Source organism: Streptomyces canus (assembly GCF_030815415.1).
Lineage (GTDB): Bacteria > Actinomycetota > Actinomycetes > Streptomycetales > Streptomycetaceae > Streptomyces > Streptomyces canus_F.
In genome coordinates, this window is the sequence record NZ_JAUSWW010000001.1 from 6,311,357 (window position 1) to 6,368,130 (window position 56,774).

Consider the following 56,774-nt stretch of genomic DNA (forward strand, 5'->3'; position numbering starts at 1 on the left):
CGTCGTGTCGGCGGCCTGGACCAGGGCGGTGGGAGTGGTGCCGGCCGCGTGCCGTTCCACGACGCCGATCGACGCGGAGACCGAGAGCCGGCGCCCGGAGATGTCGAAGGGCGCCTGGATCGCCTTCAGGACGGCCTCGGCGAGGTCCGCCAGCTGGTCGGTGCCGGTGGAGTCCTCGACGAGCAAGGCGAATTCGTCGCCGCCCAGTCGGGCCACCAGCGGTGCGCTGCCCCGGGTGAGGCCCGCCTCGTCGGCACAGCGGGTCAGCCGTTCCGCCACCGCCGCCAGCAGCCGGTCGCCGACACGGTGGCCGAGGGTGTCGTTGATCGCCTTGAATCCGTCGAGGTCGAGATAGCAGAGCCCGATCCGCCCGGTGCCGCCCTGCGCGTACGACTCCACCTCCAGCGCGGCCGACAGGCGCTCGAAGAACAGGGTCCGGTTGGGCAGCCGGGTCACCGGGTCGTGCATCTGCAAGTGCCGCAGCCGGGCCTGGAGTTCGCGCTGCGTGCTGATGTCGGCGAGGGACAGCAGCACGCCGGGCTCACCCGTGCCCAGCGGCGCCACCGTCACCTGCACCCATACGGACTGGCCGTCGGGATGCTTGAGTCGGCGGGTGCACCGCAGCCTGGCCTGCCGGCCGCGCAACACTTTCTGGTACGCGTGCCAGGTCCGCGCGTCCGAGGCCAGATCCACCAGCTCGGCGGCGACCTGCCCGGCCAGCGCCTCGGGCACGCTGCCGAGGAGTTCGCCCAGCGTCTCGTTGGCGCCGACGACCAGACCCTCGCGGTCCACGACGGCCATGGCCAGCGGCGCGGCCGCGAACGCCGATTGGTACGTCGGGGGTTCCGTACGAGGAGACGCACTGAAGTCACTGTCTGTGACGACCGCCCGGTCGAGATCTGCCGCGGGCGCCGGCCCTTCGGAGGTTCCGCTCACCGTTCGCTCCCGCAGTGCACTCGATCTCTGTCCGTGCAGGAAAGTGTGCCGATCATAGAGGCTGGCCCCCACCCCTTCCAGCCACCGTCCGGTGTCCCGGAACAACCGGCCCTTCTGGCAGATCGTTTCTGCCCGCACCTGGACGGCTTGTTGGGGCGCCCGACCAGGTGTGACGTTCCGTGAGCGATTCGGGGTGTCGCTTCTGATGGTTCTTTGCCGTACTCACTCGTCTGGTGCAGACAAACAGGGCGTAGTACGACAATCTCACACAGGCTGGGTGCGGTGTCCCGCGAACCGCACCCGGAGGTCTCTGTGCCGCGCCCTTTCCAGCGCCCTCGACTGCGCAGCACCGCGGCCTTGTTCACCACCATGTCGGCTTTGGCCGCCACCTCTCTCATCACCGGTCCGTCGGCCGCCGAACCCTTCTCGGCCGAACCCTGTGCCCTGACCCGCACTCAGGCCCACCACTCCGAGGGTCTGGACACCTGGAACACCGCCTATCCGCGCCCGGCCCGCGCGCTGGACGCGGTGATGGTGTTCCTGTCCTTCCCGGACGCGACCCCGCGCACCACGCCCGACGAACTGGCCGCCGACCACTTCCCGGCCACCAGCCGCTTCTTCGAGCAGGCCTCCTACGGCAAGTTCACGCTGCGTCCGCATCCGCTGCGGCAGTGGATCCGGATGCCGCAGCCGTCCACGGCGTACGCCATACAGCGCGACTGGAGCGCGTCCCGGCGCGCCGCCTATCTGCGCGACGCGCTGACCGCGGTGGACGGGCTGGTGGATTTCTCCCGATACGACGTCGTCTACTTCGTCGCCGATCCGGACGCGCCCGGCGTGGACTCCGACGCGACGAAGGTCGTCAACCTGGACGTCCCGCTGCGGGCCGACGGCGCGGACATCCGCCGGGTCGTCACGGTCTTCGAGCGGCATCCGCCGGACCGGCTGGTGCTCGCCCATGAGACCGGTCATGTCTTCGACCTGCCCGATCTCTACCACCGCCCCGTGGACGGCAAGGGCGACTGGGACACGTTCGTCGGCGACTGGGACCTGATGGGCAGCCAGTTCGGACTGTCGCCGGATCTGTTCGCCTGGCACAAGTGGAAGCTGGGCTGGCTGGAGTCGCGGCAGGTGGCGTGTGTGCGGGGCTCGACACGGCTGACGCTGGAGCCGCTCGGTGCGGGTGCGGGTGCGGGTGCCGGTACGGCCGGGGCGGCTTCCTTCGGGCTGGGGCGCGGCACCAAGCTGGCGGTGGTCAGGACCGGGCCCGACAGCGCCCTCGGCTTCGAGGCGCGCGGTGCGGTCGGCAACGACACGGCGACCTGCCGCGAGGGCGTGCTCGTCTACCGCGTGAACGCCGGCTCCCCGTCCGGCGGCGGCCCGGTCCAGGTCCTCGACGCCCACCCCCGCACCGAGGCCTGCTGGGAGACCTCGGTCTACCCACCCCTCGCAGACGCCCCCGTCGCCCTCGGCGAAAGCTTCACGGTGCCGGGCACAGGCGTACGGGTGGATGTGGAGGGCCGGACGGCTTCGGGGCAATGGACGGTGCGGATCGCGACCCGGTGAGCTCCCGGGCGACGGCCACTGCGGCCGGCCGAAAGGGGGTGTGGGTGGCGGAGCCCCCACCACGCGCGGCGAAGCCGCGCAGAAATGACGACAGCGAGGCCGGTTCGCGCTTTCCGCGAACATGCCTCGCTGTCGGTGTCGTGCGCCGCCAGGGACTCGAACCCCGGACCCGCTGATTAAGAGTCAGCTGCTCTAACCAACTGAGCTAGCGGCGCCTGCTGACGTCGTAGACCTTAGCATCCTGATCGGCGGGAGGAAAAATCGATATCCGCACGGCAGCGCGGGCTGCCCGTACGGCCGCCCACAGCAGGATTTCGGGGCCCGGCAGCAAGGGGTGACGGGTGTCGGGGGCGACGAGCCAGCGGCTGTCGAACGGGGTCGGGGCGGCATCCGTCGGCCATGGGGCGGGGACGGTCACCGCGTCTCCGGCGCCATGGCACAGCAACGGCGGAACCGCTCCCGTACGGCCGAACTCCTCCCACCGCAGCAGCGAGGGCAGCCGATGCGCCGTGCCCGGCGCGGCGAACAGCAGGGTCCGCCCACGGAACACCGCGACCGGCCCCGAGCCCGGCCCCTCGCCCCACAGCCGGTCGAGCATCCGGCGCCCGAAGATCGCGGGCACGCTGACGACGTCGAAGGCGGTACCGCAGGGCAGGACGACCGGCGCGTCCGGCCGGTCCCTCCACAGGGCCAGCGTGCTCCGCGGATACGTTCCTGCCGAGGCGAGCCACTCCGCCCCGTCCGTGGTGACGCCGTAGACGTCGGAACGGCCGGCGAAGAGCTCCTTGCGTGTGTCGCTCATGCCTCAAGGTGTACCGGGTGTGAGCGTGCCGTTTCGGAGGGTTGCCGGAAACCCGGACAGGGGAGGGCGCGGGGGAGTATCTTGCTCGCCTGGCATATGCCAGAGCTTTACGCAGGGTCGATAGTGCCCCTGCCCTCGGCACCCCGCATCAGGTCCCGGCCGAACTCGATCATCTTCTTGGCATAGTCCTCGGTCCACTCGGCCCGTTCCGCGATGTCCGCCGCCGTCAGCCGGTCGAACCGCCGCGGGTCCGCCAGCTGGGCCGCCGCGAGCGCCTGGAACTCCACGGCACGGTCCGTCGCCGCCCGGAAGGCATGCGTCAGCTCCGTCGCCCGGGCCAGCAGCGCCCGGGGGTCGTCGATGGACTCCAGGTCGAAGAAGTGCTCCGGATCGGAGGCCACCTCCGCGGGCTCGAAGAGCAGGGGCGCGGGGCGTAGCCGCGGTTCGTGCCGACGCGGCGTGGGCTCCGCCATGTCTTCTCCTCCTCGTACGTTGCCGATGACCCGCCTGTCGGGAGTGGGCCGTCGTCCATTGTCTCGTGGCCGCGCAAGAGCGCGGCAAAGGCAGCTCAAGGCCTCCAGGTCACCTTGTGTTCCGCGAGACGCGCCAGCACCGCGTGGTTCGCCTCCCAGCCGTCGGGGCTGTATTCATCAGCCGCCTCCGGCGGTGTGCCGGACTCCGTCCGGCGAGGGGCGGCACTGCCCTCGCCGCCTGCCGCACAGGTGCTGTAGCGGCACCTCAAGGACGCCACCCGACTCGGTGTTCCGCCAGACGCGCCAGCACCGCGTGGTTCGCCTCCCAGCCGTCGGGGAACTTCACCACCGTCCCCAGCTGCACCGGCTCCGTCGACGGATAGTCGTCCAGCAGCTCGCTCACCCCCGCCCGGCAGACCACGATGCACGCGTGCCGGTGGCGGGAGGCGAGGACGCAGAGGCGGCCTGTCTCCAGGTGGAAGGCGGTGGCGTCGGGGCGGCCGGAGAGCGGGTGCAGGACGACCGTGACGTCGTACTCGCGGCCCTGGAGACGGTTCGCCGTGTCGACCGTCACCTCCGTGACGCCCAGCTCGGCCAGGGCCGCGCGGACGGCCGCCGCCTGGTCGCGGTGGGCCGTGCCGACGGCGACACGGTCGGCGGTGAGGGGCGCCGGGTCCGGTGAGCGCTCCGAGGTCGCCGCGCCACCCCGGTCCAGCAGCCGGCGCACGACCGTGGCCACCGCCCGCACCGCCTCCGGATCGGTGCGCGGAGTGTGCCGCGCGGGCAGCTCCAGCAGGCCCCAGCCCGACCGAGCCGCCTCGTCGATCACCCGGTCGGGACCGGAGCCGTCCGACGCGACCGCGAAGGCGAGGCTCCGGTCGCCGTGGTCCGTGCCGCTGCGGAACGGCGTGAACGGGTAGAACGCGTCGGAGACCAGCTGTGCCGCCGACGCCGGGAGCCGCCAGGACACCGGGAGGCGGTGCTGCGGCAGCTCAGGATTGTGGGCCAGCAGGGTCGTCACCGCCGACGCCGACGGGTCGTACGACAGCCCCGCCCACTGCTCGCTGCCCACGATCGCGAAGGGGTCCAGCTGCCCCGGGTCGCCCACGAACAGCGCCCGCTCGAACAACCCCGCCACGGCCAGCAGCGAGTCCGAGCGCATCTGGTACGCCTCGTCGACGATCGCGTGCTGCCACGGCTCGTCGACCTTGACGTGCGCCCACTTCGCGGCGGTGGACAGGGTGACCGGGAGACCGGCCAGGTCCGCCGGCTTCGCCGACTTCCGTACGTTCGTCAGCTCGTCCAGCGCCTTGTCGTACGCGTCCGTGTCACTGCTGTGCAGACGGCCGACCGGCAGCTCCGGGTTCTTCTCCGCGAGCCGCAGCACCAGATCGTCGACCTGGGCGTTGGTCTGTGCGACGACCATCAGCGGGCGCCCCGCCTCGGCCAGTTCGAGCGCCGCGCGGACGACGAGCGTGGACTTGCCGGCGCCGGGCGGGGAGTCGACGACGACACCGCGCCTGTCACTGTGCAGGGTGTCGTGGAGGATCGCGTCGGTGGCCTGCGCGGCGGCCGTACCCGGGTCGAAGACCGTGGTCACAGAACATCCTCCTCGGTCATGCGGTCGGCGGTCTCCGTGACCGCCTCGCCGGGCGGTCCGCCGTGCGTCCAGGGCGTGGCCTCCGGGTCGGGCAGCTTCGCGCCGCCGCGCTGCTCGTGCTCGAAGAGGGTGAAGCAGAGCCGGTCGCCCTTCTCCGGCACGGACCCGGTCTCGGGCTCCTTGCCACGGCCCATCTTGTCGAGGATCCGCAGGACGATCAGGGCGGCCTCCTCTCCCTCGCTCTCGTATCCGACGAACTCGGCCGTCTGCGGCTTGCCGCCCAGCGAGCGGTACACCTTCACGCGCTCCCCGAGATAGGGCCGGTCGTCGGTGCGGACCGTGACGAGCGGGCGCGGGCTGGGCCGCTTGCCCTCGCTGTACGTCATCACGACGTCCGTGACCTCGCCCGCGAACGCCTCTCCGGACAGTCGCCGCCCCGCCATCACCAGCGGGTCGTCCAGGGCCTCCTGCGCCTCCAGACGGGCCTGCTCGCGCTCACGCGTGGCGAGCTTGTTGGCGGCGGTGACCGCGTCGTCGCGGCGCGGCTGCGGGGGCTCGCCGGCCAGGACACGGTCGCGGTGGCTGGTGAAGGACCAGCGGTCCCGGGTCCAGCGCTCCTCGACGCGCGCGCCCTCGGGCAGCGTCCGCAGCAGATCCAGGCCCCGCCACACCGCGTCCCAGGTGGGCCGGGTCCGGCTCTCGACCAGCTTCCTGATCTCCCGCTCGGCGGTGGTGAGTTCCCCGAGCCGGTCGTCCGCCTCCAGTCCGTCCTCGGCGGCGGCGAGGGCGGTACGCGCGCGGTCGTAGCGCTCGATGGCCGGGGCGAGCAGTTTGTTGTCGAACGCCGGGTCGGTGGCGGGACCGGCCGGCGGGTGCAGCAGCTGCCCCTTCGCATCCCGGCCGAGCTCGGCCTCCAGGGCGGCCTCGGCGCCGGTCGTGCCCTCCGGCGGGTCGATCCAGGCGAGCAGCGCGCCCAGGTGCTGGTCCTCCAGGGTGGACTGGCCGGTCGCCCAGTGCCGGGACAGGACCTCCGTCGCGGCGAGCAGCAGGGAGGAGCCGGGGACCCGCGCCCGCTCCCCGAAGTGGGTCAGCCACCGGCCCAGCAACGGCACGCGCGGTGGTGCGGGATGCGGGGACTCGGGGTCCTGCTCGGCCGTACGCCGAAAACGCATCGAGCGTCCCAGCAGCCGTACGAGGTCGATGCCCGCGCGGCTCGGCACGATCAGCTGCGGGGCGTCCGCGCACAGCTCGACCTCGACCTTGACCCGCTTGCCGGTCTCCGGATCGGTCTCGCTGCGCTCGGCCGCCTCGACGGCCTCCGCGCAGGTGTCGATGCACGGCAGCACGATGTCCGCGAGCTCGGCCAGGAACGCGAACCGCAGATCGCGGTCGCGCGGCTGCGGTACGACGAGGAGGCGCGGGGCGTCCCGGTCGGTGCCGACGAGCGCGCCGAGCGGGGCGCCGGCCTCACCGGCGGTGGTGAGCGGCACGAGGACGAGGGGGCGGTCGGAGAGGTGCCGGTGCCGGACGGTGGCGGAGGGCTGGGCGCGGCCGGTGGTGACGGCTTCCAGGCGGGCGAGGGTGGTGATCAGTGACATGCCGGTGCCTCCGGCGCGGTCGCCCCCGGCGCCAGGGCGCTCAGCGCCTCGGCCCGCAGCCGCGCGGCTCTGCGCAGGGCGGCCACCGCCGGGTCCTCGGCGTCCCCGCCCTCTCCCCGGGCCGCGGCCAGGACGTCCGACACGGTGGTCAGGCCGCCGAGCTCGGCCCGCACGGACCGGCCCAGGGACGTCACCGCGCCCGCCGCGCGGGAGCGGTCACGGCAGTGGAAGGCCAGCTCGCACGCGGCCAGGCACTCGGGCGCGTACGTCGCCGGGACCGACTCGACGGCCGCCGTCAGCTCCTCGGCGGGCCGGGCGGGGTCGAAACAGGTGCCCTCGGGGAGCATCTCGGCGATGTCCTGGACACGGGTGAGACGGGCCAGCTGGCGGCCGGTCACCGCCCGCTGCTTGCGGATGTCGACGGCGGAGGCGGTGGGCAGGTTGGAGAAGTCCTTGGGGCAGACGAGAAGCACCCGGTCGCGCACTTCGGGCGCGGGGGCGCTTTCCTGGGTGAGACGCGCCGCGACCTGCTCCAGCGCCAGCACGTACACCGCCGCCTGCCGCGCCGCCGCGCCCACCTTCGCCGGGTCCGCCGAACCGTCCAGCATCGGGAAGGACTTGATCTCCACGACCGTCCATGTGCCGTCGGGGTGCACGACCACCGCGTCCGGCTCCAGGAAGGCGGGGGAGCCCGCGACGTCCAGCGCGAGCATCGGGTGGTCGAGCAGGGTCCACTCGCCGGCCGCCTCGGTGGCCTCGCGCAGCGCCAGCGCCGTCCGGGCCGTGCGTCCCTCGGGGCCGATCGCGGTCAGCTCCGGCACCCGCGCGTGGGCGGGCGGCTCGGCGGACCGGTCCAGCCGCTCGTGGACCAGGCGCAGCAACTCCGCGCCGCCGTCCGCCTTGACCTTCGCCTCGAACGCGTTGCCCCGGGTGAGCGCGAACTGCGACTGACCGAACGCCGACGGCGAGCCGAGCGCGCCCGCCAGCGCCGCCTTGTTCACCCCGGCGCCGTCCAGGATCGCGCGCCGTCTGCAGCCCGGGTTCGCGGCGAGGGCGGCCAGGGCGCGGGCATCCAGCGCCTTGGCCGGTACGTCGGGACCGCGCAGCTCAGCGAGCTGTTGCCGGAGCGCCGTCCCCCGCTTCCGAGGGGGAGGCACTCGGCTCGGCTCCTGGTGCGAACCGTGTCTCGCGCTGCCGTGGAATTCGCTCACCCGCGGAAGTCTGGCATCCGGCACTGACAATTGAGGCCTGTGCGGCGGGAGTGCTCGCCGCGGCAGGCGCGAAGACGACCGCCGTGCGCGCCTTGAACCGGTCCGCGCCGCGCAGCACCAACGGCGCGAGCAGCAGCCCGACACCCATGACGGCGGCGCCCGCGACCGCGTCCAGGAAGTAGTGGTTGGCGGTGCCCATCACCACGATCGTGGTGATCAGCGGGTAGGCGACACCCAGAGCCTTCGTCGTACGCGTGCCGCCGTAGCGCCACAGCATGACTCCGCACCACAGGGCCCAGCCCACATGCAGGCTCGGCATGGCCGCGTACTGGTTCGTCATGCCGCCCATGCCCCGCGGCGCGCTCGCCTCGCCGCCCCACCAGCCGTACGAGCTGTACTGGGCCATCGTGTCGACGAAGCCGTAGCTCTCCGACAGCAGCCGGGGCGGGCAGGTCGGCAGCAGGGTGAAGCCGATCAGGCCGATGAACGTCGAGGTCATCAGCCAGGTGCGGGCCGCGCGGTAGAGCGCCGTGCGGGACCGGAAGAGCCAGATCAGGATCGCCGGGGTGACCAGGTAGTGCAGTGACGCGTACCAGAAGTCGGCCGGTACGCCGATCCAGGTCTGGCTGGTGAACAGGCGGTTGAGCGGGTGCTCCGCGTTGATGTGGAGGAACTTCTCCACCTTCAGGATCGCCAGACCGTGGTCGACGGCGTGCGTGACGTCGCCCCGAGCGAGGAGCCGGCCCGCCGAGTAGCAGGCGTACACCAGGACGAGCAGCGGCAGCTCCGTCCACCAGCGCAGACGGGTTTGCGAGGCAGCCTCGATGCCTGGTGTCTCGGCGTGCGGCATCCGATCGCCTCCCCCTTCTTGTTGCGGCGTCCGGTTGCCCGGTCTTACCACTTTACGGTGTATGTGTTCGCCCTCGTCGAGGGCCCCCGGCCCTCTAGGACGCTGAGATCGCCCGCCGGGTTGCCCCCGCACAGGGTGCGGGATGATGGGTGCGGCCCGCCCGCATTTTCCTTGAAAGGTCCCTCCGCTCATGGCACCGCGCATCCTGCTGGCCCGGCACGGACAGACCGAATGGTCGCTGGTCGGGAAACATACCGGCAGGACCGATGTGCCGCTCCTGGAGGAGGGGCGCAGAGGCGCCAAACTACTCGGTGAGCGGCTGCACCGGGCGCCGCTCGACGGTCTGCCCGGGGTCGAGGTGCGCACCAGCCCGCTGGCACGCGCGCGTGAGACGTGCGAGATCGCCGGATTCAAGGAGCGCGCGAGCGAGTGGGACACGCTCCTGGAGTGGGACTACGGCGCGTACGAGGGCATGACCCCGGCCGACATCCACGCCGTCCGCCCCGGCTGGCTCATCTGGCGCGACGGGGTGCCCGGGGGCGAGACGCTCGCCGAGGTGACGGCCCGCTCGGACGAGGTGGTCGCCTGGGCCCGCGCGGCGGACCGGGACGTCCTGGTCTTCGCGCACGGGCACATCCTGCGGTCCATAGGCGCACGCTGGCTGGGCCTGCCGCTCGACTTCGCCGCGCGGATCCGGCTGAACCCGACGTCGCTGTCGGTCCTGGGCTGGGCCTACGGCGAGCCGGCGATCGAGAGCTGGAACGACCTGGGGCATCTGGCGGGCTAGGCCGATCTCGGCACGCTCGCGTGCCGCTCCAGGAAGGTGGAGACCCCCGACGCCCTGCGGTGCGGCAGCAGCACCCGCGCCGTCCCCGCCAGCATCGACTGGATCCGCGACGACTGCACCTGGCCCAGCAGGTCCAGGACGCGCATCCCCGCCGCCGAAGCCTCGTCGGGCCGGCCGCCACGGGCCAGGTCGTCCGCCAGTTCGGCCGTGTACAGGGCGATGTTCCGGCTGAAGTGGGGGTCCTGCAACTCGGCCGCGCGGTGCGCGTGGCGGGCCGCCCGCGGCCAGTCGCCCAGCGTCGACCAGCACTGCGCCTCCAGGCCCTCCAGTTCGGCCTCGCCGTAGAAGCTCATCCACTCGGGGTCGGCGTCCGAGGGGCCACGGTCGAAGAGGGCCTGGGCGCGGGCCAGCGCCTGTTCGCAGCCGGTGCGGTCGGCGAGCCCCGCCCAGCCGCCCGCCTCGCGCAGCGCGAGCAGCGACATCAGCCGCGCGGAGCCCAGGGGACGTCCGACGCGCTGCGCGGCCTGCGCGGCGCGCAACGCCTCCCGCGGGCGCCCCGCGTCGCGCGCGAGGAACGCCGTGTTGCAGAAGGCGTGCGACTCCAGGGCGGCGTCACCGGTCATCCGGGCGGTCGCGAGCGCCTCCGCGTAGTGCGAACGCGCGTCGTCGTACCGCCCCGAATCGTGCGCCAGCCAGCCCACCGAGATGGCGAGCTCACCCGCGCCCGAGTGCAGGCGGTCGGCGGTCGTCTGCCGGGTGGCTCCGGCGTCCAGCAGCGCGTAGGCGGCGCGCAGCGGCGTCGCCGCGCGCCGGTACAGTCCGTCGGCGCCGTGCCGGTCGTCCAGCAGCCGGATCCTGCGGACCGCTTCGTCCAGGGCGTCCACATCGCCCGCCCCCACCCGGCGGACGGGACGTCCCGCGGCCGCGGCGACGGGGGTCCCCCCGCCCGAGCCGAGTCGAGGGTGGGGGACGGTGAGCCCGATGGGGGTCAGTGAGGCGGCGGCCACCGTGGCGCCCCCGCCGGTCATGAATGCGCGACGCAGCACGTCGCTCTCCTCGTTGTCGTACGTCTCGTAGGGGTCCTGTGTGTCATACGGCTCGCTCGCCCCCCATGTCTCACCCGTGGCGTGCACGGGAGTCGAGACGCATGCCGGGGGCGCGACCTCGGTGGTGCGCGCCCCGCGTCCGCGTACGGACGAGCGGGGGGCGAACCCCAGGTCGGTGAGCGTGCGGCCGGGGAACATGTGCAGGAACACCCGCTCGTACGCGTAGTTGGGGCAGCGGATCTCACCCGCCTCGACCCGGCCCACATAGCGCGCGTCACAGCTGACCCGCTCGCCGATCTCGCGGGCGGCCCGTCGCACCGCCGCGGCGAACTCGGCCGGGGAGCGCTGTCCGCGCAGCTCCCGGAACGCGATGTTCGGCCGCGGTGGCCTGGGGTACTGGGACGAGGTCATCGTTGACGACGCCATGGCCGGGTCCTCTCGTGCGAACCGTCGAACCATGCCGGATTCGGGGTGAGTTATGCGTGTGACACCCTGTTTCCAGCGGGCATGAAGGTACCCGCTGTGCCGGACCCGCCACGCAGGGTTTGGCTACAAACCGGATATCTCATCCGGGATCTGCCATGAACTGCCATCCTTTGCGGCTGACTTGCGCCGTAGCCGTTGACGCCGCCGGGCGTTGAACTCCACAGGACCGGGAGCCGCCCGACTCCCGCACTCGCTCGTTACGAGGAGGGGTTCCGTGGTGGAGGCCGGGATGGAGACCAGGCAGAGCATCGACGTGTGTGCGCCGCTGACGCGGGGTGGCGAGCCACCGGTCCCGGAGGCCGGGTGCGACCTCGTCACGGTGCCGACCCGGCAGGGCCTGGAGGCGGTCGACATCCTGCGGCGCGGGGCGGGGGACGCGGTGGGGCCGGTCCTCCACGACGACGGCGGCGACACCCTCGGCTTCGTGGTCCCGCCGGGCACGGCCGCCGCGTGGGACGTACCGGGCAGCACCTGTACGGAGACCGACGGGCGGGGGCTGCAGCTGAACCCCGAGCCTCCGGTGGAGGGCTCGGACTGGCTGCTGCCACCGGGCGAGGCCGACCTGGCGACGGACCCGACGGTGCTGCGGGCGGCGCTGGGGGAGGCGGCGCGGTTGATCGAGGCGGCGGACAACTGCCGCTGAGCGGCACGACCGCCCACCGCTTGCGACAATGCCCCCATGGGAAAGTCCAGGAGCGGCCGGCGCGGCCAAGCGGTCGCCGAAGCCGTCGTAGAAGCCGTCGACGGCGGCCTCGCCGAGCTCATACCCGACCGGGAGCGCGCGCGTGCCTGGACGCTGCTGATCGACGGGGCGCCGCAGTCCCACCTCGACCTGGACGACCCGGCGTACCTCTCCTTCGAGTACCAGCGCCGCCTCGGGCATGTCATCGACCTGGTCGCACCGCCCGGTAAGCCCGTCCACGCCGTGCACCTCGGCGGAGGGGCGTTCACCCTCGCCCGGTACGTCGCCGCCACCCGCCCCCGCTCCACCCAGCAGGTCGTGGAGCGCGACGCGGCCCTCGTCCAACTGGTCCGCCGCGAGCTGCCGTTGGATCCGAACGCCCGGATCAGGGTGCGCTCGACGGACGCCCGCGAAGGGCTCGCCAAGGTGCCCGACGGCTGGGCCGATCTCGTCATCGCGGATGTGTTCAGCGGAGCCCGCACACCGGCCCACCTGACCTCGACGGAGTTCCTCGACGAGGTCCGCAGGGCCCTCAAGCCCTCCGCCGTGTACGCCGCCAACCTCGCCGACGGCCCCCCGCTCGCCCATCTGCGCGGCCAGATCGCCACGGCCGCCGCCCGCTTCGAGCACCTCGCGCTGATCGCCGACCCGACGGTCCTGCGCGGCAAACGCTTCGGCAACGCGGTCCTGGTCGCCTCCGACGCCCCGCTCCCCGTGCCCGAACTCACCCGCCGGGCCGCCTCCGACCCCCACCCCGGCCGCCTCGAACACGGCAAGCCCCTCACCGACTTCACGGGAGGGGCCGCACCGGTGACGGACGCGGCGGCGGTCGCGTCACCCGCGCCGCCGCCGTCGGTCTTCCGCTAGCGGGCCCTGCGACAGGTCCCCGCTAGTACGTCCCCACCTCGACCCGGGGCGCGCTGTCGTGCCAGGTGCAGAACACCGACACCCGGTCCGCTCCCGAGGCGAACTCCACCCGGATCCACGTCTCCGTCTTCCACACCTGCATCGACCAGCCCGCGCCCGGTGTCGCCGACACGAGGGTCGCGGAGGTCCTGCCGAGGTCGAAGACCGCGCGGCCGCCCTCGGTGTCGTAGCTCTTGACCTGGCCCGATGCGGAGGGGGAGGGGCTGGGGGTCGTCGTCGGTGTCTTCGAGGGGGACGGCGCCGGGGCGCGGGACGGTGTGCGCGACGGGCTCGCCGGCGGTGTCGACCGCGCCGTCGACGACGCCAGCGGCCTGGACTCCTGGGTCGTCGCGTCGGCGGCCGTGATCGGCAGGGCGCGCGGCGGGTCGTAGGCCGTGCCCGCCATCACCGTGTGGACGCCCCACCACGACAGCGTGACCGCCGCGCCCGTGGCGAGCGACCACGCCAGTACGTGTATGAGTCCTCTGCGCATCGCGGCCATACTGCCTCACCCGTCCCCTGCGTTGTCCACAGGTGTGAGTTGTCCACAGGCGCCGGATGGGGCTCCCCCGCATGGCGTACGGTGCGGCGCATGGCAAGTGTGCTCGTGGTCGAGGACGACCAGTTCGTACGCTCGGCGCTGATCCGCCATCTCACCGACGCCGCACACACGGTGCGCAGTGTCGGTACGGCGCTGGAGGCGCTGCGCGAGGTCGCCCATATCCGTTTCGACGTGGTCATCCTCGACCTCGGTCTGCCGGACCTGGACGGATCCGAGGCGCTGAAGATGCTGCGCGGCGTCACCGACGTCCCTGTGATCATCGCCACCGCCAGGGACGACGAGGCGGAGATCGTCCGGCTGCTGAACGCGGGCGCGGACGACTACCTGACCAAGCCGTTCTCCGTCGAGCACCTGTCCGCGCGGATGGCCGCCGTCCTACGACGCTCCCGGGCCGTCGTCGGGGAGGCGCAGCCGGAGTCCGTGCTCCGGGTCGGCGGTCTCGTCGTCGACCCGCTGCGCCGCCAGGCCGAACTGGACGGTGACCGCCTCGACCTCACCCGCCGTGAGTTCGACCTGCTCGCCTTCCTCGCCGGCCGCCCCGGCGTCGTCGTCCCCCGCAAGGAACTCCTCGCCGAGGTGTGGCAGCAGTCCTACGGCGACGACCAGACCATCGACGTCCATCTGTCCTGGCTGCGCCGCAAGCTGGGCGAGACCGCCGCGCGACCGCGGTATCTGCACACCCTGCGGGGCGTCGGCGTGAAGCTGGAGCCGCCGCTGTGAGATGGGCACTCGTCAAGGTCTGCCTCGCCGTCACCACCATGGTCGTGGTCGCCTTCGCCGTCCCCCTCGGCCTGGTCATCAAGGAGATGGCCCGGGACCGCGCCTTCTCCAACGCCGAGCGCGAGGCCGCGGCCGTCGCGCCCGCCCTGTCCATCACCACCGACCGGGACCAGCTGGAGCGGGTCGTCGCCTCCGCCGGCTCGGAGGCCGAGATGGCCGTGCACATACCGGCGGCCGCCGGCGCCCAGGCCGTCGACATCGGACGGCAGCGCGCCGCCGACGGGGACATCGCGACCGTACGGAAGCTGGGCCGCGCCTCCACCAGCGAGGTGGACGGCGGCTCCACGCTGCTCCAGCCGGTCGCGCTCAGCTCCGGTGAGATCGCGGTCGTCGAGGTCTACGTCCCGGAGTCCGAGGTCGGCCACGGCGTCGCCACGGCATGGGCGGTGCTCGCCGGCGTCGGCCTCGCCCTGATCGTCGGCTCGGTCGCGGTCGCGGACCGGCTGGGCGTCCGGATGGTGCAGCCCGCCCAGCGGCTCGTCGAGGGCGCGCACGAACTGGGGGAGGGGAAGCTGGGCTGCCGGGTGCCCGAGGAGGGGCCGACCGAACTGCGGCTCGCGGCGGCGGCGTTCAACTCCATGGCCGACCAGGTCGTACAACTCCTCGCGAACGAGCGGGAGCTGGCGGCCGACCTGTCCCATCGCCTGCGTACACCCCTGACCGTGCTGCGCCTCAACACGGCCTCGCTCGGTGACGGGCCCGCCGCCGAGCAGACCCGGGCCGCGGTGGCCCAGCTGGAGCGCGAGGTCGACACGATCATCCGGACGGCGAGGGAGGCCAAGCCGCAGACCGCGGCCGCCGGGCCCGGCGCCGGATGCGATGCCGCCGAGGTCGTCCGGGAGCGGATGGCGTTCTGGTCGGCGCTCGCCGAGGACGAGGGGCGCAAGGTGCGGGTGGCCGGTGTGGAGCGGCCGGTGCGCATACCCGTGGCCCGCGCCGACCTCGTGGCGGCGCTGGACGCCCTGCTCGGCAATGTCTTCCGGCACACCCCCGAGGGCACCGCCTTCGCGGTCGACGTGCACAACGGCGAGGACGCGGTCATCGTGCTGGTCTCGGACGCGGGGCCCGGCATCCGCGATCCCGAGGCGGCGATGGCCCGAGGGCGCGGGTCGGGGAGCGCCGGGTCGACCGGGCTCGGCCTGGACATCGTGCGCCGGCTCGCGGAGGAGACCGGCGGGGACGTGCGGATCGGGGCATCGGTGCTGGGCGGCACCGAGGTGCGGATCTGGATCCAGCCGGCCGGGCGCGAGCGCACACCCGGCCGGGGACACCGAGGGGGCGTTCGACGCCGCAGGCGCGGCAGATTGGTCTCGACCTTTAACCGGTCCCGATCCCTTCCTTAAGCGCACCCTAAGATCCTGAACCCCCGTCCCGAACAGGCCTTTTGCCCGATTCGAGCTCGCTAGCGTGCTGCCGCACCCCACCCCCGAACCACGAAGGCAGGCACGTCATGAGCACGCACCGGCGCAAGGTGAGCGGCAGAAACAAGGTGATCGCCGGGGCTGTCGCCACGGCCGTGGTGGGCGGCGGCGCGATCCTGCTCACCGGTACGGCTCAGGCGGCCGGGGTCGGCGCCGCGTACACCAGGACCAGTGACTGGTCTACCGGCTACACCGCCCAGTACGTCGTGACGAACAACAGCGGGGAGACCGAGAAGGACTGGACGCTGGAGTTCGACCTGCCGACCGGGTCCCGGCTGAGCTCCCTCTGGAACGCCGAGTCCGGCGTCAGCGGGCAGCACGTCACCGTGCGGCCGGCCAAGTGGGACACCGAAGGCCTGGCCCCCGGCAAGTCCGTCACCGTCGGCTTCGTCGTCAACGGCACCGGCGACCCGGCCGGATGTCGCGTCGACGACGCCGCGTGCTCCGCCGACGGCGGTGCCACGCCGGAGCCCACCGGCCGCCCGACCGAGACGGCCACCTCGGCCCCGACGGCCACCCCGACCCCGACGCCGACCGGCACCTCCACGCCCACCACCACCCCCACGGCCACCGCGTCCCCCTCGACCGGCACCGGCACCGCGACGAGCGCCGGCTTCGCCCCCTACGTCGACACCTCCCTCTACCCGGCCTTCGACCTGGTCGCCGCCGCCGAGGCCACCGGCGTCAAGGACTACAACCTCGCCTTCGTCACCGACGGCGGCGGCTGCACCCCGAAGTGGGGCGGCGTGACCGACCTCGCGAGCGACGCCGTGGCCGCCCAGATCGGCGCGCTGCGGGCCAAGGGCGGTGACGTCCGGGTGTCGTTCGGCGGCGCGGCGGGCTCGGAGCTGGCGACGACCTGCTCGTCGGCGGCCGCGCTGGCGACGGCGTACGAGAAGGCCGTGGCCGCCTACGACCTCACCAAGGTCGACTTCGACGTCGAGGGCGGAGCGCTGCCCGACACCGCGGCGAACACCCGCCGCGCGCAGGCCATCGCCGAACTCCAGAAGGACCACCCGGACCTGGACGTCTCCTTCACCCTCCCGGTGATGCCGGAGGGCCTGACCCAGGCGGGCGTGGACCTGCTCGCCGACGCCAGGAGGAACGGCGTCGACATCACCACCGTCAACATCATGGCGATGGGCTACGGCCCGGCCTACAGCGGCGACATGGGCACCTACGCCGAACAGGCCGCCACCGCCACCCAGGCCCAGGTCAAGAGCGTCCTCGGCCTCTCCGACAGTGCCGCCTGGAAGGCCGTCGCCGTCACCCCGATGATCGGCGTCAACGACGTCACCACCGAGATCTTCAAGGTCGACGACGCCACCCAGCTGGTGAACTTCGCCAAGTCCAAGGGGATCGGCTGGCTGTCCATGTGGTCCGCCACCCGCGACAAGCAGTGCTCGGGCGGCGCGAAGAACTACGCCGACGCCACCTGCAGCTCGATCCTCCAGGACCAGCACGCGTTCTCGAAGGCGTTCGCGGCCTACAACTGACGCCCCCCACGGGCCGGGGCGCGGCATCCCCCTCGGATGCCGCGCCCCTCCCCCGTCAGCGGTGGTCCAGCCCCCGCTAGACCTCCGGCACCGGAGGCAGCGTGCCCGAGCGGGCCGCCTGTCCGTACCAGAGGGCGCTCGACTTCGGCGTACGCGCGAGGGTGGCGTAGTCGACGTAGACCGCGCCGAAGCGCTTCTCGTAGCCGTACGCCCACTCGAAGTTGTCCATCAGGGACCACAGGTAGTAGCCGCGCACGTCCGCGCCGTCCGAGACCGCGCGGCGGACCGCGGCCAGGTGGCCGTGGAGGTAGGAGATGCGCTCCGGGTCGTGGACGCGGCCGTCGGGGTCGGGCTTGTCGTCGTAGGCCGCGCCGTTCTCCGTGATGTACAGCGGCAGGCCCGGGGCCTCACGCGTGTAGCGCATGATCAGCTCGTGCAGGCCGGTCGGGTCGATCGACCAGCCCATCTCCGTGCGTTCGCCCGGAGTCTGGTGGAAGGCGACGTCGTCCGCGCCCGGCCACGGGGAGAACTCGCTGGACCCGTGGCCGTCCGCGCGCGGACCGCTCAGATCGTTGTCCGCCGCCGACACCAGCGCCGGCGTGTAGTAGTTGAGGCCCAGCGCGTCCAGCGGCTGGTTGATCGCCCGCAGGTCGCCGTCCTCGACGTAGGACCAGTCCGTGATCAGCTCCGTCGCCGCGAACAGCGACTCCGGGTACGCCCCGTGCAGTATCGGACCGTGGAAGACACCGTTGGCCAGGTCGTCGATCTTCCGGGCCGCGGCCAGATCCGCCGGGTCCTGCGAAACCGGCCGCACCACCGAGGAGTTGAGGCTCAGCGCCACCGAGTTACGGGCCGGCATCGCCGCCCGCAGCGCCGAAGTGGCCAGTCCGTGCGCCAGGTTCAGGTGATGGGCCGCCTTCAGCGAGGCCGCCGGGTCGGTGCGGCCGGGTGCGTGCACCCCGGACGCGTAGCCCAGGAAGGCGCTGCACCAGGGCTCGTTGAGGGTGATCCACTGCTCCACCCGGTCGCCGAGCGCCTCGCCGACGATCTGCGCGTACTCGGCGAAACGGTAGGCCGTGTCACGCTCCGGCCAGCCGCCCGCGTCCTCCAGCTCCTGCGGCAGATCCCAGTGGTAGAGCGTCACGGCCGGCTTGATGCCCTTGTCCAGCAGCTCGTCCACCAGGCGGCGGTAGAAGTCCAGGCCCACCTGGACCGCCGGGCCCCGGCCCGTCGGCTGCACCCGCGACCAGGAGATCGAGAAGCGGTAAGCGTTCAGGCCGAGGTCCGCCATCATCGCCACGTCGTCGCGGTAGCGGTGGTAGTGGTCGACAGCGATGTCACCGTGCTCGCCGCCGGCGGTCTTGCCGGGCGTATGGCTGAAGGTGTCCCAGATCGAGGGCGTACGGCCGCCCTCGCGCACCGCCCCCTCGATCTGGTACGCCGAGGTCGCGGCGCCCCAGAGGAAGGCGGGGGGAAAGGTCACCGGGGTCGCCGGCGTAGCGGGCTCAGGCATGGAAGCGCTCCCATTGGAGGTCGTGGAGACCGACGGGTAGATGGGGGGAAGGGAAGGGGCCGAGGCGGCGATGACCCGGCCCCCGGGAAAGCGGAGGTCAGCCCTTGACGGCGCCCTGCATGATGCCGCCGACGATCTGCTTGCCGAAGATCGCGAAGACGATCAGCAGCGGCAGTGTGCCGAGCAGCGCACCGGCCATGATCAGGGACTGGTCGGGCGTGTAGCCGCTGCCCAGACCCGCGACCGCGACCTGCACGGTCGGATTGCCGTGCTGGGTGAGCACCAGGAACGGCCACAGGAAGTCGTTCCAGGTCTGCACGAACATCAGCATGCCGAGCACGGCCATCGCGGGCCGGGCGGCTGGGAACACCACGTGCCAGATCACTCGCCAGCTGCTCGCACCGTCGACCCGGGCCGCCTCGATGATCTCGTCGGGCAGCGCCTGAATCAGGTACTGCCGCATGAAGAACACACCGAACGCGCTGACCAGCGAGGGCAGGATCACCGCCTGGAGCTGGTCGGCCCAGTTGAGCTCGGCGACCAGCATGTACAGCGGGATCACGCTCAGCTGCGGCGGCACCATCATGGTGCCGATCACGATCAGCATCATGGCGCCACGGCCCTTGAAGCGCAGCTTGGCGAAGGCGAACCCGGCGATCGTCGACAGGAAGACGATGGTGATCGACGAAACCCCCGCCACGAACGTGGTGTTGACGAACGCCTCGCCCAGGTTGGCGTCGGTCCAGGCGAGTTCGAGCTTGTCGAAGAGTCCCGAACCGAACCAGAACGGTGGCGGGTTCTGCGCGAGCCGCTGGTTGTCGCGGGAAGCGGCGATCGCCGTCCACACCAGGGGGAACAGCGAGATGAGCGTGAACACGATCAGGATCAGATACGCGACCGGACCGCCGTGCAGGGTGCCGCCCGCCCGGGCGGCCTTGGGACGCCGTACCCGCTTGGATTTCTGCGGGGGCGTGTCGGTGGGCGGAGTCAGTGTCGTCGTCACGGCCGGTTCTCCTAACTACTGGCGCGCAGCCGGCGCGAGATGACGTAGTTGACGATCCCGATGACGATGAGGATCAGGAACATCGTCCAGGCGATCGCGGAGGCGCGGCCCAGGTGCTGGTTGACCCAGCCCTGCTCGTACAGATACAGGCCGAGCGTCTGGAACTGGTGCTGGGATCCGCCGGAGGGCCCCTTGCCGAACAGCAGTGGCTCGCCGAAGAGTTGGGAGGCACCGATGGTGGAGACGACCACCGTGAACAGGATCGTCGGCCGCAGCGCGGGCAGCGTCACATGCAGGAACTGCTTCCAGCGGCTGGCCCCGTCCAGGGCCGCGGACTCGTACAGGTCCTGCGGGATCGCCTGCATCGCCGCCAGGTAGATCAACGCGTTGTATCCGGTCCACCGCCAGATGACGATGCTGGAGACCGCGATCTGCGAGGCCCACTTGTTGTTCTGCCAGTCGATGTTGTCTATGCCGACCAGGCTCAACACCCAGTTGATCATGCCGTAGTCACGCCCGAAGAGCAGGACGAAGACGAGCGAGGCGGCGGCGATCGACGTCGCGTACGGGGCGAGCATCGCGACCCGGTAGAAGGTCGAGGCGCGCAGCTTGTAGTTGAGGATGTGCGCGAGGCCCATCGCCATCAGCAGCTGCGGCACCGTCGAGATGATCCCGATGGTCAGCGTGTTCTTCGCCGCGTTCCAGAAGAAGTCGTCGTCGAAGATCCGCGTGTAGTTCTTGAAGCCCACCCAGTTCATGTCGGTGGGCGCGGTCAGCTCCACCTGGTGCAGCGAGGCCCAGCCGGTGTAGATCAGCGGGAACAGGCCGAACGCGAGGAAGAGCAGGAAGAACGGCGAGACGAAGGCGTACGGGCTCCAGCGCATGTCCCGTTGCCAGCGGCGGGACAGCCGGGCCCGGCGGCGCTCGTCGTCGGAGGGCCCCGCGGGCGGGCGGGCCGGGGCCGCGCCCCCCTCCTTGGCGGGGGGCGCGGCAGCGGTTTCGTGCCCAGTGGTCATACGGGTCACTGGTCCAGGTTGTTGTCGATGGTCTTCACGGCGTTGTCCCAGGCATCCTTGGCGGACTTGCCCTGGGTCACCAGGATGACGCCGTTGTCGGTCAGACCCTGCTGGATGATCTGGTCCTTCGGGCCGATCGTCTGGACCGGGATGTTCTTGGCGGCCTCGGCGAAGATCGTGCCGATCGGCGCGTCACCGGTCATGTCGTTCTTGGCGCTCGTCACCTCGGTCGACTCGTACGCGGCCGGGGTGCTCGGGAAGCTGCCCTGGACGCCGAAGAGCTTGGCCTGCTGAGCGGGTGCGGTCAGCCAGGCGGCCAGCTTCGCGGCCTCCTCGGTGTTCTTGCCGGACTTGGGCACGGTCAGGAAGGACCCGCCCCAGTTGCCGGACTTCGGCGCCTGGGCGATGTCCCACTTGCCGGCCGCGTCGGGCTTCGACTTGCCCTTGATGTAACCGAGCATCCACGGCGGGCAGGACATCGCGGCGAACTTGCTGTTGGCGATCGTGGTGTCCCACGCCGGCTGGAACTGCGTCTGGTTGCCGATCAGTCCGTCCTCGGCGGCCTGGGCCGTGAGGTCGAAGGCGTTCTTGACGGCCGGGTTCGTCTTGTAGATGACCTTGCCGGAAGCGTCGTAGAACCGCTCCTTCTCACCGCTGACGATCGCCTGCAGCAGACCGCCGGGGGAGTCCAGGAAGGTGGTGCCCTTGGGGCCCTTCGCCTTGTACTGCTTGCCGACGTCGACGAGCTTGTTCCAGTCACCGGCCCACAGCTTGCCGACCTCCTCACGGTCGGTGGGCAGACCGGCCGCCTTGAACAGGTCGGTGCGGTAGCAGATGGCCATCGGGCCGATGTCGGTGCCGACACCGATGGTCGCGCCGTCCTTGGTGGTGGCCTGCTCCCACTTCCACTCCAGGTAGTCGCTCTTCTTGCCGTACTTCGACAGGTCGAGCAGCTTGTCGGACTGGGTTCCGACGATCTCGGCGATGTTGCCGACCTCGACCATCTGGATGTCCTGGAGACCACTGTTGGTGGTGAGGTGGTTGATCAGCGCCGGGTAGTAGTTCTCGTTGCGCTCGACGACGGTCTGCTGGATGTCGACGTCCGGGTGGAGCTTCTCGTACTCCTTGTACAGGCCGGACTCCTCGAAGCCGGCGGTGCCGAAGAGGCCGAGCGTGATCTTGGTCTTGCCGCCGCCGCCCCCGGACGACGAACCTCCCTCGTCGTCCTTACCGTCGTCGGCACAGCCGGCCAGCAGCCCGGCGCCCAGCGACGCTACGGCCGCGAGGACCACCACCCTGCGACGGGCGGTTCGGGTACGTGCTCGCATTGAGTCCTCCTGTTGCCCTGACGTGCCGACCCCCCGGCCAACTGCATTGTTGGGCCCGTTAGTTCTCGCGGCGGCTCGGGCGGGGAACGTGCGGGATGTGTATGTGTCAGGTACTGTGGGAGCGCTCCCATCAGTGATGAGTTGAAGAGTCGTCGGTCTTGGCGGGGGTGTCAAGGGAGTCGGCGAGGAGATATGTCTTCAGTTATCGGCCTGTTAACTAACTCGGGGGTCGGAGACCGGCCGACCCTTTTCGGCCTGCCCGGCATGTGAGGACGAGGCCCTCCGGGCCGACGCGGAGCTCTGGGGACGGTAGCCCCCAGGGACGCTCACTGTGATGGACGGGACTGTTACATTCCAGGCCAGCGTCCACATACGGCGGGAAGGCGGAGCCCATGGCAACCCACGGAGCGCGTGGCCGGAGCGGTGGCCGGCCGACCCTCGAAGAGGTGGCCGCGCGTGCCGGAGTCGGCCGCGGCACGGTCTCCCGGGTGATCAACGGCTCGCCCCGGGTCAGTGACGCGACCCGCGCGGCGGTGGAGGCGGCGGTCGCGGAGCTCGGCTACGTCCCGAACACGGCGGCGCGCGCCCTGGCGGCCAACCGGACGGACGCGATCGCGTTGGTCGTCCCCGAGCCGGAGACCCGGTTCTTCGCCGAACCGTACTTCTCGGACATGCTGAAGGGCGTCGCGGCCGAGCTCTCCGACACGGAGATGCAGCTGCTGCTGATTTTCGCGGGCAACGACCGTGAAAGGCAGCGGCTGGCCCAGTACTTGGCGGCGCACCGCGTGGACGGGGTGCTGCTGGTCTCGGTGCACGCGGACGACCCGCTGCCGGATCTGCTGGCCCAGCTGGAGATACCGTCGGTGATCAGCGGCCCGCGCTCGGCCGCGGAATCGCTCCCCTCGGTGGACTCGGACAACTACGGCGGCGCCCGGCAGGCGGTGGAACACCTGTTGTCCCGCGGTCGCACCCGCATAGCGCACATCACCGGACGCCTCGATGTGTACGGTGCCCAGCGCCGTATCGACGGTTACCGGGACGCGCTGCGCGAGGCGGGCCTGGAGGCGAACGGGAACCTGATCGAAGCGGGTGACTTCTCGGAGGAGGGCGGCACCCGCGCGATGGCCGCGCTGCTGTCCCGCGTTCCCGACCTGGACGCGGTCTTCGCCGCCTCGGACGTCACGGCCGCCGGCGCCCGCCAGGCACTGCGCGAGGCGGGCCGCCGCATCCCCGACGACGTCGCCCTCGTCGGCTACGACGACTCCGCCATCGCCCGCCACATGGACCCGCCCCTCACCAGCGTCCGCCAGCCCATCGCCGAGATGGGCCGCCACATGATCGACCTCCTCCTCACCGAGATCGCGGACCGCCGCCCGGCGGTGTCGCGGGGGCTGGAGAGACGGCAGGTGGTGCTGGCCACGGAGCTGGTGGAGCGTACGTCGTCGTAGGGCACCCGCCAACCCCGGGGGAACGCAAGGCGGTTGGCGGTGCGCTTCAGTCGCTCAGTGACAGGCGCCAGACCGTCTCGCCGTCGTGTCGTTCGTCGGTGGGGAGCAGGCCCGCCGCTGTGGCGACCGCCGCCGACGCGGTGTGGGCGGGGTGGATGTGAGCGGTGACGGTCCGGACGTAATGGCGGACCAGCCAGGTCACCAGCCCCCGGGCCGCCTCCGAGGCCAGGCCCTGGCCCTGCCAGGGGGTGCCGACGATCCAGGCGATCTCTGCCTCGTGCTTCCCCGTGACCGTGGCCTGGACGGTGCCGATGAGGGTTTCGTCCGCGTGCCGGCGCAGGACCCAGTTGAGCCAGGAGACGGCCGGGTCGGGGGAACCGGTGACCAGACGTTCGTAGCGCGCTCTCAGCTCCTCGACGGTCAGGGGCGTTCCGCCGATGAAGGTGTGCAGGGCCGGGTCGGCGAGTACGGCCGACATCTCCCCGGCGTGGTCCACGCGCAGGGGGAGGAGGTCGAGACGGGCCGTGCGGATGAGTTCGGTGTGCACGTGGACTCCCGGGAAAACGAAATCAGCCGGTGACCTCTATATCGAGGTCACCGGCTGATGACTCAGGGTGAGTGACGGGACTTGAACCCGCGACTTCCTGGACCACAACCAGGTGCTCTACCAGCTGAGCTACACCCACCACGACCGGCTTTACTGCTTTCAGGTTTCCCTGACCGGCCGAGAAAAAGTGTACAGGGTCCGAAGGGGTGCTCGTGCACGCCTTTTACGGCGCCCCTTCGACGGCCCCTGACGCACTTACTGAGCGGGCAGGACGTACTTCGCGGCGATCGTCTTGGCGGTGTCCGAGTCGGGGCCGGGCTGCGGCACGAACACGGCCTCACGGTAGTAGCGCAGCTCCGCGATGGACTCGCGGATGTCGGCGAGCGCGCGGTGGTTGCCGTTCTTCTCGGGGCTGTTGAAGTAGGCCCGGGGGTACCAGCGCCGGGCCAGCTCCTTCACCGAGGAGACGTCGACGATCCGGTAGTGGAGGTAGTCCTCCAGCGTCGGCATGTCCCGGAGCAGGAAGCCGCGGTCGGTGCCCACGGAGTTGCCGCACAGGGGGGCCTTGCCGGCCTCCTTGACGTGTTCCCGGATGTAGGAGAGGACCTGCTCCTCGGCCTCGGCCAGCGTCGTGCCGCCGGCGAGCTCGTCGAGGAGCCCGGACGCGGTGTGCATCTGACGCACCACCTCCGGCATCGTCTCCAGCGCCCGGTCCGGCGGTCGGATGACGATGTCCACTCCTTCGCCGAGTACGTTCAGCTCGGAGTCGGTGACGAGGGCGGCAACCTCGATGAGCGCGTCGTCGGACAGCGAGAGGCCGGTCATCTCGCAGTCGATCCACACCATGCGATCGTTCATGCGACCACCCTAAAGCTGACGTCGCCTTTTAGGGGCCCGGCGGTGCGGCGGACCTGAGCGCACGCCCGAACGCCGGGCGGGATGAGTCGGTCATCCCGCCCGGCGTTCCGGTACGTCGTTACGATCCGCTGCGCTGTCCCGGCAGGCTCGCCGACAGCTGGGTCGCCGGGCCCATCGAGCTCGCCGCCGCCGTACGCCGGGTCTGGAGCGGGACCGGGCCGCCCTCCGGATGGAGAACGGGTGCCGGGCCCACTGGGCCCGCCGCTCCGTCGCTCTCGGCCGGCCTGTCGCTCTGCGGACGCCGCGCCCGGTACGCCGCGCGGTACGCCGCCGGCGACGAGCCCAGCTGACGGCGGAAGTGCCCGCGCAGCGCCACCGGCGAACGGAAGCCGCAGCGCCCCGCGACCTCGTCCACCGAGTAGTCCGACGTCTCCAGCAGCCGCTGCGCCTGGAGCACCCGCTGGGTGATCAGCCACTGCAGCGGCGCACTGCCGGTGAGCGAGCGGAAGCGGCGGTCGAACGTCCGGCGGCTCATGTAGGCGCGCGCGGCGAGCGTCTCCACGTCGAACTGCTCGTGGAGGTGCTCCAGCGCCCAGGCGACGACCTCGGCGAGCGGGTCGGCGCCGATCTCCTCAGGTAAAGACCTGTCGAGATAGCGCTCCTGACCGCCGGATCGGCGCGGCGGGACCACCAGACGCCGGGCCAGCGCGCCCGCCGCCTCGTTGCCGTGGTCCGTCCGCACGATGTGGAGACAGAGATCGATTCCGGCCGCCGTACCGGCTGATGTCAGTACGTCGCCGTCGTCGACGAACAGTTCGCGTGGATCCACGTGCACCGACGGATAGCGCTTGGCCAGCGTCGGTGCGTACATCCAGTGTGTTGTCGCGGGGCGGCCGTCCAGCAGGCCCGCCGCCGCCAGGACGAAGGCGCCCGTGCACAGCCCGACGATGCGGGCGCCCTCTTCGTGCGCCCGGCGCAGTGCGTCGAGCGCGTCCTCCGGCGGTGGCGAGGTGATCGAACGCCAGGCCGGCACGACGACCGTGCCTGCCCGTGAGATCGCCTCCAGGCCATGTGGCGCGGTGAGTTCCAGGCCCCCTGTGGTCCGCAGCGGGCCTTCCTCGCCGCCGCACACCAATAGGCGGTAGCGCGGCACGCCGGCGTCCTGGCGGTCAATCCCGAACACCGACAGCGGTATGGAACTCTCGAAGATGGGGCCGCCGCTGAACAGCAGCACCGCGACGATCTCCTTGCGGCGTCGCCCGGAAAGCTTCCGGGCCGCGGCTTCCGGCGCGGCAGTGGAGTCGTGGCTCATACTGCTAAGCCCCCCTCGGTGGTCGCGGCTCCTCGGTTGTGTCGCTCCTGCACGTTTCCCCTCGGTCCTGCACGAGTCCCCCGCCGTAAGACGTCAAGATCGAATCTACTGTGTCCAATGGTGCCGGGGTGACCAGTTCGGCAACCGGCACATTGTCGACATGGCAACTTGGCGTGAAGCATTCGATCACGAAGCGTTGCACTCGCGGGCCGTGCAGGGAAGTGCGCCTCGTCGTAGTGGCCAATCCACGTAGGGTGCGGGGGGCCCTGGAGACCCTTTCCGTGCAGGTCGAACGGGGGGTGGGGGGTAGTGGCGGCAACGGATGCGCGGTGGCCGGAAGTTGGCTGAAAAGATACGGGTCCGTGCACGGAAACCGGTCAAGCGCCCGGTGAGTTTCCCCCAGTGTGACGACCGCCTCGATGGGTCCCGCTTCCGGTCCTGTGATGACGGCCACGATGGGGCGCGCGTTCCTCGGCGAGCAGCCGGGCCGCACCGCGCTCGGACTGGCGCAGCAGGATCCGGCAGGCGGCCGTGACGGCGGCCAGACCGAGGGCCGTGCCCGCCGCGCCGGCGAGCGAGGTGCCGTACCAGAGAAGGACCACGGGGACGAGTACGCAGCTGAACACCGCCCAGCGGACCACGTCCGTGGCGGAGTCCTCGGAGGGGGGTCGGTGTCCGGACATGCGTTGCTCCCTGGGGCGTGACTGCCGGGTTCAACGCGTGTTCGAGCGGTCGGTCACTGCGCGTACGGCCGTCAGGACCCACGGCGGCGTGAATCCTGTGCAAACCGCCTGTACAGCGCAGCAACCATTGCGTTACGGGCGCCCCTCGTGCATGCTCCCTGGAACCCCCACCGACCGTGCGCGGGATCTGGGCTAAGGAGGCGTGCCGCCGTACCCTTGGGGGTATGGGGTTGGGAAGATGATTCCCGGACACAGCTCCGCCGCACACTGTCGTCCCTCCCAAAAAGGATCACAACGCCGAGACAGCCATGGCCGGTCACGAATTCTTTGAACCCGCGGACCGCAAGCGGCCCGTCGCCGACCCCACGGCGGCCGAGCCCCTGGCGGCGGAAGAGCCACGTCATTCCTGCGACCCCGCCTTCAAGCACGGCGTAGTGGTCGGTTTCGACGGCTCCACGTCCAGTGAGCGCGCGCTCGCGTACTCCATCGGCATGGCCCATCGCTCCGGCTCGGGCCTGATCATCGTCCACGTCGCCAACCGGCTGCCCACGACCGTGTGGGCCGGCTGCGAGCCGCCGGTCTTCGTCGACGTGCCGGACCATCGCACCGAGGTGCTCGGACTCGAGCTCGCCTGTGCGGACTATCTCGCCGAGGTGCCGTGGATCCTCGTCGAGCGGGGCGGCGACATCTGCCATGAACTCGAAGAGGTCGGGCGCGAGTACGAGGCGGACGCGATCGTCGTCGGCTCCACGCACGGACTCGTCGGGCGGATCTTCGGGTCCGTCGCGGGGCGGCTCGCGAAGCGTGCGAAGCGTCCTGTCGTCGTGATTCCGTAACTCGTCGTCGTCCCTGGTGGGATGCGCCGGAGGAACAGTCCCTCGCCCTTTCGAACTCCCTTGTGCAGCGCATAAATCTACTCGCGCGTAGAGGTGTTTGTGCCCTTGTGAAGGGCATATATCGCACATCGCGCAACTGCACAGCATGAAGGGAGCCCGCCGTGGACAATGACGTCTCCGCGGGAGCAACCACCACCATCGTCGGCCGACTCGCCCTCGGGATCACCCTCCTGGCGTTCGGCCTCGGCCACACCGACGTGATCGACGGCGTGACAGCCGCTGACGCGGTGTCAATCGCCCAGTACGTGGGCGGAATCGCCCTCTTCGTCGCGGGTCTCATGGCCTTCCGTGACCGTGACACCGCCAACGGCACGGCCTTCGCGGCGCTGGGTGCGCTGTGGTTCACATGGGCCGTCTCGGACGCCGGTTCCGCCAACGCGGCCGGGCTGTTCCTCACGCTCTTCGCCCTCGTGGCGCTGTCTCTCACCCTCGCGGGCGGGGACCAACTCGGGCAGGGGGCCTACGGGTTGTTCTTCGTGGCGCTGGTGCTCATGGCCATCGCCCAGTTCGCCGGCAACGACGGGCTCACCAAGGTGGGTGGATGGTTCGCCGTCGCCGCGGGTGCGGTGGCCTGGTACGCGGCGACCGCGGCGATGGCCCACTGGCCGACGGTGCTTCCGAAGCGGGCTGCAGGTCGGGGCGTGACGGCAACCGGCTAACGGGCAGCCGACGCCGGGGACTTGGGCGGCCCCGGCTGTGAAAACGGACCCCCGCGTGCGGTGGCACACGTGGGGGTCCGTTCACCTCTTTGCGCCTAAACCGGCGCCGCTCTCGCGGAGGTGGTTGCTCGCCGTGAGGATTGCTCAATAATCCATTCCGCCGTCGCGGGGATTTACTACTCCACCGTCACGGACTTTGCGAGGTTCCTCGGCTTGTCGATGTCCCTGCCCAGTACCAACGCCGTGTGGTACGCCAGGAGTTGGAGGGGGATACCCAGGAGGATCGGGTCCAGTTCGTCCTCGTTCTTCGGGACGACGATCGTGTGGTCGGCCTTCTCCTGGTCCTGGTGGGCGACCGCGAGGATCTTGCCGCTGCGGGCCTTGATCTCCTCCATGGCGGCGCGGTTCTTCTCCAGGAGGTCGTCGTCGGGGACGATCGCGACCGTGGGGAGGGCGGGCTCGATCAGGGCCAGGGGGCCGTGCTTGAGCTCGGAGGCGGGGTAGGCCTCGGCGTGGATGTACGAGACCTCCTTGAGCTTCAGGGAGGCCTCACGGGCCACCGGGTAGCCCCGGACCCGGCCGATGAAGAGCATCGAGCGGGCGTCCGCGTACTGCTCGGCCAGCTTCTTGATCTCCGCCTCGTTGCCGAGGATCTCGGTGATCTGCTCCGGCAGCTTGCGCAGCCCCTCGATGATGCGCTTGCCGTCGCGGACCGAGAGGTCGCGGGTGCGGCCCAGGTGGAGCGCCAGGAGGGCGAAGGCGACCGTGGTGTTGGTGAAGCACTTCGTGGAGACCACGCAGACCTCGGGGCCCGCGTGGACGTAGATGCCGGCGTCCGCCTCGCGGGCGATCGCCGAGCCGACCACGTTCACGACACCGAAGACCCGCGCGCCCTTGCGCTTCAGCTCCTGGACCGCGGCGAGGACGTCGTAGGTCTCGCCCGACTGGGAGACCGCCACGTACAGCGTCTCGGGGTCCACGACCGCGTTGCGGTAGCGGAACTCGGAGGCCGGCTCGGCGTCCGCGGGGATGCGGGCCAGCTCCTCGATCATCTGGGCGCCGATCATGCCCGCGTGGTACGAGGTGCCGCAGCCGAGGATCTTCACCCGGCGGATCTGGCGGGCCTCCCGGGCGTCCAGGTTGAGGCCGCCGAGGTGCACGGTGGAGAAGCGGTCGTCGATGCGGCCGCGCAGCACGCGGTCCACGGCGTCGGCCTGCTCGTGGATCTCCTTGTGCATGTAGGTGTCGTGGCCGCCCATGTCGTAGGAGGCGGCCTCCCACTCGACGGTGGTGGGCTCCGCCGTCGTACGGGTGCCCTCCGTCGTGTAGGTGCGGAAGTCGTCGGCCTTGAGCGTGGCCATCTCGCCGTCGTCGAGAGTCACTATCTGCCGCGTGTGGGCGACCAGGGCGGCGATGTCCGAGGCGACGAACATCTCCTTCTCGCCGATGCCGAGGACGACCGGGGAGCCGTTGCGGGCCACGACGATGCGGTCGTTGAAGTCGGCGTGCATCACCGCGATGCCGTACGTGCCCTCGATGACGCGCAGCGTCTCGCGGACCTTGTCCTCGAGCTTCTCGGCCTGGGAGCGGGCGATGAGGTGGACCAGGACCTCGGTGTCGGTCTCGGAGAGGAACTCGACGCCGTCCGCCTCCAGCTTGCGGCGCAGGTCGGAGGCGTTGTCGATGATCCCGTTGTGGACCACGGCGACCTTGAGGTCGGCCGACATGTGCGGGTGGGCGTTCACATCGGAGGGGGCGCCGTGGGTGGCCCAGCGGGTGTGGGCGATACCGGTCGTGCCCTTGAAACGCGCCGGGACCTTGGCCTCCAGGTCACGGACCCGGCCCTTGGCCTTGACCATCTTCAGGCCCGCCGTCTTCGGGGACGTGACGACGATGCCCGCCGAGTCGTAGCCGCGGTACTCCAGGCGCTGCAGGCCCTCCAGAAGGAGGGGGGCCACATCACGCTTCCCGATGTATCCGACGATTCCGCACATATATGTATTCCGTTCCTCGGCCGTTGCGACTCAGCCGTCTCAGCCGTAGACGATGCGGCGCAGCTGCCTGAGCGTAAGCTCCGGCGGCGCGACCGCCCGGTATTTCAGGTCCGCCTCGACCCGTTCGAAGATCTGCGCGTTCACCAGACCCTGGGCCTGGAGTTCGCGGTGGCGGCGACGGACGTAGTCCTCGGTCGTCTCGTCGAAGTAGGCGAGCACGTCCTGGATCACCCGCAGCGCCTCGCCCCGCTGGAGGGGCGTGGATCGCGTCAGATGATCAACAAGTTCGTCGTGCACCCGGTAGATCCTGAAGGACGGGCTCGGGTTTCGCAAGAATCCTGCCCGATTTCGGGCAAGGGGCTGTTCGGACACTTAGAACACTTATGGGCTGCCCATGGGAGTCCGTTGGCCGGCTGTTCCCCGGGCCGATGTGTCCGACCAGCAGCTTGTGGAGCCATGGACATTCCTCGTATGGGCGTACCCGAGCAGCTCGCCGAGCGCATGAGCATGGCCGAGCAGCACGAGTACCTGCGCGCCAGATTCTCCCGGCGCACGATGATCAGAGGCGGCGCCGTCACGCTGGGCGCCGTCGCGGGCGGCGTGTTCGTGCCCGGCGCCACCGCACAGGCCACACCCCTGGCCACCCCGTCGGCCACGCCGCGCACCGAGACGGTCGACGGCTCCCTCGTCGCCCCCTTCGGCCGCCACCTCGCCTTCGGCGCCGACCCGCGCACCGAGCTCACCGTCTCCTGGCAGGTCCCGGTCGCCGTCAAGAAGCCCTTCCTCCGCATCGGCGTCCACCCCTGGGACCTCTCCCGCAAGATCGAGGCCGAGGTCCGCACGCTCCACACACCGGCCGGCGTCGGTGCGAGCGGCGACCACACGCAGTACTACGTGCACGCCGAGCTGAGCCGGCTCAAGCCCGGCCGGACGTACTACTACGGCGTCGGCCACCAGGGCTTCGACCCCGCCGAGCCGCACCTCCTGGGCACCCTCGGCACCTTCACCACCGCCCCCGCGCACAAGAAGCCGTTCACCTTCACCGCCTTCGGCGACGAGGGCGTCGGCTACCACGGCCTCGCCAACAACAGCCTGCTCCTCGGCCAGAACCCGGCCTTCCACCTCCACGCCGGCGACATCGCGTACGCCGACCCGGCGGGCCAGGGCAAGACCGCCGACACCGGCTTCGACTCGCGCGTGTGGGACCAGTTCCTGGCCCAGACCGAGTCCGTCGCCAAGTCCGTGCCGTGGATGCCGGCGTACGGCAACCACGACATGGAGGCCTGGTACTCGCCCAACGGCTACGGCGGCGAGGAGGCCCGCTGGAACCTCCCCGCCAACGGACCCGACGCCAAGAACCTCCCCGGCGTCTACTCCTTCGTCTACGGCAACACCGCGGTCATCTCGCTCGACGCCAACGACATCTCGTACGAGATCCCGGCCAACCTCGGCCTCTCCGGGGGCACCCAGACCACATGGCTGGAGGCGCAGCTCAAGAAGTTCCGGGCGGCGCACGACATCGACTTCGTCGTGGTCTTCTTCCACCACTGCGCCTACTGCACCTCCACCGCGCACGCCTCGGAGGGCGGTGTGCGCCAGGAGTGGGTGCCGCTGTTCGAGAAGTACACGGTGGACCTGGTCATCAACGGCCACAACCACCAGTACGAGCGCACCGACGTCATCAAGGGGGGCGAGGTCGCCAAGAAGCTGCCGGTCGGCGGCACGGCGTACCCCGAGAGCGAGGGCGTGGTGTACGTGACGGCGGGTGCGGCGGGCCGCAGCCTGTACGCGTTCAGCGCGGCCGAGTCCTACGAGGGGCACGAGAACGAGGTCGAGTCCGTCGCCTCGTTCATCAACACCAAGGACGGCAAGCAGAACGAGACCGTCACCTGGTCCCGGGTGCGCTACCTCGACTACTCGTTCCTGCGGGTCGACGTCACGCCCGCGGCCAGGGGCCGGACGGCCACGCTGACGGTGCGCGGCATCGCCGAGACGGGCGAGGAGGTCGACCGCTTCACGGTGGCCCGCAAGGCCAAGTAGCCCCGGGGGAACCGTGGAGTCCCTGGGACCCGCGGGGATCACATCCGTTTGAGGACCGCCTGTTTGGCCAGCGTGAACTCCTCGTCCGTCAGCACACCCGTGCGGCGCAGCTCGCCGAGCTCGCGCAGCCGGCGCAGGAGGGCGTCGTGGTCGTCCTCGGCGGACCCGACCGGAGCGGAGGGCAGTTCCGGTCGTCCCTCGCGTACGTCCCGTACGTCCGTGGCGGCCGCCCTGGCCGGGTGCGGAAGCCGGGCCTGGACGGCCGCCGCGATCAGGGCCATCAGCGGGTCCTTCTTGAAGCCCCACAGCTCCACCGAGTTGGGGTCGTACTTCGGGGGAGCCTTGGTCGGCGCGTTCTTCACGCTGAAGCGGAGACAGCCGTTCTCCAGGCCGACAGCCGGGAGCCACTCCACGCCGTCGAGATCGGTGACGGCGAGGGTGCGGATGCCGGCGGCGGCCTTGGCGTCCTCCGTCTTCCAGTTCCACTCCAGCCGCACGCGCTCGCCGTCGAAGCTGGCGGTGCCGTCCCCGGCGGACACGGACAGCGGGACGGCCGGGCCCGGCAGCAGATACTCGGCGACCGGCGCGGCCGGGACCTGGTCGAGCAGCAGCGCGTTCCTGACCTCGTCCACGACGTACTCGGCGACGCCGTAGCGGTCGGACTCGACGAACAGCTGGTACGGGTCGTTGGGCTCGGTCAGCCGGCCGCCGGTGGCGTGCAGCAGCGGGTCCGCGCCGTCCCGCAGCCGTAACCTGAGCCGCCCGGCCTTGCGGCCCTGCTCGAACGAGACGCCCGCCAACGCGCCCAGCGGGACGACCAGTTCACCCAGGGTCTTGCGGAACAGGCTGACGTTCTTGTCGCGCCCCGGGGTCAGCCGCAGGGCGTCGCCGTCGAAGGTCCAGGTGCCGTCCTTCTGGATGATTTCCGCCATGGGCAAAGTCTGGCATTCCCGCGTGACGGGGCTGGGCGTCTGGGCTGCCGACGGGCCGCATGGCAAGGTGGTCTCTACCAATTCAGGGTGAAGGGAGCCACATGTGAGACCGCACCACAGACCAACTCCCCGTATGGCCCGACTGCTCGGCTCGTTGCTGCTGATGGCGACCGCGGGCACCTTCGTCGCGGGAGCGGCGCCCACACCCGGGGCGGAGACGGCGGGGCCGCTCGGTGAGGTCGTCCCGGCGCCCGCCTCGGTCGAGCCGGGCGGATCGCCGTACCGCATCACCCGCGCCACCCGCATCCGTGTCGACGACTCCGGTGCGGTCCGCCGTATCGGCGAGTACGTGGCGGACGTGCTGCGCCCCTCGACCGGCTATCCGCTGCCGGTCACCTCCCGCGGCAAGGGCGGCATCCAACTGCGTCTGGCCAAGGGGCCGTTCGGCGCCGAGGGCTACCGCCTCGACAGCGGCGCCAAGGGCGTCACCATCACCGCCGCCCAGCCCGCGGGGCTCTTCCACGGCGTCCAGACCCTGCGCCAGCTCCTCCCGGCCGCCGTCGAGAAGGACTCGGTGCAGCCGGGCCCGTGGCTGGTCGCCGGCGGCACGATCAAGGACACCCCGCGCTACGGCTGGCGCGGCGCGATGCTGGACGTGTCCCGGCACTTCTTCACCGTCGACCAGGTCAAGCGCTACGTCGACCAACTCGCCCTGTACAAGGTCAACAAGCTGCATCTGCACCTGAGCGACGACCAGGGCTGGCGGATCGCCGTCGACTCCTGGCCGCGCCTCACCACATACGGTGGCTCCACCCAGGTCGGCGGCGGGCCCGGCGGCTTCTATACGAAGGCCGACTACCGAGAGATCGTCCGGTACGCCGCCTCCCGCTATCTGGAGGTCGTCCCCGAGATCGACGTGCCGGGCCACACCAACGCGGCCCTCGCCTCCTACGCCGAGCTCAACTGCGACGGCGTCGCACCGCCGTTGTACACCGGCACCGAGGTCGGCTTCAGCTCGCTGTGTGTGTCCAAGGAGATCACGTACGACTTCGTGGACGACGTGATCCGGGAGCTCGCCGCGCTCACACCGGGCCGGTATCTGCACATCGGCGGGGACGAGGCGCACTCCACGAGTCACGAGGACTACGTGAAGTTCATGGACCGGGTGCAGCCGGTCGTCGCCGAGTACGGCAAGACCGTGGTGGGCTGGCACCAACTGACCGGGGCGACGCCCGCGAAGGGTGCGGTGGCTCAGTACTGGGGGCTCGATGACACCAGTGCCGAGGAGAAGGAGCGGGTCGCGGCAGCCGCGCGGGGCGGGACCGGGATCGTGCTGTCGCCGGCCGACCGGATCTACCTGGACATGAAGTACACGGCGGACACTCCGCTGGGGCTGGACTGGGCCGGTCTGGTCGAGGTGAAGCGGTCGTACGACTGGGATCCCGGCAGCTACCTTCCGGGTGTGCCCGCTTCGGCGGTCCGCGGGGTCGAGGCACCGATGTGGACGGAGACGCTCACCAACTCCGCGGACATCGAGTACATGGCCTTCCCGAGGCTGGCGGGCGCGGCGGAGCTGGGGTGGTCGCCGGCGGCCACGCACGACTGGGACCGGTACAAGGTGCGGCTCGCGGCGCAGGGGCCGCGGTGGGAGGCACTGGGGATCGACTACTACCGCTCGCCCCAAGTCCCCTGGCCCGGACGGTAGATGCGGACGGGCGCCCGGGGGTCCGTACCCCGGGCGCCCGCCTGTCTCCGGGTCAGAACCCGGCGATCGGGTTCTTCAGGTTGCCGACGAGCTGCAGTGCGCCCGCCGGGTCGGCCAGGTCCACCATCTGCTGGTTGTTGCGCAGTTGGAGCCGGTTGAGGCAGGACAGCGCGAACTCCGGGGCGAACATGTCGTACTGCCGGAACTTGTCGGCGAGTTCGGGCAGCGAGGCCTGGTACTCGCGGGTGATGTCCGCGACCGTCCGCCAGAAGTCGTCCTCCGCCACGATGCCCTCGGCGGCGAGGTTCGCGGCGAGGAAGCGGAAGAAGCAGTCGAAGACGTCCGTGAAGATCGAGAGGAGCTTCTTCTCCTCCGGCACGTCCACCCGCAGCCGCTCGACCGCCGGCGGCAGGACCGCGTCGACGTCCATGACCGCGATCTCCTCGGCGATGTCCTTGTAGATCGCGCGCTCCACGGCGCCGTCCTTCAGGACCAGGATCACGTTCTCGCCGTGCGGCATGTAGACCAGGTCGTAGGCGTAGAAGCTGTGCAGCAACGGGGTGAAGTACGCCGTCAGATAGCGGCGCAGCCACTGGGTGGGCGCCAGGCCCGACTGCTCGATCAGGGCGCCCGCGAAGGACTTCCCCTCGTGGTCGACGTGGACCAGGGAGGCCATCGTCGCCAGCGACTCGCCGTCCTGGAGGGTGCCCACCGGGCTCTCCCGCCACAGGGCGGCCAGCATCTTGCGGTACGGCGAGTAGCGGTCGGTTGCGGCCTCGTACTCCAGGTGCCGGTAGCCGACCGCCGCGCGCTCACGGATGACCGACAGGCCCGTCGACTTCAACACGGGGTCGTTGTCGATGAGTTGGGCGAGCCAGTCGTTGATCGCCGGGGTCGCCTCCATGTACGCGGCCGACAGTCCGCGCATGAAGCCCATGTTGATGACGGACAGGGCCGTCTTCACGTAGTGCTTCTCGGGGTGCGAGGTGTTGAAGAAGGTCCGGATGGACTGCTGGGCCAGGTACTCGTCGTCACCCTCACCGAGGCAGACCAGGTGCCGGCGGGCGACCTCGGCGGCGAAGGTGACGGAGAGCTTGTTCCACCACTGCCAGGGGTGGACGGGGATGAAGAGGTAGTCGGCCGGGTCGAGGCCCTCGGCGGTGAGCTTCTCGTGGAAGCGCTCGACGGTCCGCGCGCCCAACTCGTCCCGTACGAAGGACTCGTACTCGATCCCGACGCCGGCGGTGAACGCGGCGCGCGAGCGGTGTGCGGCCAGCCACACCAGGCGGACCGGGTTCGCCGTCTCCGGGGCGTACGACAGGTACTCGTGGATGCCGAAGCCGAGCCGTCCGTTGTTGGCGACGAAGCAGGGGTGGCCCTCGGTCATGCCGGTCTCGATGGCCTGGAAGTCCGCTCGGACGAGCTCGGATACCGGGATCTGCGGCTTGGTGAGCTTGTAGCAGGTGCCGGAGAGGGTGGAGGAGATCTCCTCCAGGTAGACCGGCAGGATCTCGTCGCTCAGGCCCAGCGACTTCTTCAACTCGATGAAGAAGTCCAGCGCGGCGAGGGGGCGGTCGACGCCGTCTCGGTGACGGGAGATCGAGTCGGCGTCGACCTGCCAGTGGTCGAGGGCGCGGCGCGTGGCGGTGAACCCGTAGCGGGTCAGACCGTCGTCGCTGCGGACCTCGAAGCGGCCGTCGGCGATGGCCTCCGGCGTGATGAGCCGCTCGTGGGCGAACTCGGCGAGGGCTTTGCGGATGAGGAGGCGGTTGGCCTGCTCCCAGCGCTCGGGGGAGAGGTGGGCGACCGAGTCGGCGAGGGTCATGCCGTCACCGCCGTCGCCGCGGAGAACTGCTCCCGGGTGCAGAAGCTCAGCAGGGCCGTCTTCTCCGGCTTGCGGATCTCGCGCTCGGGCACGAACCCGACGGCCTCGTTGAGGGCGTGGACGGCCGTGTTGGACACGTCCGGCTCGACGACGACACGTTCCACGGCGGGGTCCTCGAAGAGATGCGCCATGACCGCCGTGATGACGGACCGGGTGAAGCCGCGCACGGGGGTGTCGGTCGCGGGGGTCAGGAAGTGCATGCCGATGTCGCCCGGGCGCGGGTCGTACAGGCCGACCAGTTCGCGGTGGGCGGGGTCGTACTTCTCCATGAGGAAGGCGGGGACACCGTACGCGTCGAGGCCCAGCAGCGCGTGGTGGTGCTCGTCGGCGGCGATCTCCATGTACGCGCGCTCGACGTCCTCCAGTTTCGCGTCCTGCATCATCCAGAACGCGGCCTTGGGGTGGGTGACCCAGCCGTGCAGCAGCTCGGCGTCCTTGAACGGGTCGAGCGGGCGGAAGGCGAAGGTGTGGGGGATGGTCATACGGAGAACTCCTGGAACGCGATGGTCTTCTCGACCGGGTAGTACTCGGTGCCGAGCAGCTCACGGATGATGTAGGCGTTGCGGTACGCGCCCATGCCCAGGTCGGGCGAGGTGATGCTGTGGGTGTGCACACCGGCGTTCTGCAGGAAGACGCCGCGGCCCGTGGTGTCGATCGAGTAGTTGCGGGCGACGTCGAAGTTGCCCTGTGTGTCGTAGCGCAGCCGGTCCTTGACGGGGGTCAGGAACTCCGGCTCGGCGTACTTGTAGCCGGTGGCCAGGACCAGGCCCTGCGTCTGAAGGTCGTAGTCCTTCTCCTGCTCCTCCTGGCGGAAGGAGAGGGTGTACGTCCCGTTCTCGTACGCCGCGCTGTTCAGCGAGGAATTGGTGAGCAGCCGTGTGGGGACGGGCCCGCCGAGGTTCTTCTGGTAGAGCAGGTCGAAGATCTCGTTGATGAGATCGCCGTCGATGCCCTTGAACAGGCCCTTCTGCTGGGCCGTGAGCCGGTAGCGGGTGGCCTCCGGCAGCTCGCGGTAGTAGTCGATGTACTCCGGGGAGGTCATCTCGAGCGTGAGCTTGGTGTATTCGAGGGGGAAGAAGCGGGGGGAGCGCGTCACCCAGTTCAGCCGGTAGCCGTGGACGTCGATCTCGGCGAGGAGGTCGTAGTAGATCTCGGCGGCGGACTGGCCGGAGCCGACGATCGTGATCGAGTCCTTCTTCTGGAGCTCCGCCTTGTTCTGCATGTAGCGGGAGTTGTGGAAGAAGTCGCCGCCGAGGCCCTGGACGGCGTCCGGGTAGTGCGGCGAGGTGCCGGTGCCGAGGACGAGCCGGCGGGCGCGGTAGACGTCACCCGCGGTCGTCTTCACGACGTACAGGCCGTCCTCGTACGTGACGTTCGCGACGGTCGTGCTGAAGCGGACGCTGCTCAGCTTGTTCGCGGCCCAGCGGCAGTAGTCGTCGTACTCGACGCGCAGCGGGTAGAAGTTCTCGCGGATGTAGAACGAGTACAGCCGGCCCTTCTCCTTCAGATAGTTCAGGAAGGAGTACGGCGAGGTCGGGTCCGCCAGCGTCACCAGGTCCGACATGAACGGCGTCTGGAGGTGGGCGCCTTCGAGGAACATGCCGGCGTGCCATTCGAAGTCGGGCTTCGACTCCAGGAAGACACCGTCGAGTTCGTCGATGGGCTCGGTCAGACAGGCGAGGCCGAGGTTGAACGGGCCGAGCCCGATACCCACGAAGTCATGGGTTTTCGTCGGGTTTTCAGGACGCGCGGTCAAGGGACTCTCCCAGGTACTGCTCGGCGTGGCCGGCTATCAGGTCGAGGACGGCGGCGATGTCGTCGGTCGTCGTCTCGGGGTTGAGCAGGGTGAACTTCAGGTAGTGGCGGCCCTGGACCTTGGTGCCCGCGACGACCGCGTCCCCGGAGGCGAACAGGGCCTTGCGGGCGTACAGGTTGGCGCGGTCGATCTCGGCCGGGTCGGTCACGGCGGCGGGGATGTAGCGGAAGACGAGGGTGGAGAGGGTGGGCTCGACGACCACGTCGTAGCGCGGGTCGGCGGCGAGGAGCCGCCAGCCCTCGACGGCCAGGTCGCACACCTCGTCGAAGAGCTGCCCGATGCCGTCGGCGCCCATCACCCGCAGGGTCATCCACAGCTTGAGGGCGTCGAAGCGACGGGTGGTCTGCAGGGACTTGTCGACCTGGTTGGGGATGCGCTCGGTGACCATACGGCGGGGGTTCAGATACTCCGCGTGGTAGGTCGCGTGGCGCAGGGTGGCCGCGTCCCGGACCAGCACGGCGGACGAACTCACCGGCTGGAAGAAGGACTTGTGGTAGTCGACCGTGACCGAGTCGGCGCGCTCGATGCCGTCGATGCGGCCGCGGTACTTCACCGACGCGAGCAGACCGCAGCCGTAGGCGGCGTCGACGTGCATCCAGGTGTTGTACTGCTCGCACAGCTCGGCGATCTCGGGCAGCGGGTCGATCGAGCCGAAGTCGGTGGTGCCGGCGGTGGCGACGACGGCCATGGGGACGAGGCCGTCCGCCTTGCAGCGCTCCAGTTCGTGGGCGAGCGCGACGGTCTGCAGGCGCTTGTTCTGGTCGACCGGGATGGTGACCACGGCGTCCTGGTCGAGGCCCAGCAGTTTCGCGGACTTCTTCACGCTGAAGTGGCTGACCTCGGAGGCGAAGATGCGCAGTTTCGCGAAGGAGTCGGTCTTGGCCTCCTCGCGCGCCAGGAGGAGGGCCTGGAGGTTGGACTGGGAGCCGCCGGAGGTGAAGACGCCGTCGGCGTTCGGGCCGAGGCCGATCCGCGCGTTCGTCCAGTCGATCAGTTTGCGCTCGATGAGGGTGCCGCCGGCCGACTGGTCCCAGGTGTCCAGGGAGGAGTTGACCGCGGAGAGGATCGCCTCGCCGAGCACCGCCGGTATGACGACCGGGCAGTTGAGATGGGCGAGGTAGCGCGGGTGGTGGAAGTAGACCGCGTCGCGGAGGTAGACGTCCTCCAGCTCGTCGAGGGCCGCGGCGGTGTCGAGCAACGGCTTGTCGAGGTCGATCGCGTCGATCGTCGGGGCGAGGGCGTCGACGGTGACACCCGTGAACGGACGGTCGGTGGCGGCGAGTTTGGCTGCCACCCGCTCTACTCCTTCGGTCACGGAGCGGCGGTACTGCTCCGCGGTCGTGTCATTGAGCAGGTGCGAGCGCATGGTGGGGGTCCTCCGGGGGGAGCAGTCCGTGCGGGTCGGACGGGGCTGGGGACGCGATCTTCGATCTCGCTTCGCGTTACTTAGGTTAGCCTAATCTAAGTAACGTTGGTCAAACGTGGCATCAGTCGTGACTACGATCACTCCGGCCGCAGTCGTCCCTGTGGGCACAGCAGTCACCGCCGCACGCCGGGGAGTTGCGTACAGCGGTGGGTGCCGCTCGGTGGGTTACTCCGCGGCGCGGAGCTGCTCCTCGGTCAGCCCTTGACGCCAGTAGCCGACGAAGGTGACGCTGCGGCGGTCGATGCCCCGCTCACCCACGAAGTGCCGGCGCAGCGCCTTGATGTGACCGGACTCGCCGGCGATCCAGACGTAGGGGCGCTCGGCGGGCGGGAGTTGGGCGTCACGAATGGCGCCGAGGGCCATGGGGGCGCCCTCGGCGTCAAGCTCCTGGTGGTCCCGCACGAGCCAGGTGACCTCGGCGTCGGCCTCGGTCACCAGATCCTGGATGTCCTCGGCGTGCTGCACCTCGAGCCAGACCCGGGCCCGGGTGCCGGCGGGCAGCGACTCGATGATCGCGGAGGCGGCGGGTACGGCGGTCTCGTCACCCCAGACGACGACCAGGTCGGTGTCGTCGGCGGGTCGGAACCGGATCGCCCGGTTGTCGGCGACGGCGGGGCCGAGCAGCAGGACACGGTCACCGGCGGCGGCCCGGGCGGCCCAGCGGGAGGCGGGCCCCGCGGGGGTGGCAGCATCGGGCTCGACGCCGTGCAGGACGAAGTCGATGTCGATCTCGTCGGGGTCGCGCCTCAACTGGCGCAGCGTGTACGACCGCATCACGGCCCGTACGTCGTCGGGGAGTTCACGCCACGCCTGCCACCAGCCGTCACCGAGCTCGATCGGCACCGCGGGCTCGGTCTGCCCCGGGTGCGGCAGGAACAACGACAGCGACTGGTCGCACCCGTTGGAGCAGAACTCCCGCAACTCGTCCCCGGCGAAGGTGACCCGGACCAGGGACGGCCCGAGCCGCCGCGTCCGTATGACCTGGAGGGAGAAGAAACGGAACGGGGCGGCGACGGCGGTGGTCATATCTGCTCCTGAGTCATGAGTCAGGGTGCGGTTGACGTCCTTAGGGGCGCGGGGAACTGCGCGACCAGCCGAGGCCGGTCGGCAGTTCACCGACTACGCGAAGCTCAACGGCGCTGAATCGGCTCTCTCAGCGGAGCGCCTAGCTGACCTTCTTCGCGTTCTCAAGGGCCTCGGCGAGGGTCTCGAGCAGCGGCGTGACCTTGTCGTACGACAGGATCGGCTCGGGCGAACGGGAGACGACCTGCCCCGCCTTCACGGCAGGCAGCTTCTTCCACGTGGCCTCGGTGATGTCGGCCGGCTGGATCGTCGCGGACCGGTCGTCCATCATGATGATGTCGGCCTTGTACTTGTCGACGTTCTCCCAGCTCAGGCTCTCGTACCAGCCGCCGCCCTTCGCCTTGGCCTTCTCCGAGGGCTCGACGAAGTTCACGCCGAGGGCCTTGAAGTACTCCAGGTCGATGGAGAGGTTGGTGCCGGAGACGTAGAAGATGTCCTGGCTGGCGGAACCGGCCAGCACCTTGATCTCGGGCTTCGCCTTCGCGGCGGCGCGCAGCCGGGTGGCCGCGGCCTCGAACTTCTTCTTGGCGTCGGTGACGGAGGCGGCCGTCATGTCGGCGCCCAGCGACTCCGCGAGCTCCCACACGCGCTGCAGCGGCTCGGTGATCTGGCGGTCGTAGACGGAGATGCCGACGCTCGGGGCGAGCTTGGCGATCTTGTCCGCGGAGGCCGCGGGGACGTACCAGAGGGTGCCGGCGTCGTCGAACATCGTGGTGATGAGGACGTCCGGGGCGAGCGCGGCGTACTTCTCGACGTTGAACTGGTCCCACACGTTGCCGAGGATCTCGACCTTGGAGATGTCCATGTCGCCGGCCTGCACGTCGGCCTTGCCGTCGGTGCTCTTGGTCGGGCCGAAGACGCCCTTGACCGAGATGCCGTAGTCGTACAGCGCGGCGGCGACACCGGTGAACGCGACGATGTTCGCCGGGATCTTGTCGAGCTTCACCTCGGTGCCGCGGTCGTCCTTGAAGGTCCAGGGACCGGACTTCTTCGCGGCGGTCGTCTCCGTGTCAGAGCCACCGCTTTTCGCGTCGTCGTCGCCGCAGGCTGCGAGCACGGCACCGAGGCCGAGTGCGCCGCCCGCGGCGAGGATGCCGCGGCGGGTGAGGTGGGTGGCTCGGGCGTTGGACATGTGTGTGGCTGCTTTCGAACGGGGCGGAGCGCCCGCCGGACAAGTTCGAATGTAGGTTAGCCTAACCTCAGATCCTGTCCAGGGGCCGGACCCCTCCGATCGGAAGCTGTGAGAGCCCTGTGGCGTGGGCTGTCGAGGCTCGCGCGACCCAACTCCCTTGAAATCAATACCCGTTGGGCGACTCTGACTCCCGGTCAGGAGGAAGCCGGAGGCGCCGCGCCAGCTCGGTCCCGACACGGCGGACCTCGTCGCCGCGAACCCCGCGCGCGCCCGGCGGTCGCTCGGGCTGCCGTACATGGCGGCGGCACCCGACGACCACCGTCAGGTCCGGCGGACGCGGCGGCGCCTGGGCAGGTGGGAAGGTGCCGGCCCGCCCTGGGCGGGCCGGCACCCGCTCAGCCGACCAGCCCCAGCTCCCGCGCGATCAGCATGCGCTGCACTTCGCTCGTGCCCTCCCCGATCTCCAGGATCTTGGAGTCCCGCCACATGCGGGCCACCGGGTATTCGTTCATGAAGCCATAGCCGCCGTGGACCTGTGTGGCGTCCCGGGCGTTGTCCACCGCGATCGTCGACGAGTAGAGCTTCGCGAGGGCCGCCTCCTTCTTGAAGGGCTCGCCCGAGACCAGGCGGGAGGCCGCGTCGCGCCAGGCGAGGCGGGCCGTGTGGGCCTTCATCTCCATGTCGGCGATCTTGAACTGGATGGCCTGGTTCGCACCGATCGGCCGGCCGAAGGCGTGCCGTTCCTTCGCGTACTTCACCGACTCGTCCACACACCCCTGCGCCAGCCCCGTCGCCAGCGCCGCGATCGCGATGCGGCCCTCGTCGAGGATGCGCAGGAACTGGGCGTACCCGCGGCCCTGTTCGCCCAGGAGGTTCGCCGCGGGGACCCGGACGTCCGCGAAGGACAGCTCGCGGGTGTCCGAGGCGTTCCAGCCGACCTTGGAGTAGGGGGCCGCCACCGTGAAGCCGGGGGTGCCCGACGGGACGATGATCGAGGAGATCAGCGGCTTGCCGTCCGGCTTGCGGCCGGTCACCGCCGTCACGGTCACCAGGCCCGTGATGTCCGTGCCCGAGTTGGTGATGAAGCACTTCGTGCCGTTGATCACCCACTCGTCCGTCTCCGGGTCCAGCCGGGCCGTCGTACGGGTCGCCCCCGCGTCACTGCCGCCGTCCGGCTCCGTCAGGCCGAACGCGCCCAGGATCTTGCCCGAGCAGAGCCGGGGGAGCCACTCCCGCTTCTGTGCCTCGGTTCCGTAGAGGTGGAGCGGCATGGCGCCCAGCGACACCCCCGCCTCCAGGGTGATGGCGACCGAGGAGTCGACCCGGGCCAGTTCCTCCAGGGCCACGCCCAGCGCCAGGTAGTCGCCGCCCATGCCGCCGTACTCCTCCGGGAAGGGCAGGCCGAACAGGCCCATGCGGCCCATCTCGCGGACGATCTCGTACGGGAACTCGTGGTGCTCGTAGTACTCGCCGATCTTCGGCGCCACGACGTCGTGCGCGAACGCCTCGACCGTACGGCGGAGTTCGTCGAGTTCGGGGGAGAGTCGGTGGTCCATCGCGGTCACTGCTCCTTGTGGGACAGGGCTCGTACGGTGCGGGACGGGCTGGGCCGGCCCAGTTGTCCGGCCATCCAGACGCTGGTGGCGACGAGACGTTCGAGGTCGACTCCGGTGTCGATGCCGAGCCCCCGCAGCATCCACACGAGGTCTTCGGTGGCGAGATTGCCGGTGGCGGACTTGGCGTACGGGCAGCCGCCGAGGCCGCCCGCGGACGCGTCGACGGTGGTGACGCCGTGCTGGAGGGCGGCGTAGGTGTTGGCGAGGGCCTGCCCGTAGGTGTCGTGGAAGTGCACGCCCAGGAGCTCCAGGGGGACGCCGTGGCCGGTCAGTTCGGTGAGCAGGGCCCGGACGTGGCCCGGCGTCGCCACGCCGATCGTGTCGCCCAGGCTCAGCTCGTCGCAGCCCATGTCGAGCAGCGTCCGGCAGACGTCCACCACCTGCGGGACGGGGACCGGGCCCTCCCACGGGTCACCGAAGCACATCGACAGATAGCCGCGGACATGGACGCCGGCCTCCTTCGCCCGCGTCACCACCGGTGCGAACATCGCCAGCGCCGCGTCCATCGTGCGGTTGAGGTTGGCCTTGGCGAAGGACTCGCTGGCGCTCGCGAAGACGGCGACGCGGGTCGCCTTCAGTGCCAGGGCGCGGTCCAGGCCGCGTTCGTTCGGCACCAGGACCGGGAGGTCCACCGGGAGGCCGGCGATCTGCGGGAACAGCTCCTCCGCGTCGGCGAGTTGGGGCACCCACTTCGGGTGGACGAAGCTGGTGGCCTCGATCGTCGTCAGGCCCGCGTCGGCGAGGCGGCGGATGAACTCCGCCTTGACCTGCGTCGGGACGGTGCCCTTCTCGTTCTGCAGGCCGTCGCGCGCGCCGACCTCGTGGATGCGGACCCGGGCGGGCAGGCCCTTCTCCGGTACGGCCATGGGCAGCGCCAGGGGGTGTGTCATTGCGTCGCCTCCTCGTGAGGTGCGATCACCGCGAGCATCTGGTCCATGGCGACCGTCGAGCCCGGTGCCACGTCGAGTTCGGCGACCGTGCCGGCGTGCGGGGCGGAGACGACGTGCTCCATCTTCATCGCCTCCACCACCAACAGGCTCTGTCCCGCGGTCACTTCGTCCCCCACGGCGACCTTCACCACCGTCACCGTCCCCGGCATGGGCGCGGTGAGCGAGTCGGCGCCCGCGTGCGCGGCCCCGGTGAGGGAGGCGGCCACCGGGTCGTGGTCGCGCACCTGCCAGGCGTCGCCGTCGCGGCCCAGCCAGTCGGCGGCCCGGTGGAAGGTGTGGCGTACACCGTCGAGGGTGACGTGGACCCGGTCCTCCGTGACGGAGGCGGTGCCGCGCGGGGCGTACTCCACCGGGTCCTGCACCCGCAGGTGGAAACCGACGGGCTTCGGGGTCCCGCCCAGGCGCCAGCCGCTCGGCACCGAGAACGGGTCCGTCCAGCCGTCGCCGTGCGGGCGCAGCGCGTCCAGCCGTACCGCCGCCGCCGCCTCGTACACCTCCTGCGGGACGTCGACCGGGACGAGCCCCGCCACCTCCCGCTCCACCAGCCCGGTGTCCAGTTCGCCCGCCACGACCGCCGGATGGGCCAGCAGCCGGCGCAGGAACCCGGCGTTGGTCTGCACGCCCAGCGTGACCGTCCCGGCGAGGGCGGCCCGGAGCTTGCGGATCGCGGTCGCGCGGTCGGGGCCGTACGCGATCACCTTGCTCAGCATCGGGTCGTACAGACTGCCGACCTCGGTGCCCTCGCTGAGCCCGGAGTCGGTGCGGACGCCGTCGCCCCGGGGCTCGGACAGCCTGAGGACCGTGCCGCCGGAGGGGAGGAACCCGCGGGAGGGGTCCTCCGCGCAGATGCGCGCCTCGATGGCGTGCCCGGTGAGCGTGATGTCGCTCTGTCCGTAGGGGAGTGGTTCGCCCGCCGCGACCCGCAGCTGCCACTCCACCAGGTCGAGGCCGGTGATGAGCTCCGTCACCGGGTGTTCCACCTGGAGGCGGGTGTTCATCTCCATGAAGTAGTACGACGAGGGATCGCCGCCCGGCACGATGAACTCCACCGTGCCCGCGCCCCGGTAGCCGCAGGAGCGGGCCGCCTGGACCGCCGCCTCGCCCATCGCGGCGCGGGTCTCGTCGTCCAGGAGAACGGAGGGCGCCTCCTCGATGACCTTCTGGTGGCGGCGCTGGAGGGAGCACTCGCGTTCGCCGAGGTGGACGACGTTGCCGTGGCCGTCCGCCAGGACCTGGATCTCGATGTGCCGGGGCCGGTCGACCCACCGCTCGACCAGGAGGGTGTCGTCGCCGAAGGAGGTGCGGGCCTCGCGGCGGGCGGCGGCGATCTCGTCGTCCAGGAGGTCGAGGTCCCGGACCAGGCGCATGCCCTTGCCGCCACCGCCCGCGGAGGGCTTCAGCAGGACCGGGGCGCCCAGGGCGCGGGCGGCTTCCGCCAGTTCGGGGTCACGGCCGCCGGGGACCACGGGGACGCCCGCAGCCTCGACGGTCTCCTTGGCGCGGATCTTGTCGCCCATGAGGGCGATGGCGTCGGCGGGCGGCCCGATGAAGACCAGCCCCGCGTCGGCGCAGGCGCGCGCGAAGGCGGCGTTCTCCGCGAGGAAGCCGTACCCGGGGTGCACGGCCTGGGCGCCGGTCCGGGCGGCCGCCTCCAGCAGCCGCTCGGCGGAGAGATAGCTCTCGGACGCCGGGGCCGGACCGATCCGTACGGCGGTGTCGGCCTCCCTCACATGCCGGGCGTCGGCGTCCGCGTCGGAGAAGACGGCGACGCTCCGCACCCCCATCGAGCGCAGGGTGCGGATGACGCGGACCGCGATCTCGCCCCGGTTGGCGACAAGCACTGTGTCGAACATCGTCTTGAATTTCCTCACATCCGGAAGACGCCGAACTGGGGCTGTGCTGGATCCTTTTGGCCCAGCGGCGCGTTGGCGCAGGCGGTCAGGGCCAGTCCCAGCACCTGACGGGTCTCCAGGGGATCGATGACCCCGTCGTCCCACAGGCGGGCCGTGGCGTAGTAGGCGTTCCCCTGACGCTCGTACTGCGCACGGATCGGGTCCTTGAAGGTCTCTTCCTCCGCGGCGGCCCACTCCTCGCCGCGCGCCTCCAGCTGGTCCCGCTTGACGGTCGCGAGGACCGAGGCGGCCTGCTCGCCGCCCATGACCGAGATCTTGGCGTTGGGCCACATCCACAGGAAGCGGGGGGAGTAGGCCCGGCCGCACATGGAGTAGTTGCCGGCGCCGTACGACCCGCCGACGACGACGGTCAGCTTGGGCACGCGCGTGCAGGCGACGGCCGTGACCATCTTGGCGCCGTGCTTGGCGATGCCGCCCGCCTCGTAGTCCCTGCCGACCATGAAGCCTGAGATGTTCTGGAGGAAGAGCAGCGGGATGCCGCGCTGGTCGCACAGCTCGATGAAGTGGGCGCCCTTCTGGGCGGACTCGGAGAAGAGGATGCCGTTGTTGGCGACGATGCCGACCGGGTGGCCGTGGATCCTGGCGAAGCCGGTGACGAGGGTCTGCCCGAACTCGGCCTTGAACTCCGAGAAGCGGGAGCCGTCGGTGACGCGGGCGATGATCTCGCGGACGTCGTAGGGGGTGCGGGAGTCGACGGGGACGGCACCGTACAGCCCGTAGGGGTCGACCTTGGGTTCCTCCGCCGGCTCCACGGACCAGGGCATCGGCCCGCGCGGGGGCAGCGTCGCGGCGATGTTCCGCACGATGCGCAGGGCGTGGGCGTCGTCCTCGGCGAGGTGGTCGGTGACACCGGAGATCCGGGAGTGCACCTCGCCGCCGCCCAGCTCCTCGGCGGTGACGACCTCACCGGTGGCGGCCTTCACCAGCGGGGGCCCGCCGAGGAAGATCGTCCCCTGGTTCCGGACGATGACCGCCTCGTCGCTCATGGCGGGCACGTATGCCCCGCCGGCCGTGCAGGACCCGAGGACGGCGGCGATCTGCGGGATGCCCGCGCCGGACATCCGGGCCTGGTTGAAGAAGATCCGCCCGAAGTGCTCACGGTCGGGGAAGACCTCGTCCTGCATCGGCAGGAAGGCGCCCCCGGAGTCCACGAGGTAGAGACAGGGGAGCCGGTTCTCCAGGGCCACCTCCTGGGCCCGCAGATGCTTCTTCACGGTCATCGGGTAGTACGTGCCGCCCTTGACGGTCGCGTCATTGGCGACGATCACGCACTCGCGCCCGCTGACCCGCCCGATCCCGGCGATGACACCGGCGGCCGGGGCCTGGCCCTCGTACATCCCGTCGGCGGCGAGGGGGGCGAGCTCCAGGAAGGGGGAACCGGGGTCGAGGAGGTGGTCGACCCGGTCCCGGGGCAGCAGCTTGCCGCGCGCGGTGTGCCGGGCCCGTGCCTTCTCGCCGCCGCCGAGCCGGGCGGCGGCGAGCTTGTCGCGCAGCTCCTCGACGAGCTTTCGGTGGCCCCGCTCATTGGCCCGCCAGGCCTCCGACGCGGGGTCCGCCGCGCTGTGCAGCTCCGGTGCCTGATGCATCCCGCGATCCCCTCACCTTGTTAATGAGCGTTAACGTATGTCCTCCAGGTTAACGAGCGCTAACCTCCCTGTCTAGAATTGCCACCATGGCCACCAGAACCGACGCCCCCACCCGCCGCGAGCAGATCCTCAAGGAAGCTGCTCGACTCTTCGCCGAGCGTGGCTTCCACGGTGTCGGCGTGGACGAGATAGGCGCCGCGGTCGGCATCAGCGGACCCGGGCTGTACCGCCACTTCACGGGCAAGGACGCGATGCTCGCCGAGCTGCTGGTGGGGATCAGCGAGCAGCTGCTCAGGGGCGCGAGGCGCCGGCTGGCGGAGGTGGACGGGGGCTCGGCGGAGGACGTCCTCGACTCGCTGGTGGAGGGCCACATCGACTTCGCCCTGGACGACCGGCCCCTGATCACGCTCCACGACCGGGAGCTGGACCGGCTGAGGGACACCGACCGCAAGCTCGTGCGCCAGCTCCAGCGGCAGTACGTCGAGCTGTGGGTGGAGGTGGTGCGCGAGGTGTACCCGGTCCTGACGGAACCCACGGCCCGCTCGGCGGTGCACTCGGTGTTCGGCCTGCTGAACTCGACTCCGCATCTCGGCCGCCCGGGGTCCCTGCCGGGCCGCGGTGTCACGGCCGAGCTGCTGCACCGCATGGCCCGGGGAGCGTTCGCGGCGGCGGGGACGGAGTGACCGCGACGGGGGGCGATGGGTGGCTCGCCCCCCGCCGGCGGCTCAGGTCGTCGCGGGAACGGCCACGACCCGGTCGGTGAAGCCAGCCGGGCCGGGCCGGCATCCCCTCCCTGTCGGCCCGGTGTGATCATGGTGCCGAGCCGGGCGCCCCGATGGCCAGGGGAAGCACGTCCCGTCTCGTCGTGGGACGTCCGCCACACGGATGACCAGGAATGACGCAGACGTGTCGGGACAGGCCTGGGAGGGTGGAGCAGGCCGTCACGGGGGTGGACGTCATGAGTGGACGGGAGTTGGCCACCGCACTGCGGGCTCTGAAGGACCGCAGCGGGCTCAGCTACCGGGTGCTGGGACAGCGGATCTTCATCGGCGGCTCCACCCTGCACCGGTACTGCACCGGCCGCGGAGTGCCGGGGGGCTACGACATCGTCCTGCGGTTCGCCAAGGAGTGCGGGGCGGAGCCGGCCGAGCTCAACGACCTGCTGCGGTACTGGGAGGCGGCGACGGAGCAGGCAGCGGATTCCGGTCTCCCCGCGGCGGTGTCCGCCGTGCCGGCCGGGGCGGAGAGCTGGGCCCAGGCGCCGTTGCCGGTCGCCCGCGAGATGTTCGGCGTGACGATGAACAGTTTCAGCGGGGTCATGCCCTCGTTCCGGGTGGGCGCGGTGCGGTTGTGGGACAGCGAGACCCGCTGGTCCCAACTGGAGCCGGCGCGGGGCGTGTTCGACTTCTCCACCCTCGACCGGCTGCTCGACGGCGCCGAACGGCAGGGCCTGCCGGTGACCTTCGTCTTCGGCGGTACGCCCGGCTGGGCCGCCCCGGACGGCCGCAAGGCCGCGTACCGGGAGGACTGCCGGGCCGCCCCGCCGGACGACCTGGCCGACTGGGACGCCTTCGTCCACGCCGTGGTGCGGCACGCGGGGCACCGTATCGACGCGTACGAGCCGTGGATCACGGCCAACCACGGGCACCACTACAACGGCAGCGTGGAGACGCTCGTCGAGATGACGCGGCGCGCGAGCCGCATCATCCGGCAGTACCGCCCGGACGCGACCGTGGTCTGTCCCTCGGTCACCGACCTGTGGGACGACGCCTCGCACGCGTACCTGCTCCGCTTCGCCGAGGCGGGCGCGTACCAGTACTGCGACGCGGCCGCCGTCAACCTCTTCCAGCGCCGGATCACCGATCCGCCGGAGACCATGCTGGAGATCGTCCGGAAGGTCGAACGGACCTTCCAGCTCGCGGGGTACCACCTTCCGCTGTGGAGCACGGGGACCACGCAGATGATCCAGCTGAACGACCCGCTGGACCCGGACACGGCGGCGAACCACGCGGTCCGCTTCTATCTGACGGGGCTGTACTCCCGGATCGTGGAGCGGATGTATTTCTACGCCTGGGGAAACAGCAAGATCCCCCTGGTCGTCCAGGCCGAGGGTCAGGCCCCCACCAAGGCCGGCCGCCATGTCGAGCGGCTCCAGCGGTGGCTCACCCACGCCGAGATCCGCTCCTGCGGCCGTGGCGCGGAGATCGGGCTGCCCGAGAACGTCTGGCAGTGCGAGGCCCTGACCCCGGGGCTCGTCCGCATCCGCTGGACCCTGTCCGGCACGGCGACCGTTCCGGCGGGCGCGGGCGCGTACCGCGTCGAACACCTCGACGGCACCGCCCGCGAGACCGGCCCCGAGGACACCGTACGGATCACCGAAGAGCCACTGCTCGTCCGGTACCGCTGAGCCGGCGTGACGAGCGTTACGGGGGTGCGCCTCTGGCGCCTCTCGCTACCGGCCGGTACGGTTGAACATGAGCAAGCGCTTAGCCATGGGGTGACCGCAACCACCAATTGAGCAACCCCCACGGCGAGTAACCACATACGCGAGAGCGGCGCCGGTTTAGGCGCAAAGGAGGTGCGGCGGTGCGCCGTACGGTGTTCAACGAGGATCACGAGGCGTTCCGGGAGACCCTGCGGGCCTTCATCGAGGCCGAGGTCGTCCCGGTCTACGACGAGTGGTTCGCAGCCGGCCAGGCGCCGCGCGACTTCTACTACAAGCTCGCCGAGCTCGGCGTCTTCGGTATCCGCGTCGACGAGGAGTTCGGTGGCGCCGGCATCGACTCGTACAAGTTCGAGGCGGTGATGTACGAGGAGACCGCGCGCGCGGGTGTGCAGTTCGGCGGCTCCGGTGTGCACGTCCTGCTCGGGCTGCCGTACATCAAGATGCTCGCCACCGACGAGCAGAAGAAGCGCTTCCTGCCGAAGTTCGTCTCCGCCGAGGAGATGTGGGCCCTCGCGATGACCGAGCCGGGCACCGGCTCCGACCTCGCGGGCATGAAGACCACCGCCAAGCTCAGCGAGGACGGCACGCACTACGTCCTCAACGGCTCCAAGACCTTCATCACCGGCGGCGTCCACGCCGACCGCGTGATCGTCTGCGCCCGCACCTCCGCACCCACCGCCGAGGACCGCCGTCACGGCATCTCCCTGTTCGCCGTGGACACCAAGTCCGAGGGCTACTCCATCGGCCGCAAGCTCGACAAGCTCGGCCTGAAGACCTCCGACACCGCCGAGCTGGCGTTCGTCGACGTGAAGGTCCCCGTCGAGGACCTCCTCGGCGAGGAGAACAAGGGCTTCTACTACCTCGGCCACAACCTGGCCTCCGAGCGCTGGGGCATCGCCTTCGGCGCCTACGCGCAGGCCAAGGCCGCCGTCCGGTTCGCCAAGGAGTACGTCCAGGAGCGCACCGTCTTCGGCAAGCCGGTCGCCTCGTTCCAGAACACCAAGTTCGAGCTGGCCGCCTGCCAGGCCGAGGTGGACGCGGCCGAGGCCGTCGTGGACCGCGCCCTGGAGGCCCTGGACGCGGGCGAGCTGACCCCCGCCGAGGCCGCCAGCGCCAAGCTGTTCGCCACCGAGGTCGCGCACCGCGTGATCGACCGCTGCCTCCAGCTGCACGGCGGCTACGGCTTCATGAACGAGTACCCGATCGCGCGTCTGTACGCGGACAACCGCGTCAACCGCATCTACGGCGGCACCAGCGAGATCATGAAGACGATCATCGCCAAGGACATGGGCCTGTAAGGCTCCCGCAACTACTGGCCAGTAGAAATGACTGCATGAGTCAGGCACTACAGGATCTCCTCGATCTGCTCGACCTGGAGCAGATCGAGGAGAACATCTTCCGCGGCCGGTCCCGGCCCGCCATCGTCCCCCGTGTCTTCGGCGGGCAGGTAGCGGCGCAGGCGCTCGTCGCCGCGGGGCGGACGGTCCCCGAGGACCGCCTCGCCCACTCCCTCCACGCGTACTTCCTGCGCATGGGGGACCCGGGCGCGCCCATCGTGTACACGGTCGACCGCATGAACGACGGCCGCTCCTTCACCACCCGCCGCGTGGTCGCGGTGCAGCACGGGCAGCCCGTATTCGCCCTGTCGGCGTCCTTCCAGAAGTACGAGGAAGGCTTCGACCACCAGACCCCGACCCCGGCCGCCCCCGACCCGGCCACCCTGCCCACCTCGCAGGAGCGGCTGCGCGGCTACGACCACATCGCCCCGGACGTCATCGAGAGGTTCCTCGAGGCCCGCGAGGCGATCGACCTGCGCTACGTCGACGAGCCGCCGTACGGCCGCTTCGGCGAGCCCCGCGAGCCGCACTCCCAGGTCTGGTTCCGCACCAACGGCAAGCTCGCTGACGACCCGCTGCTGCACGTCGTCCTCGCCACCTACGTCTCCGACATGACCCTCCTCGACTCGGTCCTGCTCGCGCACGGCCGCGGCGGCTGGGCGGTCAACGACGTCGTGGGCGCCTCCCTCGACCACGCGATGTGGTTCCACCGGCCCTTCCGCGCCGACGAGTGGCTCCTGTACGACCAGGAGTCGCCGTCCGCGTACGGCGGCCGCGGTCTGGGCCAGGCCCGCATCTACACACAGGACGGACGGCTCGCCATCTCGGTGATCCAGGAAGGCGTCGTCCGCGCACCTCGTGCGCGCTGAGGTGGAAGAGCGCGCCGGACGACGACGGCGGCGAGAGCACACCTGGGATGCTCTCGCCGCCACCGTCGTCACCTTCGGCGGTAGCGCCGTGCCTCGTCGATCTACGACGGGATCCACACCGTTCCTGGGGGCCGGGCAGGAGTGAACCTGCTCAGCCGCACGCCCCGAACGGTCTTGGGCGTACTGGTCCCCGGCGTACTCGACCCCGGGGCGGCGACACGCATCGTGTGCGTGGTCCGGGCCCGGGAGGCCAGTTCCCTGCGCGATCCGGTCACGGGCTACGGCCAGAGGCGGCGGGGAGGCCCCAAACCATCACTCCGGTGGAGCGGGGGCCCCGCACGCTGGCGTCGTGCCCGGTGTCCCAGATCGCACAAATACGTTAGCCCGATCGGCCCACGGCGCCGCAAGCTTGCGAGCCGACCATCACAAGTGAAGGCAACCTCCGGGCGCGCTCCTCAAAGGGCAGGCGCTGACCGCTGCCGCAAGCGAGCTGCTCATCGGCGTCTGGGACGGCATCGCCTCGCTGCTCATCGGCATGCTGCTGCTCTACGTGGCGTGGGTCCTCGGCCGCTCCAACGCCGAGCTCCTGATCGGCCGGCCGCTGCCCGGGCCGATGCGGGAGCGGATCCGGGCCGAGCTGCTGGCCGTGGCGGAGATCGAGGCCGTACTCGAACTGACGACCCTGGTGCAGGGTCCGCGCGAGGCCCTCGTCGCCGCCAAGGTGGATTTCCGGGACGTCTCCACGGCGGCCGAGATCGAGTGGGCCTGCGAGCGGGCCGAGCAGCGGCTGCGGGCGGTGTTCCCGGGAGTGAGCAGGGTGTATCTGGACCCGACGCCTACACCAGGCCCGCCTCCGCCAGAAGGTACGCCGTGAGCGGGTCGTAGTAGCGGGGACTGAGGACGTGGTCGTCGAGGGGGACCGTCACCTGGACGGTGCCCTCGGCCTCGGCGAGGAAGAGCGCCGGGTCGTTGCAGTCGGCGTAACCGACGGAGTCGACGCCGTGCTGGCCGGCGTAGCCCGCCCACCCGTGGTCCGCGACGACCAGATCCGGCAGCGGACGGCCCTCGCGCACCAGTCCCGTGAGGATCGCCTTCATCGGCTCGCCGGAGTGGGTGTGCCACAGCGTGGCGCCGTGCTCCAGGACCGCCACGTCCGCGAACTGCACGACGTAGCCCTCGTCCGTCTGGAGCCCCTCCGGGATGACGACGATCTCGCAGCCGGCGGCCCGCAGCGCGGCGGCGGTGGAGTGGTGCACTTCGAGGAGGCCGCCCGGGTGGCCGGTGGCGAACAGGACGCGCTGCTGGCCGTCGGCGGCCTTGCGCAGCCGTGCCGCCATGCGGTCGAGGCCGTCCACGGTCAGCTCGGGGTCGATGGTGTCCTGGCCGTACCGGTACTCCGGGTCGTCGTTGACACCCACCCGCTCCGCCATCACCGCGAGCACGTCCTGCTCGTCGGTCCAGCGGTCGCCGAGCTCCAGACCGAGCCAGAAGTTGCGGACGCCGTTCGCCAGCTGGCGGTAGTGGGAGAGGTTGTTCTCGCGGGGCGTCGCGACATCGCCCGCGATGCGGGTCCGTACGAGGTGGTCGACGAGCTCGGCGCGGCTGGGGGTCCCGGGTATCGGCATGGTGTCCATTGTGAGGCAGGCGGCTGTGGGCGTGCCCGGTGTACCGGACGCTGGGACGCGGGTCACTGTCGCAGGGCGAACCACAACTCCATGCGTACGTCGGGGTCGTCCAGGTCCGTGTCCAGCAGGGACGCGCAGCGGGCGACGCGTTGGCGGACGGTGTTGCGGTGCACGGCCAGCGCCACGGCGCTGCGGTCCCAACTGCCGTGCAGGGACAGCCAGGTGCGCAGGGTGTCGGTGAGGGCCGGGGTGTCCGCGATGGGCGCGAGGAGAGCACGCGCGTGTGCCTCGGCCTCGTCGGGCGGGACGAGGGCGCTCAGACCGGGGCGGGCGCCGTGGCGGACCAGTCCGCTGCGGGTCGCCCGGGCGCGGGCGAGGGCACGGGCGGCCTGGGTGTCCGCGGCCGGCCACTCGGGCGGGCTCACCGGCGCGCTGACGCCCAGGGTCCAGCCGGGCTGCGGCTGTGCCTCGCGGTCGGCCGGGACGAGGACGCGTACGACGTCCCGCGCGAGGTCGACGAGCGGTGAGCCGAGCGCGGCGCCCAGTGCGGAGGCGGCGACGGCGTCGGGCGCGTGCGCGTCGGGACGGGCGTGCACGACGACCCACCGCTCGGCCCCCAGCAGCACGGCCACGTCCTGTGGCGGGGCGCCCAGCAACAGCCGTACCAGCGCGGACGACCGCGCCGCCCCCGAACCGCTCTGGTGCTCGCCGGTGAGCAGCGACAGCAGGACGGCGGCGACGGAGGCGATGGTGTGGTCCCCGGGAACGCCCTCGGGCGAGGCGACCCCGAGCACGAACCCCTGCCCGGCACCGAGGGCGTAGGCGGCGAGGTGGGTCCCGGCGACGGTGTCGGTGGCGGAGGTGGGGGCGGGGCGGCTGGTGGGCGAGGGGGAGGGCGGGGCGTCGACGGTGGGCGGGGTGGGTCTGCGGGCGAGGCGGCCGGCGGTCGCGGGCGAGCCGGAGCCGGTCCGGTCGGCGCCGCGAGCGGGCCCGCCGGCCGGCCGGGAGCTCGGCGCGCCGACGGGCTCGCCCGGCTGTCCGGTGGCCGGGCTCGCCGATGCGGCCGTGCCACCCGCCCGTGTTGCCGGGCCGTCTGCCTGAGACGGCGAGGTGCGTGCCAGGCCTGCCGTCCCCGGCTGTCCGGTGGCCGGGCTCGCCGATGCGGCCGTGCCACCCGCCCGTGTTGCCGGGCCGTCTGCCTGAGACGGCGAGGTGCGTGCCCGGCCTGCCGTGCCCGGCTGTCCGGTGGCCGGGCTCGCCGATGCCGCCGGGCCGTCCGTCCGCGAGGGCGAGAAGCCTGCACCGCGCGCCGCCACCGGCCGTACGACCCCCGCCAGCTCTGCCAGACCCCCGGGCACCGCACCCCCCGGCTCCCGTCCCGCCGCCGCCAGTTCGGTTCCCTCGGGTCCGTACAGCACCGCCCAGCCGCTCACCCGCTGGGCCAGTTGCCGCAGGACCGCAGGCACCGGGTCCGGTCGTGAGGCGGCTGCCGCCAGGCTCTGCTGGGCCTCCGTCACGCGGCGCAGTTCGGCGAGGCGGGCCTGGGCCATGAGCTGCCAGACCGCGCGGGCCACGCCGGAGAACGTGGTCCGGGGCGGGACCTCGATGAGCGGGAGCTCGTACGCGTCGCAGGCCTCCACCAGCGCCCGCGGCACGGTGTCGTGGACCGGGGCCACGCCGAAACCGAGAGCCGCGCCGCCCGCCGCCACGATCCGGGAGACGTAGTCGTCGAAGTAGGCCCCCGAGCCCGCCGCCTCCGGGACGTGGACGCCGGCCGTCAGCAGCAGCTCGCCGCCCAGCAGATAGGGATACGGGTCCGCCATCTCCGAGGTGTGCGCCCAGTGGATCACCGTGGCGGGATCGGAGGGGCCCGCGATCTGCCGCAGGGCCAGGTCCTCACGGGCCAGGAGGGCCGCGAGGGGCACGGGGGGAGTGGGCGGAACGGAGGGATCCG

At 70.9% G+C, this 56,774-nt stretch carries 48 protein-coding genes, 2 tRNA genes and 1 pseudogene (2 of these 51 running past the window's edge); 17 read left to right on the top strand and 34 right to left on the bottom strand.

The features are described 5' to 3' along the window. Positions 1 to 936: the 5' portion of a putative bifunctional diguanylate cyclase/phosphodiesterase gene (locus QF037_RS29295; protein ID WP_307030241.1), read on the bottom strand. The gene continues 882 nt to the left of window position 1, outside the view; only the first 936 of its 1,818 coding nucleotides appear in the window; its start codon is at positions 934 to 936; the stop codon falls past the left edge of the window. 282 nt (positions 937 to 1,218) lie between these two features. Between QF037_RS29295 and QF037_RS29300 the strand changes: the two genes are divergently transcribed. Continuing rightward, the gene (locus QF037_RS29300) at positions 1,219 to 2,502 is read left to right on the top strand and encodes a M6 family metalloprotease domain-containing protein (protein ID WP_307030244.1); all 1,284 of its coding nucleotides are present in this window, start codon (positions 1,219 to 1,221) and stop codon (positions 2,500 to 2,502) included. 141 nt (positions 2,503 to 2,643) lie between these two features. On the opposite strand, the gene QF037_RS29305 is transcribed toward QF037_RS29300, so the two are convergent. From QF037_RS29305 to QF037_RS29335, 7 genes are all read right to left on the bottom strand, one after another. Then, positions 2,644 to 2,717 (bottom strand) — tRNA-Lys (locus QF037_RS29305). Further along, the gene (locus QF037_RS29310; protein ID WP_307030246.1) at positions 2,708 to 3,304 is read right to left on the bottom strand and encodes a bifunctional DNA primase/polymerase; all 597 of its coding nucleotides are present in this window, start codon (positions 3,302 to 3,304) and stop codon (positions 2,708 to 2,710) included. Before QF037_RS29310 ends, QF037_RS29305 begins: the two co-directional genes overlap by 10 nt. Positions 3,305 to 3,411: 107 nt before the next feature. Then, positions 3,412 to 3,777, bottom strand: a complete 366-nt coding sequence (locus QF037_RS29315; protein ID WP_307030248.1) for a hypothetical protein — start codon at positions 3,775 to 3,777, stop codon at positions 3,412 to 3,414. A gap of 265 nt (positions 3,778 to 4,042) precedes the next feature. Then, positions 4,043 to 5,377, bottom strand: coding sequence for an AAA domain-containing protein (locus QF037_RS29320; protein ID WP_307030250.1), 1,335 nt, complete (start codon positions 5,375 to 5,377; stop codon positions 4,043 to 4,045). Then, positions 5,374 to 6,975 carry a hypothetical protein gene (locus QF037_RS29325; RefSeq protein WP_307030252.1) on the bottom strand — a complete coding sequence of 534 codons (1,602 nt, stop codon included), beginning with the start codon at positions 6,973 to 6,975 and terminating at the stop codon, positions 5,374 to 5,376. The genes QF037_RS29320 and QF037_RS29325 overlap by 4 nt, the downstream gene beginning before the upstream one ends. Next, positions 6,966 to 8,132, bottom strand: coding sequence for a hypothetical protein (locus tag QF037_RS29330; protein ID WP_307030254.1), 1,167 nt, complete (start codon positions 8,130 to 8,132; stop codon positions 6,966 to 6,968). The genes QF037_RS29325 and QF037_RS29330 overlap by 10 nt, the downstream gene beginning before the upstream one ends. Next, positions 8,083 to 9,036: a phosphatase PAP2 family protein gene (locus QF037_RS29335; RefSeq protein ID WP_307030256.1), complete on the bottom strand. Its 954-nt coding sequence runs from the start codon at positions 9,034 to 9,036 to the stop codon at positions 8,083 to 8,085. The genes QF037_RS29330 and QF037_RS29335 overlap by 50 nt, the downstream gene beginning before the upstream one ends. A gap of 190 nt (positions 9,037 to 9,226) precedes the next feature. On the opposite strand from QF037_RS29335, the gene QF037_RS29340 reads away from it, so the two are divergent. After that, positions 9,227 to 9,823 carry a histidine phosphatase family protein gene (locus QF037_RS29340; RefSeq protein ID WP_307030258.1) on the top strand — a complete coding sequence of 199 codons (597 nt, stop codon included), beginning with the start codon at positions 9,227 to 9,229 and terminating at the stop codon, positions 9,821 to 9,823. On the opposite strand, the gene QF037_RS29345 is transcribed toward QF037_RS29340, so the two are convergent. Beyond that, entirely contained in the window at positions 9,820 to 11,295 is a 1,476-nt protein-coding gene (locus QF037_RS29345; RefSeq protein ID WP_307030261.1) for a hypothetical protein, read from the bottom strand. The genes QF037_RS29340 and QF037_RS29345 overlap by 4 nt on opposite strands. Before the next feature lie 289 nt (positions 11,296 to 11,584). Here QF037_RS29345 and QF037_RS29350 point away from each other — a divergent pair, with 289 nt between their 5' ends. Next, positions 11,585 to 11,998 (top strand): hypothetical protein, encoded by a 414-nt coding sequence (locus tag QF037_RS29350; protein WP_373463975.1) that lies wholly within the window; start codon positions 11,585 to 11,587, stop codon positions 11,996 to 11,998. A gap of 36 nt (positions 11,999 to 12,034) precedes the next feature. Beyond that, complete coding sequence (locus tag QF037_RS29355; protein ID WP_307030265.1) at positions 12,035 to 12,904, top strand: spermidine synthase; 870 nt, start codon at positions 12,035 to 12,037, stop codon at positions 12,902 to 12,904. A 22-nt stretch (positions 12,905 to 12,926) separates the two neighbouring features. Here the strand turns inward: QF037_RS29355 and QF037_RS29360 are convergent, their stop codons facing one another. Then, complete coding sequence (locus QF037_RS29360) at positions 12,927 to 13,436, bottom strand: hypothetical protein (RefSeq protein ID WP_307030267.1); 510 nt, start codon at positions 13,434 to 13,436, stop codon at positions 12,927 to 12,929. Positions 13,437 to 13,535: 99 nt separating this feature from the next. On the opposite strand from QF037_RS29360, the gene QF037_RS29365 reads away from it, so the two are divergent. The 3 genes from QF037_RS29365 (at position 13,536) to QF037_RS29375 (ending at position 17,202) form a co-directional block, all read left to right on the top strand. After that, positions 13,536 to 14,225, top strand: a complete 690-nt coding sequence (locus tag QF037_RS29365) for a response regulator transcription factor (protein ID WP_307030269.1) — start codon at positions 13,536 to 13,538, stop codon at positions 14,223 to 14,225. Continuing rightward, positions 14,222 to 15,628: a HAMP domain-containing sensor histidine kinase gene (locus QF037_RS29370; protein ID WP_307030271.1), complete on the top strand. Its 1,407-nt coding sequence runs from the start codon at positions 14,222 to 14,224 to the stop codon at positions 15,626 to 15,628. The genes QF037_RS29365 and QF037_RS29370 overlap by 4 nt, the downstream gene beginning before the upstream one ends. A gap of 107 nt (positions 15,629 to 15,735) precedes the next feature. After that, the gene (locus QF037_RS29375) at positions 15,736 to 17,202 is read left to right on the top strand and encodes a glycoside hydrolase family 18 protein (protein ID WP_307030273.1); all 1,467 of its coding nucleotides are present in this window, start codon (positions 15,736 to 15,738) and stop codon (positions 17,200 to 17,202) included. Between the two features lie 76 nt (positions 17,203 to 17,278). On the opposite strand, the gene QF037_RS29380 is transcribed toward QF037_RS29375, so the two are convergent. The 4 genes from QF037_RS29380 to QF037_RS29395 form a co-directional block, all read right to left on the bottom strand. Continuing rightward, a complete protein-coding gene (locus QF037_RS29380; protein WP_307030276.1) occupies positions 17,279 to 18,715 on the bottom strand; it encodes a GH1 family beta-glucosidase in 1,437 nt (478 codons plus the stop codon). A gap of 97 nt (positions 18,716 to 18,812) precedes the next feature. Further along, on the bottom strand, positions 18,813 to 19,718 hold the full coding sequence (locus QF037_RS29385; protein ID WP_307030278.1) for a carbohydrate ABC transporter permease: 906 nt from the start codon (positions 19,716 to 19,718) through the stop codon (positions 18,813 to 18,815). Positions 19,719 to 19,729: 11 nt separating this feature from the next. Next, complete coding sequence (locus QF037_RS29390) at positions 19,730 to 20,734, bottom strand: carbohydrate ABC transporter permease (RefSeq protein WP_307030279.1); 1,005 nt, start codon at positions 20,732 to 20,734, stop codon at positions 19,730 to 19,732. Between the two features lie 5 nt (positions 20,735 to 20,739). Next, positions 20,740 to 22,062 carry an ABC transporter substrate-binding protein gene (locus QF037_RS29395; protein WP_307030282.1) on the bottom strand — a complete coding sequence of 441 codons (1,323 nt, stop codon included), beginning with the start codon at positions 22,060 to 22,062 and terminating at the stop codon, positions 20,740 to 20,742. Positions 22,063 to 22,454: 392 nt separating this feature from the next. On the opposite strand from QF037_RS29395, the gene QF037_RS29400 reads away from it, so the two are divergent. Further along, positions 22,455 to 23,510: a LacI family DNA-binding transcriptional regulator gene (locus QF037_RS29400; protein WP_307030284.1), complete on the top strand. Its 1,056-nt coding sequence runs from the start codon at positions 22,455 to 22,457 to the stop codon at positions 23,508 to 23,510. Positions 23,511 to 23,556: 46 nt separating this feature from the next. Here the strand turns inward: QF037_RS29400 and QF037_RS29405 are convergent, their stop codons facing one another. From QF037_RS29405 to QF037_RS29425, 5 genes are all read right to left on the bottom strand, one after another. After that, entirely contained in the window at positions 23,557 to 24,057 is a 501-nt protein-coding gene (locus tag QF037_RS29405; protein ID WP_307030286.1) for a GNAT family N-acetyltransferase, read from the bottom strand. 66 nt (positions 24,058 to 24,123) lie between these two features. Then, positions 24,124 to 24,196: transfer RNA gene (locus QF037_RS29410), tRNA-His, on the bottom strand. Between the two features lie 116 nt (positions 24,197 to 24,312). Beyond that, positions 24,313 to 24,915, bottom strand: coding sequence for an oligoribonuclease (orn, locus tag QF037_RS29415; protein ID WP_307030288.1), 603 nt, complete (start codon positions 24,913 to 24,915; stop codon positions 24,313 to 24,315). A gap of 118 nt (positions 24,916 to 25,033) precedes the next feature. Continuing rightward, on the bottom strand, positions 25,034 to 26,227 hold the full coding sequence (locus tag QF037_RS29420) for a helix-turn-helix domain-containing protein (protein ID WP_266826658.1): 1,194 nt from the start codon (positions 26,225 to 26,227) through the stop codon (positions 25,034 to 25,036). Positions 26,228 to 26,604: 377 nt separating this feature from the next. Beyond that, positions 26,605 to 26,910, bottom strand: a complete 306-nt coding sequence (locus tag QF037_RS29425) for a hypothetical protein (protein WP_307030290.1) — start codon at positions 26,908 to 26,910, stop codon at positions 26,605 to 26,607. 308 nt (positions 26,911 to 27,218) lie between these two features. Here QF037_RS29425 and QF037_RS29430 point away from each other — a divergent pair, with 308 nt between their 5' ends. Together QF037_RS29430 and QF037_RS29435 are read left to right on the top strand one after the other, a co-directional pair. After that, entirely contained in the window at positions 27,219 to 27,746 is a 528-nt protein-coding gene (locus QF037_RS29430) for a universal stress protein (RefSeq protein ID WP_046260901.1), read from the top strand. A gap of 161 nt (positions 27,747 to 27,907) precedes the next feature. Continuing rightward, a complete protein-coding gene (locus QF037_RS29435) occupies positions 27,908 to 28,465 on the top strand; it encodes a GPR1/FUN34/YaaH family transporter (protein WP_307030292.1) in 558 nt (185 codons plus the stop codon). A gap of 176 nt (positions 28,466 to 28,641) precedes the next feature. Here the strand turns inward: QF037_RS29435 and glmS are convergent, their stop codons facing one another. Both glmS and QF037_RS29445 read right to left on the bottom strand, forming a co-directional pair. After that, a complete protein-coding gene (glmS, locus tag QF037_RS29440) occupies positions 28,642 to 30,459 on the bottom strand; it encodes a glutamine--fructose-6-phosphate transaminase (isomerizing) (protein ID WP_307030294.1) in 1,818 nt (605 codons plus the stop codon). A 39-nt stretch (positions 30,460 to 30,498) separates the two neighbouring features. After that, positions 30,499 to 30,756 (bottom strand): hypothetical protein, encoded by a 258-nt coding sequence (locus QF037_RS29445; protein WP_046260898.1) that lies wholly within the window; start codon positions 30,754 to 30,756, stop codon positions 30,499 to 30,501. A gap of 174 nt (positions 30,757 to 30,930) precedes the next feature. Between QF037_RS29445 and QF037_RS29450 the strand changes: the two genes are divergently transcribed. Further along, entirely contained in the window at positions 30,931 to 32,499 is a 1,569-nt protein-coding gene (locus QF037_RS29450) for a purple acid phosphatase family protein (protein WP_307037427.1), read from the top strand. A gap of 38 nt (positions 32,500 to 32,537) precedes the next feature. Here the strand turns inward: QF037_RS29450 and QF037_RS29455 are convergent, their stop codons facing one another. Further along, positions 32,538 to 33,431 (bottom strand): DUF4429 domain-containing protein, encoded by an 894-nt coding sequence (locus QF037_RS29455; RefSeq protein ID WP_307030296.1) that lies wholly within the window; start codon positions 33,429 to 33,431, stop codon positions 32,538 to 32,540. A gap of 133 nt (positions 33,432 to 33,564) precedes the next feature. Here QF037_RS29455 and QF037_RS29460 point away from each other — a divergent pair, with 133 nt between their 5' ends. Further along, complete coding sequence (locus QF037_RS29460) at positions 33,565 to 35,136, top strand: beta-N-acetylhexosaminidase (RefSeq protein ID WP_307030298.1); 1,572 nt, start codon at positions 33,565 to 33,567, stop codon at positions 35,134 to 35,136. Positions 35,137 to 35,188: 52 nt separating this feature from the next. Here QF037_RS29460 and QF037_RS29465 read toward each other — a convergent pair whose 3' ends face one another. The 10 genes from QF037_RS29465 to QF037_RS29510 all read right to left on the bottom strand — a co-directional run bounded on the left by QF037_RS29465 (position 35,189) and on the right by QF037_RS29510 (position 48,543). After that, complete coding sequence (locus QF037_RS29465; RefSeq protein WP_307030300.1) at positions 35,189 to 36,961, bottom strand: IucA/IucC family protein; 1,773 nt, start codon at positions 36,959 to 36,961, stop codon at positions 35,189 to 35,191. Beyond that, positions 36,958 to 37,503 carry a GNAT family N-acetyltransferase gene (locus tag QF037_RS29470; protein WP_307030303.1) on the bottom strand — a complete coding sequence of 182 codons (546 nt, stop codon included), beginning with the start codon at positions 37,501 to 37,503 and terminating at the stop codon, positions 36,958 to 36,960. Before QF037_RS29470 ends, QF037_RS29465 begins: the two co-directional genes overlap by 4 nt. Beyond that, the gene (locus QF037_RS29475) at positions 37,500 to 38,777 is read right to left on the bottom strand and encodes a lysine N(6)-hydroxylase/L-ornithine N(5)-oxygenase family protein (RefSeq protein ID WP_307030306.1); all 1,278 of its coding nucleotides are present in this window, start codon (positions 38,775 to 38,777) and stop codon (positions 37,500 to 37,502) included. The genes QF037_RS29470 and QF037_RS29475 overlap by 4 nt, the downstream gene beginning before the upstream one ends. Continuing rightward, positions 38,761 to 40,203, bottom strand: coding sequence for a lysine decarboxylase DesA (desA, locus tag QF037_RS29480; protein ID WP_307030308.1), 1,443 nt, complete (start codon positions 40,201 to 40,203; stop codon positions 38,761 to 38,763). Before desA ends, QF037_RS29475 begins: the two co-directional genes overlap by 17 nt. A gap of 225 nt (positions 40,204 to 40,428) precedes the next feature. Then, the gene (locus tag QF037_RS29485; RefSeq protein WP_307030310.1) at positions 40,429 to 41,289 is read right to left on the bottom strand and encodes a siderophore-interacting protein; all 861 of its coding nucleotides are present in this window, start codon (positions 41,287 to 41,289) and stop codon (positions 40,429 to 40,431) included. A 139-nt stretch (positions 41,290 to 41,428) separates the two neighbouring features. Continuing rightward, entirely contained in the window at positions 41,429 to 42,478 is a 1,050-nt protein-coding gene (locus QF037_RS29490) for an ABC transporter substrate-binding protein (RefSeq protein ID WP_307030312.1), read from the bottom strand. A 395-nt stretch (positions 42,479 to 42,873) separates the two neighbouring features. Then, positions 42,874 to 44,034 (bottom strand): acyl-CoA dehydrogenase family protein, encoded by a 1,161-nt coding sequence (locus QF037_RS29495; protein WP_307030314.1) that lies wholly within the window; start codon positions 44,032 to 44,034, stop codon positions 42,874 to 42,876. Between the two features lie 5 nt (positions 44,035 to 44,039). Beyond that, positions 44,040 to 44,984 (bottom strand): hydroxymethylglutaryl-CoA lyase, encoded by a 945-nt coding sequence (locus QF037_RS29500; protein ID WP_307030316.1) that lies wholly within the window; start codon positions 44,982 to 44,984, stop codon positions 44,040 to 44,042. Further along, positions 44,981 to 46,897 (bottom strand): acetyl/propionyl/methylcrotonyl-CoA carboxylase subunit alpha, encoded by a 1,917-nt coding sequence (locus tag QF037_RS29505; protein WP_307030319.1) that lies wholly within the window; start codon positions 46,895 to 46,897, stop codon positions 44,981 to 44,983. Before QF037_RS29505 ends, QF037_RS29500 begins: the two co-directional genes overlap by 4 nt. A gap of 14 nt (positions 46,898 to 46,911) precedes the next feature. After that, complete coding sequence (locus QF037_RS29510; protein ID WP_307030321.1) at positions 46,912 to 48,543, bottom strand: carboxyl transferase domain-containing protein; 1,632 nt, start codon at positions 48,541 to 48,543, stop codon at positions 46,912 to 46,914. Between the two features lie 86 nt (positions 48,544 to 48,629). Here QF037_RS29510 and QF037_RS29515 point away from each other — a divergent pair, with 86 nt between their 5' ends. From QF037_RS29515 to QF037_RS29535, 5 genes and pseudogenes are all read left to right on the top strand, one after another. Continuing rightward, on the top strand, positions 48,630 to 49,226 hold the full coding sequence (locus QF037_RS29515; RefSeq protein WP_307030323.1) for an SACE_7040 family transcriptional regulator: 597 nt from the start codon (positions 48,630 to 48,632) through the stop codon (positions 49,224 to 49,226). Between the two features lie 275 nt (positions 49,227 to 49,501). Next, positions 49,502 to 50,950 (top strand): helix-turn-helix domain-containing protein, encoded by a 1,449-nt coding sequence (locus tag QF037_RS29520; protein ID WP_307030325.1) that lies wholly within the window; start codon positions 49,502 to 49,504, stop codon positions 50,948 to 50,950. Positions 50,951 to 51,129: 179 nt separating this feature from the next. Further along, positions 51,130 to 52,287 (top strand): acyl-CoA dehydrogenase family protein, encoded by a 1,158-nt coding sequence (locus QF037_RS29525; RefSeq protein ID WP_307030327.1) that lies wholly within the window; start codon positions 51,130 to 51,132, stop codon positions 52,285 to 52,287. 35 nt (positions 52,288 to 52,322) lie between these two features. Continuing rightward, positions 52,323 to 53,195, top strand: a complete 873-nt coding sequence (locus QF037_RS29530; protein ID WP_307030329.1) for an acyl-CoA thioesterase — start codon at positions 52,323 to 52,325, stop codon at positions 53,193 to 53,195. Between the two features lie 445 nt (positions 53,196 to 53,640). After that, positions 53,641 to 54,069, top strand: a pseudogene (locus tag QF037_RS29535) (cation transporter); the annotation flags it as partial. On the opposite strand, the gene QF037_RS29540 reads toward QF037_RS29535, so the two are convergent. Beyond that, on the bottom strand, positions 54,032 to 54,820 hold the full coding sequence (locus tag QF037_RS29540; RefSeq protein WP_307030331.1) for a phosphatase: 789 nt from the start codon (positions 54,818 to 54,820) through the stop codon (positions 54,032 to 54,034). The pseudogene QF037_RS29535 and the gene QF037_RS29540 overlap by 38 nt on opposite strands. Positions 54,821 to 54,882: 62 nt before the next feature. After that, positions 54,883 to 56,774, bottom strand: partial view of a PucR family transcriptional regulator ligand-binding domain-containing protein gene (locus tag QF037_RS29545; RefSeq protein ID WP_307030333.1) — the 3' portion only. The gene runs 4 nt beyond the window's last position; only the last 1,892 of its 1,896 coding nucleotides appear in the window; its start codon lies beyond the right edge, outside the window — the gene reads right to left on this strand; its stop codon occupies positions 54,883 to 54,885.

Bases quoted from the DNA above. Each gene is read 5' to 3' on its own strand.
- QF037_RS29310 (WP_307030246.1), bottom strand. From the start codon at position 3,304: ATGAGCGACACACGCAAGGAGCTCTTCGCCGGCCGTTCCGACGTCTAC.
- QF037_RS29315 (WP_307030248.1), bottom strand. From the start codon at position 3,777: ATGGCGGAGCCCACGCCGCGTCGGCACGAACCGCGGCTACGCCCCGCG.
- QF037_RS29325 (WP_307030252.1), bottom strand. From the start codon at position 6,975: ATGTCACTGATCACCACCCTCGCCCGCCTGGAAGCCGTCACCACCGGC.
- QF037_RS29335 (WP_307030256.1), bottom strand. From the start codon at position 9,036: ATGCCGCACGCCGAGACACCAGGCATCGAGGCTGCCTCGCAAACCCGT.
- QF037_RS29340 (WP_307030258.1), top strand. From the start codon at position 9,227: ATGGCACCGCGCATCCTGCTGGCCCGGCACGGACAGACCGAATGGTCG.
- QF037_RS29345 (WP_307030261.1), bottom strand. From the start codon at position 11,295: ATGGCGTCGTCAACGATGACCTCGTCCCAGTACCCCAGGCCACCGCGG.
- QF037_RS29350 (WP_373463975.1), top strand. From the start codon at position 11,585: ATGGAGACCAGGCAGAGCATCGACGTGTGTGCGCCGCTGACGCGGGGT.
- QF037_RS29355 (WP_307030265.1), top strand. From the start codon at position 12,035: ATGGGAAAGTCCAGGAGCGGCCGGCGCGGCCAAGCGGTCGCCGAAGCC.
- QF037_RS29360 (WP_307030267.1), bottom strand. From the start codon at position 13,436: ATGCGCAGAGGACTCATACACGTACTGGCGTGGTCGCTCGCCACGGGC.
- QF037_RS29365 (WP_307030269.1), top strand. From the start codon at position 13,536: ATGGCAAGTGTGCTCGTGGTCGAGGACGACCAGTTCGTACGCTCGGCG.
- QF037_RS29375 (WP_307030273.1), top strand. From the start codon at position 15,736: ATGAGCACGCACCGGCGCAAGGTGAGCGGCAGAAACAAGGTGATCGCC.
- QF037_RS29380 (WP_307030276.1), bottom strand. From the start codon at position 18,715: ATGCCTGAGCCCGCTACGCCGGCGACCCCGGTGACCTTTCCCCCCGCC.
- QF037_RS29390 (WP_307030279.1), bottom strand. From the start codon at position 20,734: ATGACCACTGGGCACGAAACCGCTGCCGCGCCCCCCGCCAAGGAGGGG.
- QF037_RS29395 (WP_307030282.1), bottom strand. From the start codon at position 22,062: ATGCGAGCACGTACCCGAACCGCCCGTCGCAGGGTGGTGGTCCTCGCG.
- QF037_RS29400 (WP_307030284.1), top strand. From the start codon at position 22,455: ATGGCAACCCACGGAGCGCGTGGCCGGAGCGGTGGCCGGCCGACCCTC.
- orn (WP_307030288.1), bottom strand. From the start codon at position 24,915: ATGAACGATCGCATGGTGTGGATCGACTGCGAGATGACCGGCCTCTCG.
- QF037_RS29420 (WP_266826658.1), bottom strand. From the start codon at position 26,227: ATGAGCCACGACTCCACTGCCGCGCCGGAAGCCGCGGCCCGGAAGCTT.
- QF037_RS29425 (WP_307030290.1), bottom strand. From the start codon at position 26,910: ATGTCCGGACACCGACCCCCCTCCGAGGACTCCGCCACGGACGTGGTC.
- QF037_RS29430 (WP_046260901.1), top strand. From the start codon at position 27,219: ATGGCCGGTCACGAATTCTTTGAACCCGCGGACCGCAAGCGGCCCGTC.
- glmS (WP_307030294.1), bottom strand. From the start codon at position 30,459: ATGTGCGGAATCGTCGGATACATCGGGAAGCGTGATGTGGCCCCCCTC.
- QF037_RS29450 (WP_307037427.1), top strand. From the start codon at position 30,931: ATGGGCGTACCCGAGCAGCTCGCCGAGCGCATGAGCATGGCCGAGCAG.
- QF037_RS29455 (WP_307030296.1), bottom strand. From the start codon at position 33,431: ATGGCGGAAATCATCCAGAAGGACGGCACCTGGACCTTCGACGGCGAC.
- QF037_RS29460 (WP_307030298.1), top strand. From the start codon at position 33,565: ATGGCCCGACTGCTCGGCTCGTTGCTGCTGATGGCGACCGCGGGCACC.
- QF037_RS29465 (WP_307030300.1), bottom strand. From the start codon at position 36,961: ATGACCCTCGCCGACTCGGTCGCCCACCTCTCCCCCGAGCGCTGGGAG.
- QF037_RS29470 (WP_307030303.1), bottom strand. From the start codon at position 37,503: ATGACCATCCCCCACACCTTCGCCTTCCGCCCGCTCGACCCGTTCAAG.
- desA (WP_307030308.1), bottom strand. From the start codon at position 40,203: ATGCGCTCGCACCTGCTCAATGACACGACCGCGGAGCAGTACCGCCGC.
- QF037_RS29485 (WP_307030310.1), bottom strand. From the start codon at position 41,289: ATGACCACCGCCGTCGCCGCCCCGTTCCGTTTCTTCTCCCTCCAGGTC.
- QF037_RS29490 (WP_307030312.1), bottom strand. From the start codon at position 42,478: ATGTCCAACGCCCGAGCCACCCACCTCACCCGCCGCGGCATCCTCGCC.
- QF037_RS29495 (WP_307030314.1), bottom strand. From the start codon at position 44,034: ATGGACCACCGACTCTCCCCCGAACTCGACGAACTCCGCCGTACGGTC.
- QF037_RS29500 (WP_307030316.1), bottom strand. From the start codon at position 44,984: ATGACACACCCCCTGGCGCTGCCCATGGCCGTACCGGAGAAGGGCCTG.
- QF037_RS29505 (WP_307030319.1), bottom strand. From the start codon at position 46,897: ATGTTCGACACAGTGCTTGTCGCCAACCGGGGCGAGATCGCGGTCCGC.
- QF037_RS29510 (WP_307030321.1), bottom strand. From the start codon at position 48,543: ATGCATCAGGCACCGGAGCTGCACAGCGCGGCGGACCCCGCGTCGGAG.
- QF037_RS29515 (WP_307030323.1), top strand. From the start codon at position 48,630: ATGGCCACCAGAACCGACGCCCCCACCCGCCGCGAGCAGATCCTCAAG.
- QF037_RS29520 (WP_307030325.1), top strand. From the start codon at position 49,502: ATGAGTGGACGGGAGTTGGCCACCGCACTGCGGGCTCTGAAGGACCGC.
- QF037_RS29530 (WP_307030329.1), top strand. From the start codon at position 52,323: ATGAGTCAGGCACTACAGGATCTCCTCGATCTGCTCGACCTGGAGCAG.
- QF037_RS29540 (WP_307030331.1), bottom strand. From the start codon at position 54,820: ATGCCGATACCCGGGACCCCCAGCCGCGCCGAGCTCGTCGACCACCTC.